This is a genomic window from Pseudescherichia sp. AS216, assembly GCF_037152055.1.
Taxonomy (GTDB): Bacteria; Pseudomonadota; Gammaproteobacteria; order Enterobacterales; family Enterobacteriaceae; genus Pseudescherichia.
Genome location: NZ_JBBCMV010000004.1, coordinates 399,585 through 444,149 on the forward strand (window position 1 = coordinate 399,585; position 44,565 = coordinate 444,149).

Sequence of the window (44,565 nt, forward strand, 5' to 3'; positions counted from 1 at the left end):
GGTAATTAAGCGAGAAATTGATGCTTTTTGAAATAATAAACCCAAGAATGCAACGATCGCGATAATCACCGCGGGCGTTTTCACTAACCCTAAAAGTATATCCATCATTGTGATCCCATAAGGCACGGCTATTTATACAGGTTGATATTTTTCAGCTATGAAAAACGCAGGAGATACTATCACCCTGCGTTACTACCAATCTGTCGCGCCGATCACAAAAAGAAATAGTATTTTATCAAAATAGAAATAGCGTTTCATATACGAAAAGTAAAATGTTTTCGCGTATTCTAACAACTAAGGTTAATTATTTGTGAATATCCGAAATAACCGCGCGGTCACGCCCCGCCATTTTCGCGCTATAGAGTGCAGCATCTGCGCCCTCTTTTAACGTGCGCGCATCATCATCGCCGCCGCGAGGGACCAGGCTATAGCAACCTGCGCTGATCGTCACCACTTTGGTCCCGGTCAGCGACTCCTTGTGCGGCAGCTGAATGGCGCGCACGGCAGCGACGGCAAGCTCGGCAATGGTGAATGCCGCCTCACGGTCAGTATTAGGCAGAACAATCGCGAACTCCTCTCCGCCGTAGCGAGCAATAAGATCGGACTGACGCAGGTTAAGCTTCTGCAATGCTTCCCCCACCTGCCGCAGGCAGTTATCACCCGCCACATGACCATAAGCGTCGTTGTAGCGTTTGAAGTAGTCGATATCAAGCATGATCAGCGAGACGGGTTTGCCGGTCAGCGAGGCGGCTCTCAGCGACTGGGAGAGAAAAAGATCGAACTGCCGTCTGTTTGCCAGCCCCGTCAGGCCATCCGCCAGCGCCATAGTTTGCAGCGTATGGTTAATACTGGTCAGCTCATCCCGCAGCGTGGTCAACTCCGTCTGATCCCTGACGTTGACCCTCACCACCCGAAAAATGAGCACGCCCATGATCAGCGTGCCTAACAGCAGCATAGCGTTAAGCACGATATCCGGCAGGCTCTCGCGCAGCCAGGTGCGCCACAGCGCTGGCTTATCATATCCCGCAGCCACAACCAGCGGGTAACGATCCAGGCGAGCGAAACCAAAGATACGCTCAACGCGATCGATACCCGATCGCCACGTCGCATTGCCGCGATCCTGGCGGACCAGCTCCTGGGTAAATAGCGGGCTCCGCGAAAGGTTACGGTTGATGACATCATCGTTAAACGGGCGGGCATACAGCACCGTTGCATCGGTGCTGAGGATCGCCAGCAGATCGCGACTGCCCAGCTCAAAGTAGTTGTAGAAATGGCGGAAGTAGTCAATTTTCACCGTTGCCAGGGCGACGCCATCAAAGCCGCCAGCGGCATCATTCAGGCGCAGCGACACGGGGATAATAAGGTCGCCGGTAGAGCGGCTGCGGATCACATGCCCAATATGGACGCTGCTGTGGCCATTTTTACGGTGATAAATAAAATATTCCCGGTCAACGTTATTGGTGATGGCGGGCTGGCGGCCAAACGACGTAGATTTCATATTACCCTGTGAATCGTAGATAAACAGGCCATGCAGCTGCGGCAGGCGCTCTTTGATCTCTGTAAGGTACAGGTTGAATTTCGTCACATCGATGGCCGATACGCCCTCTTGCGGCACGTTCCGGCGGATATCTCTTAGCGCCAGTTCGGCTTGCAGAAAGGTATCTTCCGCCTGGCGAGCCTGGGAAACCGACAGGTTGATGGCGTTGCGTTCGCTCTCCTCAACGGTGCGCTCCCAGGAGCGGTTTAGTGTCCAGGCGCTGGTGGCTACGCCGGCAATGAGCAGGCCCGCCATAAAAAGAGAGATGCTACGCCCAAGAGAGGAGTTTAACGCCAGCGCGTTTGAAATTCGTTTCCCGACTGTCATTGTCACTCCTCCAGGGTTCCTTTACTTCAGTAAAGCACAAAATCTTACGACTTAAGCTCGAATTAAGACAGATGCCTTATTGCAAACTGTTCACCCTTATTCAACACCCTGTTCATAAGAATGTAAAACAAAATCAAAATTGTATTTCGAAAAATAAAAAACATCCATCTATGTGATTCAGATCAACTATTTAGATCAAGGCTTTTCCGATATCTGCCGTTATTAGTCATACCTATCTCTTCTAAGACTTCACTATGAAAAAATTTGCGCAGTCTACGGTTTTAACCAAACTCTTAACCGGTTTTTCTATTCTGATCGCCATGATGCTACTGCTAGGCGTAGTGGCTATCTATCAGCTCAACGCCAGCAACCAGCACATCGATAAATATCGGGAAAATCGCCTGCCCGGCGTACGCTACTCGCTGGAGATGCGCGGCGTGCTGTCAGAGATGCGTTTGCAGCAGATCCAGTATATCAACTCGCCTACCCCTCAGGAGCGTGAAAAGCACCGTCTGGAGCTGTTGCAGAACCAGGATATCTTCCTCAATGCTCAGAAACACTACGCCGCGATTGCCGATGCGCTGCCGGACGAGATGCGGGCGCTGTTTGGCCAGGTGGGTGAGAACTTCACGCACTTTGTCGACGTCAATGGCAAATTGGTTGAGGCGGTAAATGCCGAACGGCTCGACGAAGCCGCTAAAATCAGCGGTGCCGTCTCGGCGAAATACCGCACGCAGCTGATGAAGGATCTCGCTACGCTGGTGGATATGGAAATCGCTATCGGCAACAAGGCGGGCGAAGAATCCGCGCAGGGATATCAGCGTGCACTCTATCTGCTCTCGGGCCTGCTGCTGCTGGCCCTGATTGCGACCGGATTCATTGCGCTGTTTATTTCGCGTAATCTCTCCCGTCAGCTGGGGGGCGAACCGGCCTATGCGGTAGATATTATGCAGCAGATCGCCGCTGGTAAGCTGAATACCGATATCACGATTAACGCCAACGATCACAGCAGCCTGCTGGCTACCATCAAGTTTATGAACGGCAGGCTGGCAGAGATTATCAACGGTATCATTCATGGCAGCGAGTCTATTTCGCTGGCGGCCAGCGAAATTGCGATGGGCAACAGCGATCTTTCCCAGCGCACCGAAGAGCAGGCTGCCTCGCTGGTGCAGACCACGGCCAATATGCAGCAGATCACCGAGAACGTGAAGAGCAACGCCGAGAATGCGCACAAGGCCAGCGAGCTGGCGCGTCAGACCTCGCAAACGGCGGTGAAAGGCGGTAAAGAGGTACACGATATGCTCATGCGCATGCATGAGATCTCCGACAGCTCACAAAAAATCGTCGACATCATTGCGGTGATTGAAGGTATCGCCTTCCAGACCAATATCCTGGCGCTCAACGCGGCGGTTGAGGCAGCTCGCGCGGGTGAGCAAGGTAAAGGCTTTGCCGTCGTGGCGGGTGAAGTGCGTAACCTGGCGCAGAAAAGCGCCGATGCGGCAAAAGAGATTAAAACCTTGATTGACGGCACAGTGAATAAAATCACCGAAGGCTCCCGCTATGCCGATACCGCTAGCCGGGCGATGGAAGAGATTGTCAGCTCGGTGAACAAAGTGACCGGTATCGTAGCAGAGATCTCCTCAGCATCGAACGAACAGCACCAGGGGATCCGGGAGATCGGCGTAGCCATTGAGCAGATGGATCAGGTTACTCAGCAGAATGCGGCGCTGGTAGAACAGGCCGCGGTTGCCGCGAACTCCATGACCGAACAGAGTGAGCACCTGCGTGACTCGGTGCGTTTCTTTCAGCTGCGGATGAGCTAACGATGTAGCGGTTCAACACGCGAACCCTCAGGGGCAAGAGTGCCCCTGAGAACGCGCTGGTTTGCCATAGGCATGGCTATGGAATTTCAGTTACAAACGAGAGATCGTAGGCGGTTGCAAACAGCGCAACGCAGGCAATCAGCACAACAACCATCTGAATTACTCTTTCCATCGTGTTTCCCTCCTGGCGGTTTAACCAGCCGGTAACGGGCGCATCCGGCTTTCGTTACGTAAGCTGGTAATACTTATCAGGCACTATTTTTGCGGGCACAACGTTTTCATCATTCATCTGCAGCAGATCTATCTCAATCGCATTGCAGATGGCATCCAGCGGTAAATCGTTATCTTCCACGCCAAACGGATCTTCCAGCTCTTCGGCTAAGGTATCCAGCGATATAAAAGTATAGGAGATAAGTACCGAGACGAAAGGCGTCATGTAGTGCAAATCTACAACCAGCGCAAAGGGCAGCATAATACAGAACAGGTAGATCGTGCGGTGCAAAATGAGCGAATAGGCAAACGGCACCGGCGTAAAGGCAATGCGCTCACAGCCGGAGAGCACCGCCGAGATATCGTTCAGTCGGTTATTCATACTGTGATAGAGAATGTCAGACAACCCGTTCGGCCCGCGCTGGGCGGCCAGCCACTCTCCCATCATCAACAGAAGCTGGTTAGCCGGCGAGTGGGCTTTCATCACCCTCACCAGTTCGCTGGGCGAGAGATAGTTCGCCAGCGTTCCCTCCAGCGGTTTGCGTCGCAGTGTCAGACGCAGGCAGTGCGCGAAGGCAATCAGCAGCAGTACAAAGTGGTGACGCCCTTCCCCCGCTGGCAGCGTGGTTTTGACCTCGCGCAGCAGCGAGCGGGAGGCGATCATCAGCTGCCCCCAGAGTACTCGCGCTTCGGTATAGCGGCTGTAGCAGGCGTTATTGCGAAAGCCCAGGAAGATAGCCACGGCGATACCGAGGATGCTAAACGGTGCCACGGTAAGCCTAAAGCCCAGCGAGCTATACCAGGGCAGCATCAGAATGACCGCCACGGAGAGCATAAAGTTAAGCAGCAGACGAGAGTAAATTTTTGGTAGCACCGAACCATGCCAGACAAAGATACGTGCAAGCCAGTGCTGATGAGGACGAACAATCATGGTTGTATTCAGGCATATGAGAGAGACGCGGTTATTAAACGTGATCGCCATCACGGTTGCAAGTTTGCTACAAAAATGTAGTGAAAATTGTTGGCTACTAGGCCATTGGTTGCACAGGTGCTGAAGGTATATAAATTATAGTGATATATGTATGTTGTAACTATTTAGGTGGCAAATAAATGCCGGGCGGCGCTACGCTTGCCCAGCCTACAGATCGCATTGACCGTAGGCCGGCGCAAGCAGCGCGCCGCCCGGCGTTTACCCAATACTTAGCAGAGCGGCTTCACGGCCTCGCGCATGCCACGCAGCAGAATGGCATCCAGATCCAGGGAGACTTGCTCTACCAAACCGCTGATCTGGGTCAGGTCCTGCTCCCAGTGATCGCTAACGGAAAGCACGGCTTTTACCAGTTCGCTGGTGCTAATCTGGCGATCGCGGTGCTGGCTCCACAGCTGCTGGAAACGTTCAATCCAGTGAGCATCATCCTGGACCGGGAAGCTTTCGCCGTTACGCTCGCCACGATAGAACGCAATCAGAGCCGCAAGAGCAAAGGTCAGGCGCGCCGGCAGCTTACCGGTCGCCTTCTGCCCTGCCAGCAGCTGCGGCAGAATACGCGTGCGGAACTTAGTCATGCCGTTCAGGGAGATGGAGAGCAGCTGATGCTTGATGTAGGGGTTGCGGAAACGTCCCGTTACGGCGCTGGCGAAAGACTCCAGTTCGTCGCGGGGCAGATCCAGCACCGGAATAATCTCTTCGTAGATCGCTTTTTCAACAAAGGCGCAGATTTCGCTGTCGTTCATCGCCTCGCCAACGGTATCCAGACCCGCCTGGAATGCCACCGGGACTAACGCCGTGTGTGCCCCGTTGAGGATAGCCACCTTGCGCTCTTTATAGGGCTTGATGTCATCCACGATCAGCACGTTCAGCGGGAATTTGTCGAGGCGCAGCTCAGATGCCAGCGATTTCGGGCCCTGGATAACAAACAGATAAAAATGCTCTGCGGTATCGAGGAAGCCATCACGGTAGCCCAGCTCGGCTTCGAGTTTCGCCACTTCATCACGCGGATAACCGGTTACGATGCGGTCAACCAGGGTTGAACAGAAGGCGTTGGCCTCGTTCAGCCACTGAACAAACGCGGCGGGCAATTCCCACTCGCTGGCATAGCGCAGCACCAGTTCACGCAGCGCGTCGCCGTTATAGTCAATCAGCTCGCACGGAATGATGATCCAGCCTTTATCCGCCGCGCCGTTAAAGTGAGTGAAACGTTCGAACAGCAGACGAGTCAGCTTCGCCGGGTAGCTAACGGCAGGCGCATCAGCAAATTTATCACCCGCGTGGTAGCTGATACCCGCTTCGGTTGTGTTTGAGAACACAAAACGGATCTCAGGGTTCTGCGCCAGCTTGAGGAACTCATCGTAGTGGTCATAGACGCTGATTTCACGGTTTACGGAACGGATCAGACGCGCATCGCTCACCGCTTCGCCCTGCTCATTCAGGCCGCGAATGATAGTGGTGTAGAGACCATCCTGGGTGCTCAACGAGGGCGGGAAGTCACTCTTAATCGGACGAACGATAACCACACCGGCGTTAAGATCGGTGTGCTCATTAAGCAGATCAATCTGCCAGTCGACAAATGCGCGCAGGAAGTTCCCTTCGCCAAACTGAATGATACGTTCCGGATAGGTGGCACCGGGAAAATCGCGACGGTTTATCGTGTTCACAATGAGTTCCTTTTTGATTAGTCATACAACCTGGGAAGATTGGTCCAATAACTTACCAGACTTTACGACCATGAAACCCTGTTTTGATCAAAATGAGACGCCCTATTCGCGTCAATTATTAAAACGAATATAAAATTGTGGGCGTCATCACATTTTGTCGGCGTGAACGGGAAACGGCTAGCCGTTTTTGTGCTCGTTTTTCTCTTTCATGGCATACATCTTTTCATCGGCGGAGGCGATCCAACTGGTCATGTCCGGATTGCTGTCATGATCGTATTCGCTCACTCCCCAGGAGAAGTTCAGCTGCCACGGTTTACCACTCGTCAGATTGAACACGTCGGCCTGCTCAGCAAGGTGCTGCATCGCGACCCACGCGCCCTGCTCATCGGTATCCGAGAAGAGAATGGCGAACTCATCGCCGCCGTAACGGATCAGCAGATCGGCTTCGCGAAAGCTGTCGCGCAGCAGGTTGGCCATGGCCCGCAGGGCGTTATCGCCCTCTTCGTGACCAAAGGTATCGTTAATATATTTAAACTTATCAAGATCCAGCCAGGCGAGGGTGAGCGGCTCGGCGCGGCGGCGAGCGCTGGTGATAGCGTATTTACCAAGATTATTAAAACCGCGGCGATTAAACAGGCCGGTAAGGTCATCGGTGGTGGCCGCGCTAATGGCAGCAAACTCATCCTCCACGATGGCGGCAAAGTCCTTCAGTACCGCGATCTCGTCAGGGGTAAAGCCACGCGGTTCAGGCGCAATGATACAAAACGATCCGACTCTGAAGCCGTCCGGCAACTGCAGCGGATAGCCGGCGTAGAAGCGAATGTGCGGCGGACCGACCACCAGTGGGTTATCTACAAAGCGTTCGTCCTGGTGCGCGTCCAGCACGACCAGCGGCTGAGGGCTGAGGATCGCATGGCCGCAAAAGGAGATGTCACGCAGCACCTGTCCGTTGGGGATACCGTCGCAGGACTTAAAGTGCAGCGTATCGCTATCAACGAGGCTAATCAACGCAATAGGGACATCGAACATCCGTTTTGCCAGCCGGGTAAGCCTGTCAAAACGTTCATGTGTGCCAGAGTCCAGCAGCCCGGACTCGTTAAGCGATGCCAGACGCTGTTGCTCGTTTTCAGGAAGTTGAGGAGTCTTCATAACGGGCCTTTTTCACTAATCAAAACCTAAGCTTAGCGCATTTAGCCCGTTTGGTCAGTGGGCGTAGATCCGGTTTTTACCGGTGCGCTTAGCTCGATAGAGCGCATCGTCAGCGGCTTTTAGCCAGTCGGTCGTGGTTTCCATCTCCTCGGTGGCGTTGGCAATGCCGATGCTGAGCGTACAGCGAAACGAGGTATCCTGAGCGACTGTCATCGCGGCAGTGGCATCCATAATACGCGTGGCGACAACCAATGCCTCTTCCGGTGACGTATTCGGAAGCAGGATCACAAACTCATCGCCCCCCAGGCGCGCCGGCGTATCGGTTTTTCGGCTGGCGACGTGCAAAATTTTAGACACCGTCACCAGCAGCGTATCCCCCACCTTATGACCGAACCGGTCATTCACCTCTTTAAAGTTATCGATATCGATAAACATCAAAGATGAAGCGTGGACAGCGTCGCGTAGTTTCTCTAGCTCATGCTGGATGCGCTTCTCCAGCAGGCGGCGATTGGCAATATCCAGCAGCGGATCCATCATCGCGATACGTTCCAGCTCGCGGCTCTTGTGGCGCAGCTTTTTGGCGATGTTATCCGTCAGCACGCTCAAGGCCAGCACGTAGATAGCAATAAGCGGCAGCGTGGCAAGCAGCGTTCGCTGGGAGACGGCAGGCTCAAAGGCCATGCCCTGCGCCAGCCAGGCGGCGGCAAATACCGCTAGCATGGTCGCCCCAGCCTTACGTACAAGCGCAATCCCGCCCGCTGCAAGGCGATCGGCGAGAAGAATGGTGGCAATCACTACGGAGGGAAGCGGGTTCACCGCCATCATGGCGATCCAGAAACCGCCTGCCGCCCCGTCAACAATCAGGTTGTGGTGTTCACACGTAAGGGGCTTCTGCGCTCGACGCGCGCGCAAAAAGGCGCAGGTCGGCCAGATAAAGGCGTTAGCAGCCAGCAGCACAATAAGCCAGCGCGACTGATGCTGCTCTAGCAGCACAGAGAGGATCGGAAAAAAGCACAGCAGCGTTCCGAGCATACGCATCAGATACATCCGTCTTACAAAACGCGTGCCGGTGATCTGTTCACTTCGTTTGAGCTTATTCGATCCAGTCATCGCGCAATGTTGTCCGCTACCTATACTCGGCTATGGTATTGGCGTTAAAAATAGGTGGCAAGCAATTTTATTCGTTATTTCAATCAATTCGCGGAAAATGTACTGGCAAAAGTGACAATGTCACACACTCTGCTGTTCCGTCTCATTGGTGAGGGATTCCGTAGGGCTCTGACCTTCCCGCGCGCTGGTGCGGTTGCGGCCTGCTTTTTTCGACTGGTAGAGATACTCATCCGCCTCAGCCAGCAGCTTATTGAAGCGCTCCGTGAGCTCCCATGACTGTGTTGTGCCGCTGCTTACGCCAATACTAACCGTCAGGAACAGCGTCTGTTGCTGCCAGCGGAACGGGTGGGCTTCCACGGCGCGCCGAATACGCTCTGCCAGCATAAATCCCTGATGAGGATCCTGCGTCGTGGCGACGACGGCAAACTCTTCACCCCCCATCCGTGCAACGATCCCACTGTCGCCGACCGTCTGCTGTATCTTCTGTGCAAACGTCGTTAACACTCTGTCGCCGCACTCATGACCATAGCTGTCATTGATGTTTTTGAAGTAGTCGATATCCAGCAGCATAACCGTTAAATGTCGTGCCTCGGTCCTGCGTTCGCGGCCCAGCGCTTCATAGAGACCAGAGCGGGAGTAGACCCGGGTCAGAAAATCAAAGTCAGCGCGCAGCGACACCTGCTTCATCAGCGTATTGATAGCGTTAACGCTGACGCAGACAATAATTGGGCAGATGGCCATGGTGGCGATCCCCAGTCTCGCCGAGAACATGCGCGGCATTTGCAGCGGGCTGGCGACGAAGATGTTTATCGTGCCGTTGGCGACCAGGATAATTTCCAGCGCACCGGTCAAAAAGGTCAGCAGCGCGGTGGTCAGTAGCGAATAGCGAACCGCACACCAGATCAGCGCCGGGAGCGGGAAAAGAAGGCTGCCCGCCCCGCCGATCGCCACCGAGGCAACCAGTGACGTCACCAGGGCGGCAATCGGCAGCAGGTGCTCAACGCGAAACGGCATGACCCAACGCGGCCACGTCAGGGTGAGTACACAGGGCAGGATCAGCACGCCGGTAGAAAACTGCTCGCTAAACCAGTCGGCATAGAGCGGCCAGAAGGTGAGTTCGTCTATCCCCACCGACGCAAACGCCCCGACCAGCGCGCAGCCCAGCGCCCCCAGCAGACAGTAGTTAAAGATCCGCAGGGCGTTAATCGGCAAAGTGCGTCTCTCAGGCCGTTTTTTATCCCGCACAATTAGCAGCGCCACGGTGAGAATAAACACCATGTTCGACAGGTTGATCACCAGCGAGGTGGCTCCCCACGTAGTGGTCATGGCATCGTAAACCAGCATCGCCACGTAGCAGATGGCGTAGTTGTGCAGTCGGTTTAGCCAGCTATAGCGCGCAAAAACACCGGCCATCACCGCGTTCAACGGCCAGAACAGGGAGAGCTCCTCCACCAGCCTGAGCATCGCGCCGATAGAGTAGAAGAGCGTGGTCAGCAGAAAGATCATGACCGCGTTGCGCCAGGGCCTCTCTTTATGGAACGGACGAAACGCGATGTTCAGCGGTGCAAGCATAGAATTCTGTCCCTGTAGATAAGGGTAATGACGCGGCAGGCCATCAGTAAACCGAACGTCCCAGCTGACGGCTGAGTGCTTCAAGCATAGCAATACCCGCCAGCGAGTTGCCTGCCTCATCAAGCTCCGGGCTCCAGACGCAGATGGCCATCTCATGGGGCACAATCGCCACAATACCCCCTCCGACCCCGGACTTCGCCGGCAGGCCCACGCGCCAGGCAAACTCTCCCGCGCTCTGATACATGCCGCTGGTAGCCATCAGAGCATTAACCTGCCGCGACTGCAACGGGGAGATAACCGACCGGGTGAGATGGCGCGCTCGCCCCTCGTCGGCGAGAAACAGGAAAGTCTTTGCCAGCTCGACGCAGCTCATCTTTAGGGCGCAGTAGTGGAAATAGTTCTGCAGCACCGTCGCTACGTCATTGTGGAAGTTACCAAAGGATTTCATAAGCCAGGCGATGGCCGCATTACGCGCCGAGTGATCGAACTCAGACCGCGCCACATGGCTGTCGTAGGTGATATCGCTGACGTCGCTCAGCTGGCGAACCACCTCCAGCATCCGCTGACGCGGAGCGCTGAGACGGCTTTGCAGCATATCGCATACCACCAGCGCACCGGCGTTGATAAAGGGGTTTCGCGGCTTGCCCTGCTCAATTTCGAGCTGCAACAGCGAATTAAATGGGTGGCCGGAGGGATCTTTACCTACGCGCTGCCAAATCTCCTCCTCCTGATAGTGATCCATCGCCACCACCAGGCTCAGTACCTTCGAGATAGACTGAATAGAGAAGCGCTCGTCGGCGTCACCGGCCTGAAAGTGGCGGCCATCGATGGTACTCACCGCAATCGCCAGCTTGTTCGCCTCAACCGATGCCAGCGCTGGAATGTAGTCGGCTACCTTCCCCTGGCCGATTAAAGGCCGGACCTGAGTCAAAATAGACTCCAGCATGTCATTATTAATGACCGTCGCCACACTACACTCCTCACCGACTAAAAAAGGCCTGCGAGTATATCAGAGCCACGCGGCGAGCGTCAGGCTGGAAGTCGAAAACGCGTTACCGCCTGCATAAGCTGTCGGGAGTCATCGTGCAGCTGCTGTGACGCCTCGGCGGCGGTGCTCACCAGCTCGCCGGTGCGACGGGCGACCTGGTTCAGTCCGTGCAGCTGGCGCGTCATCTGATGAATGTTCTCTCCCTGGTTTAGCGTCGCCTGAGAGATATCATTCAGCAGGCCGCTGAGATGCCCCACCAGGCCGGTGACCTGCTGAAGATTGTTCTCCAGTCGGTTCACCGCCTGCGAGCCCGCCTCTATCCCCTGTAGCGAGTGCTGGATCAGGGTCTGGATCGTCTGCGTCGAGTGGCTGCTTTTGCGCGCCAGCAGTCCGACCTCTTTTGCCACCACGGCAAAGCCACGGCCATGGTTCCCCGCGTGGGCCGCCTCGATGGCCGCGTTAAGGGCCAGGATATTAGTCTGGAACGCTACGTTATCGATCAGCGCCACGATACCCCGCATCTCATCGGAGCGGGCCACAATCGCCTGCATAGATTCATTGACGGTATCCATCATTCTGTCGCCCCCGGCGGCGGCCTGGCGGGCTTCGTCGGCGCGCTGGCTGGCGAGTTTCGCATAGCCGGTATTGCCCTCAACGTGAGACTCGAGCTCGGCAATGTTGGCCGTTACCTCGTCCAGCTCTTTTGCCTGGCGAGCCGACTGTTGATAGAGCTTTTGGTTACCCTGCGCCAGGCTATCGATATTGCTCACCATCGAGGCGGTGGCGTCGCTGACCTGCGTCACCAGCTGCTGGAGCCCCCGCTGCATGGCCTCAATGCTGACGCTGAGCTGACCGATCTCCCGGTTAAAACAGGTCACCGGCGGCGGTGATACAGAGAGATCGCCTGCCGCCAGCAGATTAATATGGGTAATGAGCCGTTTGAGCGGGGCGATCACCCAGCGCGACATGCCAAACCAGACGGCGATGGCGATGATCAGCAACAGGGCTGGCCCCAGAATAAACAGGTATTGCAGATTGGCCAGGCGGGACATCAGCGTCTGCCTGCCCTCCTCTGCGCGCGCATCGCTGGCCGCACGGAAGCGGGCAAAGTTATCGTTGAAGTCGGCCTGAAAAGCCTGCGCCGGGACGGCAAAGAAGGCATCGATGGACTGCGTGCGGGTCAACGCATCCGCCTGCTCTTTAATCGCGCCGTAGAAAAGCTGGTAGCTGTTTATCAGCCCCTCGTCTTCGGGTGGATTAAGCGCCCGCCACGCCTGCCAGCTCTTTTGCGACGTCGCCAGCGCCTGCTGGGCCTCGTCCATCAGGCTATGCCAGCTGCCCTCGGAGCCGGTGGCCTGATCCTGCATAAAATAGACCCCCGCGCGGTTAAGCAGATCGCTGGCCGCCAGCAGGGCCACCCGCGCTTCATCAACCCTGGCTTGTTGCAGAAGCGCCTGCTGATTGAGTCGCTCATGATGCTGGGCGTCGTGGAGGGAGCGGGAGAGGAGAAGCGATGAGGAGATCTGAAGCGCAGAGAACAAGCCGATAATACACAATATCCCTGCCAGCAAGCCAAACTGCCGTGGCGTATTCCGGCGAAATACAGATGGAAAAATTTTAGTTAAGTTCATGATATTCTTCTGTAACTATTCTGCTGTAACCACACACTGCGCGTGAGTCTACGAAACAAAAATGACAGAACCATGACAATGCGGCACCACTGAATAAACAGTGGTGCCGCGTGGATTAACGATGACGCTTACAGACGATCTTTCCACACCGTCTGCACGTTGCAGAACTCACGCAGGCCGAAGTGGGACAGCTCGCGACCAAAGCCGCTCTTCTTCACGCCGCCGAACGCCACGCGGGCATCGCTGGCGCTATAGCCGTTGATAAACACCCCGCCGCACTCCAGACGCGCCGCCAGGGCGTTCGCCCGCGCTTCGTCCGCGCTGAAGACGGTGGCGGAGAGACCGAAGTCGCTGTCGTTAGCGAGCTGTAAGGCGTGCTCTGCGTCTTGCGCGACGGTAATGGTCGCCACCGGGCCAAACAGCTCCTGACGGAACGCGGTCATCTCAGAGGTGACGCCGGTCAGCACCGTTGCCGGATAGTAGTTGCCCTCCCCGCTGATTTTCTCCCCGCCAAGACGCAGCGTCGCGCCTTCGTTCAGGGTTGCCTCAACCTGAGCATGCAGCTCGTCGCGCAGATCGTAACGCGCCATTGGCCCAAGGTAGTTCTCTTCAACGTCCGGCGCGCCCAGCTTCAGCGCCGCGGCGGCGGCGACAAATTTTTCGGTAAAGGCGTCTGCCACGCCCGCCTCGACGATAAAGCGTTTCGCCGCGGCGCAGACCTGTCCGGTATTCTGGTAACGACCGGCAACCGCCGCTTTAACGGCCAGATCGAGCGAGGCGTCGTTCAGCACGATAAAGGGATCGGATCCGCCCAGCTCGAGCACGCATTTTTTCAGCGCCGCACCCGCCTGAGCACCGATGGCCGCCCCGGCACGCACGCTGCCGGTGACGGTCACGGCGGCAATGCGCGGATCGTTAATCGCCTGGCTTACGCCGTCATTGGTGGCATTCACCCAGCCAAAGACGCCCGTCGGAATACCCGCCTCACGAAAAATATCGCCCAGCAGTTCGGCACAGCCCAGCACGTTCGGGGCATGTTTCAGTAGATAGCTGTTGCCCGCCAGCAGGATCGGCACCGCACCGCGCAGCACCTGCCAGACCGGGAAGTTCCACGGCATCACCGCCAGGATAGCCCCCAGCGGACGGTACTCAATCACCGCCTGGTTATTCTCGACCTGGGTCGGCTCGCTCGCCAGCATCGCCGGACCGTGCTCGGCGTACCAGTCGCAGAGGTTGGCGGATTTCGCCACTTCAGCTCGGGCTTGCAGAATAGGTTTACCCATCTCAGCGCTAATCAGCTGGGCCATCTTTTCGCCGTGCTGCCGCAGAACGGCCCCAACGTTACGCAGCCCCTGGGCGCGCTGCGCTACGCTCTGCGCCCGCCACTGCTGGAACCCCTGCTGCGCGGCGGCCAGAGAGGAGTCGACCTCTGCCGAGGTTGCCCACGGACGTGCCGAGAGCTGTTTTCCCGTTGCCGGATTGATGGATAGCGCGTGGGTTACTGATGAAATCGTCATTATTTGTCTCTCTACTTAAACAGGGAACTTGCTTTATCCTGGCCTACTCTGCTATTTCTGAAAAATGAATAATATTAACTTACCCATTCACAAATCGAGAACAGCATGGATTTAACCCAGCTTGAGATGTTTAACGCCGTGGCGCAGACTGGCAGCATTACCCAAGCCGCACAGCGGGTGCATCGGGTTCCGTCGAACCTGACAACGCGTATCCGCCAGCTTGAGGCGGATTTGGGGGTGGATCTCTTTATCCGCGAAAATCAGCGGCTACGTCTCTCTCCCGCCGGGCATAGCTTTTTACGCTACAGCCAGCAGATCCTTGATCTGGTGGATGAGGCGCGCAGCGTGGTCGCGGGTGACGAACCGCAGGGACTGTTTTCGCTCGGCTCGCTGGAGAGCACGGCCGCCGTGCGTATTCCTCCTACCCTGGCCGACTTCAACCAGCGCTATCCTCGCATCCAGTTTGATCTTGCCACCGGCCCGTCGGGGACCATGATTGACGGCGTGGTGGAGGGTCGGCTCAGCGCAGCGTTCGTTGACGGCCCCTTGATGCACCCAGGGCTGGAGGGGATCCCGGTCTACCGGGAGGAGATGATGATCGTCGCCCCAGGCGGGCATGTGGCTATCAGCGACGCTACGCAGGTTAACGGCGCAAGCATTTACGCTTTTCGCGCTAACTGCTCCTACCGCCGTCATTTTGAGAGCTGGTTTAAGGCAGCCGGAGCCACGCCCGGCAAAATTCATGAGATGGAGTCCTACCACGGCATGCTGGCCTGTGTGGTTGCCGGGGCCGGGCTGGCACTGATGCCGCGCAGCATGCTGGAGAGTATGCCTGGCCATCATCAGGTTTCCGCCTGGCCGCTGGCCGAGGAGTGGCGCTGGCTGACCACCTGGCTAGTGTGGCGTAGGGACGCAAAGAGCCGCCCGCTGGAGGCGTTTATCGCTCTGCTGCAAGAGCGACCGCAGACGTCATAGGATAATACAATAGATGTTTCAGGATGTTGCGTCGTTGACCCGCAAGGGATATTTTTAAGCAGTCGCCATTAACGGTTAACGGAAAAAGAATGAATACCAAAGCCCGTAAGGTCATGATTATTGGTACCGGCAACGTCGGTGCGTCGGCTGCCTACGCCCTGCTCAATCAGAACATTGCCGAAGAGCTGATTCTGGTCGATCTCAACCGCGATCGCGTCGAGGGACACGCCCAGGATCTGGCAGATGCAGCAGCCTATATGCCAGGGATGATGACTATCTCTACCCGTGACGTCAGCGAGTGCGCGGATGTCGATATCGCGGTGATCACCGTCTCCGGCGGGCCGCTCCAGCCTGGCCAGACCCGGCTGGACGAACTGACCAATACGGCCAAAATCGTCAAAAAGATCGTGCCACAGATGATGGCGAACGGCTTCAACGGCATTTTTCTGATCGCCACCAACCCGTGTGACATTATCACCTGGCAGGTATGGAAACTCTCTGGCCTGCCGCGTAATCAGGTGATTGGGACCGGCGTATGGCTGGATACGACCCGTCTGCGCCGCTCTCTCGCCCAATCGCTGGATATTGGCGCACAGAGTATCGATGCCTTTATCCTTGGTGAGCATGGCGATACTCAGTTTCCGGTCTGGTCTCACTCTTCGGTGTACGGTTCACCCATCGCCGAAGTCTACCGGCGCAAGACCGGTGAAGCGTTAGATCGTGAGCGTCTGGCGGAGCAGGTTCGCCGTCAGGGTTTTGATATCTACGCCCGTAAAGGCTGCACCGAGTACGGCATTGCCGGGACTATCGCCGAGATCTGCCGCAATATCTTCACCGGCAGCCACCGGGCGTTAGCCATCTCCTGCGTACTTGACGGAGAGTATGGCGCGAACAATATCGCCATCGGCGTGCCGGCGGTGCTGGCCCAGAACGGCGTCCAGCAGATTATCGAATTGCAGCTGGCCGAGGATGAGCAGGCGAAGTTCCAACACTCGGCAAGCGTCATTGCCGCAAACATCGCCCGCCTGCCTTAATCGTTGTCGATTGTCGTTAGTCTGCCGCACCACGACGCACTAACAGCAGCGTCAGGCTAAACGACATTACCAGCGAGATCAGCACGCCGGAGATAGCATATGGGAACCACGGGCCGATGTAGGCTGGCAGGCTGAATATGCTGGAAAGAATGTAGCCAAACAGCCGCACACCAAAGAAAGCGATAAACGCCGACGCCACGCTGCTGGCAATCGTCGCGGCAATAAACGCACGCTTCTCTTTAGTCAGTACGCCAAACAGTGCCGGTTCAGTGATGCCCAGCAGCGCAGATATGGCCGCAGACAGCGTCACGGTGCGATCGTCGCGATGACGATTCTGGAACCAGATAGCAAAGGTTGCGCCAGCAATGGCCATGTTTGCCATGCACATCATCGGCATCAGCATGTCGTAGCCGTGTTCGCTGAAGTTTTGCAGGGCAATAGGCGTCATCGCATGGTGCATGCCGGTGAGGATCGCCACCGGACGGATCGCGCCCACGATTAACCCTGCCAGCACCGATGAGGTGTCAAACAGGCCCTGAATGCACCACGCCAGACCTTTACCCAGCCAGATGCCTACCGGACCAATCACCACTAACGCCACCAGCGCGGTGATAAACAGTGTCAGCGTCGGCGTAAACACCGTTCTCAGCACCTCCGGCATGACGCGATCCACCGCACGATGGATATAGCTCAGCGCCAGCACCGAGAAGATGACCGGAATGACGCTGGAGGCGTAGTTGAATATCGACACCGGCAGCACCCCGGCAAACCAGTACGCCTGCACCGCCCCCGGCGCACCGCTCGACAGCTGCTTAGCCGCCTCAATCAGGGAGGGATACATCAGGCACGCCACCACGGCTGCCGCTAAATATTCGTTGGTTTTAAACATTTTGGCGGCGGATACCGCAAGGAAAAACGGCAGGAACCAGAACACGCCGCTGGCGATCATATCGATCACCATCACGGTGTCGCTTTTCGCTGACAGCAGATTCATGGCAATGAAACCGGCCAGCAAGCCTTTGATCATCCCTGCACCCGCGATAGCCGGTACGATGGGGCCAAACACGCCGGACACCGTGTCCATAAACAGCGAAATTAAGCCTTTTTTGGCTTTGCCAGGCGCTTCGCCGGTTGGCTCAGCGGTTACCTCGCCGCCGATCTGTTGATACCACTGATTCACCTGCGGGCCGATAATCACCTGATACTGCTCGCTTTGCAGCTGTGCGCCCAGCACGCCAGGTAGCTGGGTCACGGCCTGTTGATTGATCTTCCCCTCATCCACCAGATCGAAGCGCAGACGGGTCATGCAGTGCCAGACTTTATTGATATTTTCTCGACCGCCAACGCCTTGAATTAGCGCGTTGATGATGGCTGGATTACTCATTTGCTGGCTCCTTATCTGCCTTGATGACGGCATGTTCAATGCTGAAGAAGTCTACGACAAGGCGGCAGCGATAAACAGACCAATAAAAAGTGATAATGCTCACATAACCCTTACAGAGAGGTGCTGGGAGCAGCAATAAGGTAGAATTGGTCTGGTTTTTTTATCAATTACCAACCCTGCACGGACCAAAATAAAGTGCTGGAAATCGGTAAATAAGAGCAGGAATAATAGTCCCCGCAATCTGCTTTCAGTCAGCCGTCAGGAGCGACCATGACACCCACTTTAATCACCAACGTTGAATGTTTCATCACCCGCCCCGATCGCCACAACCTGGTGCTGGTCAAAATCACTACCGATAAGAGTATCGTTGGTTATGGCTGCGCCACGTTTCAGCAGCGGCCGCTGGCGGTCAAAACCATGGTGGATGAGTACCTGAAACCGCTGCTGATGGGGCGCGATGGCAACCACATCGAAGATCTGTGGCAGATGATGCAGGTAAACGCCTACTGGCGAAATGGTCCGGTGATGAACAACGCTATCGCGGGCGTGGATATGGCGCTGTGGGATATCAAAGGCCAGCTGGCGGGCATGCCGCTCTACCAGCTGTTCGGGGGGAAATCGAAGGACGCGATTGCGGTTTACAGTCATGCTGCCGGTGAAAGCATGGATGAACTCTATCCGCAGGTAGACGCTCTGCTCTCACAAGGTTATCGCTATATTCGCTGCCAGCTCGGTTTTTACGGCGGCACGCCGCAGGATCTGCATGCTACACGCGAACCCACGGCGGGCGCCTATTACGATCAGGACGAATACATGGCGAATACTATCGCTATGTTTAAAGCCCTGCGCGAGAAGTACGGCCACCGTTTTCATATTCTACATGACGTGCATGAGCGGCTTTTTCCGCAGCAGGCGATTCAGCTGGCGAAGGCGCTGGAGCCTTATCAGCCCTGGTTTTTGGAAGATATCGTGTCACCGCAGCAGAGCGGTTGGTTAGCGCAGATCCGGGCGCACAGCAGCGTGCCGCTGGCGATGGGCGAGCTATTTAACAACCCGGCCGAGTGGCACGATTTGATCGTTAACCGGCGGATCGATTTTATTCGCTGCCATGTGTCGCAAATCGGCGGCATTACCCCAGCGCTCAAGCTGGCGGTGCTGTGCCAGGCCTTTGGCGTGCGGCTGGCGTGGCACGGGCCGCCGGATATGACCCCCGTCGGCGTGGCGGTGAATACCCATCTTAATATTCACCTGCATAACGCGGCGATTCAGGAGTTCATTCCGCCGCAGGCGAATACCCTGGCGGTGTTCCCCAACGCACCGCAGGCGGAGGGCGGGTATATGTATCCGCTCGATCGTCCGGGCATGGGTATACAGGTTGATGAAGCGGCGCTGGCGCGTTTCCCGCTGGTCTATCGTCCACACGAATGGACGCAAAGCCGCCTGCCCAACGGGGCGATGCACACGCCTTAACTGCCGCTGCGAAAGCGCAGGTTGTCGGCATTGAACGGCGTAACGTAGGTACATTCGTAATGAATGTCGATCACCTCGCTTAAGATCCACACCTCGCTGCCGGAAAGTATGCCGCGATTGGTGATTTTCATGGCAGGCGTGCCGCGTTTGCAGCCCAGCAGCGCGGCCTGGGCTTTATCCACCGCCACCGCCTGATAGTGGGTGAGGAAGTGGGACAGCGTCAGGCCTTTGCCGATCGCATAACGTTGCAGTGAGCTTTCAATTGCCTGCTGATTGAGGTCAGGAAAGCGCGCCAGCGGCAGGCTGGAGGTTTCAATCTGCGTGCAGCGATCGTCCACGTAGCGCAGGCGGCAGAAGTACCATAGCCACTCATTTTCCCCGATGCCAAATACCTGCTGCTGCTCCTTGCTGGGCAGCCGTTTATGCAGGCTGAGCAGGCGATAGCGCATTTGGTCAAAGCGTTTTTCGGTGATGGAGTTATAAACCAGCGGATTGCTGCGTGCGTTTTCGCTGACGTAAATACCCGAGCCCTGCACGATACGAATAATGCCGATGCTGACCAGCTTTTTTAAGGCTTCCCGCACGGTGTAGCGCGAAACGCCATACTCTTCGGCGAGTTCGCGCTCGGCGGGTAATTTATGTAACGGCTCGCTGGCCGTCTGGAAGATCTTGCTAAGCAGATCCTGAGTAATAAATTCCCGTTTTTTCATGGTGTCCATCAAGGTTAGGGAAAAACGCGTGCTTACTACGGGTTTAAAATGAGATCTAAATCACAAAATGGTTGTGTTTTCGCCAGTGAACGTTTTAAGATCGCCCCATCTTTTCCCCTCGTCAACACTACTATAACCTTATGACAACGAACACTGTTTCACGCAAAGTTGCGTGGCTGCGCGTCGTGACGTTGGCCGTTGCGGCCTTCATCTTCAATACCACTGAATTTGTTCCTGTTGGACTGCTCTCTGACATCGCCGATAGCTTCGGCATGCAAACCCCGGAAGTGGGCATTATGCTCACTATCTATGCCTGGGTTGTGGCGCTGCTGTCGCTGCCGTTTATGCTGCTCACCAGCCAGGTAGAGCGGCGCAAGCTGCTGATCGTACTGTTTGTGCTGTTTATTGCCAGCCACGTGCTCTCCTTCCTGGCGTGGAACTTTACCGTGCTGGTCGTAAGCCGGATTGGCATTGCCTTCGCGCATGCTATTTTCTGGTCGATCACCGCCTCGCTCGCCATTCGCGTGGCACCGCCGGGCAAGCGCGCCCAGGCGCTTAGCCTGCTGGCCACCGGCACGGCGCTGGCGATGGTGCTCGGGCTGCCGATAGGCCGGATCGTCGGTCAGTACTTCGGCTGGCGCACTACCTTCTTTATCATTGGCGTTGGGGCGCTGATCACCCTGCTCTGCCTGGCGAAGCTGCTGCCGAAGCTGCCAAGCGAACACTCCGGCTCGCTGAAAAGCCTGCCGCAGCTGGTTCGTCGCCCGGCGCTGATGAGCATCTACCTGCTGACGGTAGTGGTGGTAACCGCGCACTACACCGCCTATAGCTATATCGAGCCGTTTGTGCAGCACGTGGCGGGACTGAGCGCCAGCTTCGCTACCGTCCTGCTGCTGATTCTTGGCGGCGCAGGGATCATCGGCAGCATCCTGTTTGGCAAGCTGGGCAACCTGCATGCGTCGACGCTGGTGAGCGGTGCCATTGCTGTCCTGACCCTCTCGCTGGTGCTGATGCTCCCCGCCTCGCACAGCACAACGTACCTCGCCGTGCTCGGCGTATTCTGGGGCATTGCGATTATGATCATCGGCCTCGGTATGCAGGTGAAGGTTCTGTCGCTGGCGCCGGACGCCACTGACGTGGCGATGTCGCTCTTCTCAGGCATCTTTAACCTCGGCATTGGCGCGGGCGCGCTGGTGGGTAACCAGGTGAGCCTGCACTGGTCGATGGCGAACGTGGGTTACGTGGGCGCAGTTCCCGCGCTGGCGGCGCTGGTGTGGTCGGTGGTGATATTCCGCCGCTGGCCCACGGTGTTGGAAGAGCATACTGAGCTTGAAGAGCAGACCCAATAAGTTTATGCGGGGTAGCTGGAGATAATCTCCAGCACCCCGTTAATAATAAACTGCACCCCCATGCAGACCAGCAGAAAGCCCATCAGCCGGGAGATGGCCTCAATACCGCTTTTACCCACCAGCCGCATCACCGCGCCTGAACTGCGCAGACACCCCCAAAGGATCACCGACACAAGCAGGAAAATCAGCGGCGGCGCAGCCAGGATCACCCAATCCGGAAAGGTAGAGCTGTGACGCAGGGTGGAAGCCGAGCTGATGATCATCGCGATGGTTCCCGGCCCGGCGGTGCTGGGCATCGCCAGAGGCACGAACGCGATATTGGCGTCGGGCTCCTCTATCAGCTCCGCCGTTTTGCTCTTCGCCTCCGGCGACTCATGCGCTTTCTGCTGGGGAAAGAGCATCCGGAAGCCGATAAAGGCGACGATCAGTCCCCCGGCGATCCGCAGCCCCGGAATCGAGATACCGAAGGTATTCATCACCACCTGCCCGGCATACCAGGCAACCATCATAATGGCAAATACGTAGACCGACGCCATCAGCGACTGACGGTTACGTTCGGCAGCATTCATATTGCCCGCCAGGCCAAGAAATAGCGCGACGGTGGTTAATGGGTTTGCCAGCGGCAGCAACACCACTAGCCCTAATCCAATTGCTCTGAACAGATCCTGCATAAGGTGCACTCCGTGAAGCGGATAGTTGACGACTATTATATGCGCAAAGCCCCTGCGCGTGCAGAGGACAATACGCTAAGCCAATGTATAACTTACAGTTATTAATTTATTAGTTATTGCTAAAAAATTGGTACGTGAAACGTTTTAGCAAATTGTGGCATAAGCTAATGCATTCAGTTGACTTATAGTTGCCCCGGCAATAATATCTGCCGTGACTAATCTACTTGCCGGGGCAACCATCGTGAAAAGCACCAGTGACTTGTTCAACGAAATCATCCCACTGGGCCGCTTGATCCACATGGTCAACCAGAAAAAAGATCGCTTATTAAACGATTACCTTTCGCCGCTGGATATCACGGCGACGCAGTTTAAGGTGCTCTGCTCTATCCGCTGCGCGACCTGCATCACGCCGGTGGAGCTAAAAAAAGTGCTGTCTGTCGATCTCGGGGCGCTTACCCGCATGCTGGATCGACTGGTGTGCAAAGGCTGGATTGAGCGCCAGCCTAATCCGCATGACAAGCGCGGCGTGCTGATCCAGCTTACCGCTGACGGCGCAGCGCTTTGTGAGCAAGGCCATAAATTAGTGGGGCAAGACCTGCATCAGGAACTAACAAAAAACTTAACGGCAGATGAAGTGGCAACCCTTGAGTACTTGCTCAAGAAAATACTGCCGTAAACAGAAGAGGTATAATGATGTCCAGACGCAATAATGACGCCATTACTATTCATAGCATATTGGACTGGATCGAGGATAACCTGGAGTCACCGCTGTCGCTGGAGAAAGTCTCCGAGCGTTCGGGTTATTCTAAATGGCACCTGCAACGGATGTTTAAGAAAGAGACCGGGCACTCATTAGGTCACTATATCCGCAGCCGCAAGCTTACTGAAATCGCACAGAAGCTTAAGCAGAGCAACGAGCCGATTCTCTACCTGGCAGAGCGCTACGGCTTTGAGTCACAGCAGACGTTGACCCGAACCTTTAAAAACTATTTCGACGTGCCGCCGCATAAGTATCGCATGACCAATATGCACGGCGAGACCCGTTATCTGCTGCCGTTAAACCATTACAACTGTTAATCGCCTGTATTTAGACGTATCGAGGAAATCATGAAGTTTACCGTCTCCGCCGCCCTTACCCTGCTGGCGCTGTTTTCTGGCTATAGCAATGCGGAGCAGCAGCACCCTGGCGAACAAAACCAGCGCGACGCGATGATTATGCCTTCCGCCCATGACCAGTCACCGTTTGACTTAAACCATATGGGTTCCGGAAGTGATAAATCCGACGAGTTAGGCGTGCCCTATTACAACTAAGCACGGCTAATACGTTCTTGCCCCGCCCTGTGCGGGGCTTTTTTTACCGTGCGGCGACCGACGGCCTCAGACGAAAGCCAAAGATATTGATATACAATCCAGCCATGATCAGCGCAGCGCCGAGTAGCTGCAGACCATTCAGCGTCTCATCCAGTAACAGAGCGGCGCTGGCCATGCCTACCACCGGCACCAGCAGCGAGAGCGGCGCCACGCGCCAGGTTTCGTAACGCCCGAGCAGCGTTCCCCAGATCCCGTAGCCAATGATGGTGGCGACAAACGCCAGGTAGATCAGCGAGAGCACGGTGGTGATATCAATCTGCACCAGACTTTGCACCATCAGCGCCGGGCCATCGAAGATCAGCGAGGCGACCAAGAAGGGCACCACCGGGATCAGCGCGCTCCAGACCACCAGCGACATCACCGCCGGGCGTGATGAATGCTGCATGATCTTTTTGTTGAAGATATTCCCGCAGGCCCAGCTGAAGGCGGCCGCCAGAGTGAGCATAAAGCCCAGCACGGTCACGTTCTGACCGCTGAGGCTGGATTCCGCCAGCACCAGCACGCCAAACACCGCCAGCGTAATTCCCAGCACCTGCTTCAGCTGAAGCCGCTCGCCGAAGGTAGCCGCGCCGAGAAGGATGGTAAAGAATGCCTGCGCCTGCAAGACCAGCGAGGCCAGTCCGGTGGGCATGCCAAACTTAATCGCGCTAAACAGAAAGGCAAACTGACCAAAGCTGATGGTCAGGCCGTAGCCCAGCAGCAGACGCAGCGGCACCTTTGGCCGGGCGACAAACAGCAGCGCCGGAAAGGCCACCAGCACAAAACGCAGACCTGCCAACATTAGGGGGGGCATATTGTGCAGCCCGACCTTAATGACGACAAAATTAAGTCCCCACACTACTACTACCAGCAATGCCAGCAGTCCGTCTTTCCGCGTCATACCTGCCCCTGAAGTTTAAGCTTTTGTAAAAATGTTACGTTAACGTAAAAATATGTCTAGAGACAGATCACAATATTCGGTAGGTCAACGTGTGCGATGCGAGAAATGTGGTCGCTATACAGTGCGCGTTTAGCGTGGTATTGCTGATAGTGAACGCAAAAAATAGAAAACAATGCACTGTCGGATACAACATGATCACATCTCAGCAACGCTCCATCATCGCACTGCTCGCCTCATCACTGCTGTTAACCATCGGTCGCGGCGCTACGCTGCCGTTTATGACCATCTACCTCAACAGCCAATACGGTATGGCGGTTGATCGGGTCGGGTTGGCCATGACCGTGGCCATGACCGTCGGCGTCTTCTTTAGCCTCGGCTTCGGCATTCTTGCCGATAAGTTTGATAAGAAGCGCTACATGCTCATTGCCATCACCATCTTCGTGCTCAGTTTTATCGGCATTCCCCTGAGTCATAATGCGGTGCTGGTGGTGATCTTCTTCTCCATTATCAACTGCGCCTACTCGGTCTTCGCCACCGTTGTCAAAGCCTACTTCTCCGATACGCTGGCGCCAGCGGCGAAGTCAAAAGTGTTCTCGCTTAACTACTCGTTTCTCAATATCGGCTGGACGATTGGCCCGCCGCTGGGCACCCTGCTGGTGATGCAGAGCAGCCAGCTGCCTTTCTGGCTGGCGGCGGCGTGCGCTGCCTTCCCGCTGGTGTTTATTCAGCTCTGGGTTCAGCGCGTCATGGTAAAAAGCGAAGAGGAAACCCTCCAGCCCTGGTCACCGTCGCTTTTGCTTCATGATAAAGCCCTGCTGTGGTTTACCCTCTCCGGCGTGCTGGCCTCGTTCGTCAGCGGCTCCTTTGCCTCCTGTATTTCGCAGTACGTCATGGCGGTAGCCGATAACGCCTTTGCGCAGAAGGTGGTGGCGCTGGTCCTGCCGGTGAATGCGGTTATCGTGGTCATGTTCCAGTACGTGATTGGCCGCACGCTGCGAGCCAACAATATCCGCCCGATGATGGCCGTCGGCACGCTCTGCTTTGTCCTTGGCCTGCTGGGCTTTATGATCTCTGGCAGCCAGCTCTGGCTGTGGGGGCTGTCAGCCGCCGTGTTCACTATTGGGGAGATCATTTATGCTCCGGGCGAGTACATGCTGATCGACCATATCGCCCCGCCGGGTATGAAGGCGAGCTATTTCTCAGCTCAGGCCCTCGGCTGGCTTGGCGCAGCAATGAACCCGCTGGCCACCGGCATTATTCTGACTACTCTACCGGGCTGGACGCTGTTTGCCATTTTGGCAGCAACGATTGTTTTCGCCTGGCTGATGATGCTGCGCGGAATGCAGATCAGGCCGTGGGACAGCGGACTCAGTGCGGCAAAAGCATAAAAAAAGGGGCAGGAAATCTGCCCCTCTTAACGATTACCAGACCTGTTCGGCAATGCGCGTCACCAGGCGGACCTTGTCCCACTGCTGGGCTTCGGTCAGGCTGTTGCCCTCTTCCGTAGAGGCGAAGCCGCACTGCGGGCTGAGGCAGATCTGATTGATATCCACATACTGCGCCGCTTCCTTGATGCGTGCCTCAATTCCTTTCGGGTTTTCCAGCTCGCCATTTTTCGTGGTAATCAGCCCCAACACCACCTGCTGCTTACCGGGGCGGATAAAGCGCAGCGGAGCGAAGTCGCCGGAGCGATCGTTGTCATACTCCAGGAAGAAGGCGTCGACATTGACCTGGCCGAAGAGCACCTCAGCCACCGGCTCGTAGCCGCCTTCGGAGATCCAGGTTGAGCGGAAGTTACCGCGGCATACGTGCAGACCGATAGTTAAATCCTCCGGCTTGCCCTCCAGCGCCTTGTTCAGTACCCGGGCGTAGATGCGTGCCAGTTCATCAGGATCTTCACCGCGCTCGCGGACCTGACGGCGCTGATCGTCTGAGCAGAGGTAAGCCCAGACCGTGTCGTCAAGCTGCAGGTAACGGCAGCCTGCTTCATAGAATGCGTGAATTGCGTCGCGCCATGTGGTCGCCAGATCGTCAAAGTAGGCGTCCAGCTCCGGGTAGACGGTGCTGTCGATATCTTTCCGGCCACCGCGGAAGTGCAGCACGCTCGGGCTGGGGATCGTCATCTTCGGCTGGGCGCTGCCGCTAATGCTCTGCAGGAAGCGGAAGTCTTCCAGCATCGGATGATCGCCGAAGCCCAGCTTGCCGGTCACACGCACGCCGTGGGCTTTGGTCTGGACACCGTTGAACTGAATACCCGCCTCAGAATCGTAACGCTCTACGCCCTGCAGGCCATCAAAGAAGTCAAAGTGCCACCAGGCGCGACGGAATTCGCCGTCGGTGACCACGTGCAGACCGCAGGCGCACTGCTGCTCAACTACCTCACGGATCGCGCTGTCTTCAACTGCCCGCAGCTGGCCAGCATCGATTTCACCCGCGGCAAACTGAATACGTGCCTGCTTAATTGCGTCGGGACGCAGAAAACTGCCGACAACATCGGCGCGAAACGGGGAGTGGTGACGCTGCATGGTGATCTCCTTGCCGTCGGGCAATGATAACCCGACGTGATAGTTCATGATTTAAACAATTTAGCCTTCTGGACGGCTATATGTCTAAAAATATGTCACACTCCTCGCCGCGATGCAACTGAGAATAATTCACGGAACGTGAAAAATACTCATGTTGTAAACGCTAATCACCGCTGGCGAAGGAGTAGCCCTCATCTTCCCAGCCGGTGATACCGCCGATCATGATCTTGACCGGCAGGCCCAGCTTCGCCAGTTTCAGCGCGGCGCGATCGGCACCATTGCAGTGCGGCCCGGCGCAGTAGACAACGAACAGCGTCCCGGAGGGCCACTCACGCATCTTCTCCTCGGTCATCTGACTATGCGGAAGGTGCACCGCGCCAGGCAGATGGCGTTTAGCAAAGGCCTCAGCGCTGCCAACCACGTGCAGCAGGGCGAAATCCTGCTGCTGGTGGGTTAACGCATGGTGGACATCGGCGCAGTCGGTTTCAACGCTCAGGCGCTGTTGAAAATGCGCAACGGCCTGCGCTGGGGAGGCAGCGGGAAATTCGCTTACGTAGCTCATGGTAGTTTCTCCTTGGTTGTGTTAACACTAAGCTAACCTAAACTTCATCGACCCACCGCCTACCGCTATGCCAGAAAACGCCAGGATAATGACAACCTTACCTTCCACCAGACCGCTGGTCGTGGTGGTTGCCTACGATGGCCTCTGCACGTTTGAATTCGGCATCGCCGTGGAGATATTTGGCCTGCCGCGCCCTGAACTGGGGGAGAACTGGTACCGTTTTACCGTGGCGTCGGTAGAGGAAGGTGAATTGCGTGCCACCGGGGGTGTCCGGCTGGTAGCCGACGGTGGCCTGGGGCTGCTGGCACAGGCCGATACCATCATTATCCCTGGCTGGCGCGGCGCGGATAGCCCGGTCCCGGAGGCGTTGTGTCAGGCACTGCGCGAGGCCAATGGGCGCGGCTGTCGAATGATGTCCATCTGTTCCGGGGTTTTTGTGCTGGCGGCGGCCGGACTGCTTAACGGCAAGCGTGCCACAACCCACTGGCGCTATACGCCTCTGCTGCGGGAGCGCTATCCCGCCATCGAGGTGCTTGATGACGCGCTCTACTATCATGAGGGGAGCGTGCTGACGTCGGCAGGCAGCGCGGCGGGTATCGATCTCTGTTTGCATCTGGTGCGCCTCGACTACGGCACCGACGTCGCCAATAACGTTGCCCGCCGGCTGGTCGTTCAGCCCCATCGCGACGGCTCGCAAAGTCAGCAGATCGCTCGGCCAGTCGCCAGATCGCGAGAGAGCCAGCGGCTTGGACAGGTGTTCGATTATCTTCACCGTCAGCTTGCCGCCACGCACTCGGTGGCCTCCCTTGCGAAGCTCGCTGGCATGAGTCCCCGCACCTTTTTGCGTCGTTTTGATGAGGCAACCGGAACCACGCCGGCACGCTGGATCCTACAGGAGCGTCTGGCACGCGCCCGGACGCTGCTGGCTAACGCCGATCTCAGTATGGAGGAGGTGGCAGCCCAGGCAGGGTTTGCTACCGCCGCCTCGTTGCGCCATCATTTTCGCCAGCGTTTCGCCCTCTCCCCACGGGAGTACCGTAAAAATCAGGCATAAAAAAACCGCCAGTGATACTGGCGGTAAATGCTTGCATGGATAGATCTATTTTGTTCTGTACCTTATTCCGGGGTTCATTATTCGGAATAGCGGATCGGCACTATCATCGCACAGCGTTTCTTAACAAAGGTTAAACAGCACGGCATGTAGGCCCGGTAAGCGTGGCGCCACCGGGCGGAGAGATGTTAACCCCGCAACGCCGGGTGGCGGCTACGCCTTACCCGGCCTACCGGCTTTCCCGCCAGGCTTGAATCATCTCTTTGGTGACTTCATCTTTATAACAAACAGGTGAATAGCCCCCGGCCTTGCTCCAGGCGCTCCGCTTGCCGCATGAGCTGCCGTTGCGCGCTCGGTTAAATGGGCAAGCGCAGGTACCAGGATACTCGGCAATAGACTCTTTGATAATATTTTCTTTTATTTGGGCATCGGAAATAGCGGGACCTTTGGCGAGCGCAGTGCCGCCTGCAACAAAGGCTATGCCAGCCAGCAGGCTGACTAAGCGTCGAGTTTTAAACATAGAGGTTGCTCTGTAGACAAGAGAGCATCAACAATAAAACGGCATCAATTAACAAATATTGATTAATGACAAAAGATACATTCGCTTTATGAAAACAGGCAGGCCTGATAAGCGCAGCGCCATCAGGCAATGACACATTACCGGGTGAAAACTGCGCCTGGCCTGTTTTGGCGGACCCTACCCTTTTTGTACACCGGTATCGATCTTCAGATAGCGCATCAGCCCCATGGTCGCGCTCTTTTTCGCTTCGTCGTTCACTGCGACCAGATAGTAGTCCGTCGCGACCGCATAAGGGGCTTTATCTGCTGGATAGACCGCGTACTTCAACACCAGCTTACCACCACGACGTTGACACTCCATATCCCAATGGCCCTGTTGTGCTGGCGAGATGCCGCACTTCCCCGGACCGTAGCTGTTGGAGAGATAGGAGTCGACGCGAGATTCAGCTTTCGTAATGTAAGCAGGTTTATTATTGTACATAAAACCGGTACACACCGCGCCAGCCACAATGAGGAGCGGTAACGATAACAGCATTTTTCTTTTCATTTTGACTACCTAATTTTCTCACAGAAACCACCGCGACTAGTATTAGTCCTAAAAAAGGAAAATGTAACTACCTTTATTAGCGGTTTAGGCAACATCTTATTCCATCAGGTCTATTAATAGGCCGTCTTTGTGACAATAGAGTGAATACCAGGGCAGCAAAAAGCCGCCCGTAGGCGGCTGTTCTTAGAGAGGCCTTGTACGATCGGGATCGTCAATATCGGGGTCATCGATATCAGGATCGTCGAAATCGGGATCGTCAGGGTCAATGGGGTCGATATCATCTGGCGGATAACGGTCGGGATCGTCCCGGTCCGGTCTGTCAGAAGGTAACGGGTCAAGAATATCGGGGCGTTCGGACATAGGACCTCCAGCACGATAAACGGCAGTAAAGGATGTTAGCGAAGCGCTATTTTTTATCCTGTTTTGGCTTTTTGGTGTCGGACCCAGACTTCTTGTCAGAATTTTTTTGCTGATCTTTTGAAACGTTCAGATTAACGCTTTTCATGGGTAACTCCAGGTAGGATGGCAGCTTTTGCTGCACCTGGAGTATAGGTAAGCTTTATCAATACCACCAGCGAGGCGGCAAGGCCTCAGCCGGGCCAGTTCAGGGTCTGACTCTGGACAATGCCTGCCCAGAAACTACGTTTTCATCTCTCATCACGCTGCGCAACTCTCCTTTAAGCCAGCTCAGAGGCATATCGTTATCACTACGCTTATGCCAAAGCAGCGAAAAAGCTATCTCTGGAGTTTCAACCGGAACAGGGCTGCAGCATAAACCGTAATGGGCAACCCAGTCGTCGGCCAGTCCGGCGGGAACGGTGGCTAGCGCGGGGATGCGCGACAGCAGCGGTGGCAAAGAGGAAAAGTGCGGCGTCACGTAGCGAATCGAACGTGCTTTTCCTAATGCCGATAGCCGGGTATCAATGGCGCTCCAGGCCGCCCCACGATAGGAAACCAGAACATGTTCATGCGCCACGTAATTTTCCAGCGTCAGCGGCACGGGGAGTGAAAGCTGTTCGGGGTGCCACAGCGTACAAAAGCTGTGTGACACCAGCTTCTCGCGCCGCAACGTGGCTGGCGTATTTTCACCAACCGAAATCGCAAGCTCTATCTCCCCTCGTGCAACGAGTTCCACATCCCGGAATGGGTCACTGGCAATGACCTTAATCGTTATGCCTGGCGCGTCGCGCATGATGCGGGCATACAATGCCGGCATCAGCCAGCGTTCAACCCAGTCGCTCATCCCCAGCCGGAAAACATGGGTCGCCTCTGAAGGCGTAAAAGATGCAGGCTGAAAAAGCACACTCTGCATCTGCTCCATCAAAGGACCCAGCTCAGCGATCAGCGCTTCAGCGCGGGGGGTCGCCTCCATGCCCTGTGCCGTGCGCACAAATAGCGGATCGTTAAACATTGTCCGTAACCGGGACAGAGCCTGGCTCACTGCCGGCTGACCCAGATGAAGCTTTTGTGCGGCACGAGACACACTGCCTTCCCGCTTAAGAACTAACAGCACAGTCAGCAGATTGAGATCTACTCGATGAAAATCATTTTCCTTGATAGTGAACATCAGTTTAATCAATTTGAGTGATAGCAGTGAAGTAAGGATAGTGCTGGCTACGTTCTGTTAATACTTTCTGGAAGGATTTTTATGAAAATTATTCTGATGCTGGTTGCTTCACTCATCATTTCAAGCCCGGCGCTGGCTGCAGAACAGGCCACTGCCTGGGATCAACAGGCTCCAGGTTACTACCGCATGATGCTGGGAAAATTGCGGATTACTGCTGTCTCCGACGGCACGGTTACTGTTCCCCTGAACACCTTACTGACCAATATTTCACCTGAAAAACTGCAACAGGCAATGGCCAGGGATGCCATGACACCGCAGGCTGAGACATCGATTAACGCCTACGTTATCGATGATGGCAAAAAGCGTATCTTAGTCGATACAGGTGCAGGAGAACTTTTCGGTCATAATGGCGGTCATCTGGTGACAAACCTTGCCGCAGCTGGTTATCCCGCAGAGTCGATCGATGTCGTTCTCCTGACACATATTCATGCCGATCATTCAGGTGGTGTCTCGCTTGCTGGAAAACCAGCGTTTCCAAAGGCTGAGGTCTATGTGGATAAGCGAGATGTCGATTTCTGGCTTAACCCGGCGAACGTCAGCAGGGTTGAGGCCAGCCAGGCGCATACCTTTGCAGAAAGTGAACATACCCTTCGGCCTGTCATCAGTGCGGGCCTGTTGAGAACGTTCATTGCGCCGGCAATGTTACCGGGAGGCATACAGGCTGAGTCAACGGCAGGCCACACGCCGGGCAGCGTACTTTATCGTGTAGAGAGTGAAGGCCAGACACTGGTGCTATGGGGAGATATCATTCATGCCAAAGCGGTGCAAATGCCCGAGCCAGAGGTAGCAATCCACTTTGATGTCAACCAAAAGCAGGCCATCGCTACCAGGGGAAAAATATTAAAGCAGGCTGCAGATGAAGGCTATTGGGTTGCTGCAGCGCATATCGCCTTTCCTGGACTGGGTCACGTGCAGCATGAGGGTAAGGCCTACCGGTGGGTACCTGGGAATTACACAACCCAGCTCGGCCATTAAACTTTTAGCGCAACTAACCTGTTCCCTCTTATTCAAGGCATTTCGATCTAAGCGAGGATTTTAGGGAAGAAAAAACCGGGCATCGCGCCCGGTTCTGTTTCCAGCCTGAATACGCTCTACGCGCTCAACCCGCGATTCACCAGCATTGGTTCAATCTTCGGTTCGTGCCCGCGCCACGCGCGATAAAGTTCAGCTAAATCAGTGCTATTGCCGCGGGACAAAATCGACTCGCGGAATCTCTGCCCGTTCTCGCGGGTTAACCCGCCCTGCTCCACAAACCACTGGTAACCGTCGTCGGCCAGCATTTGCGTCCAGATATAGGCATAGTAGCCCGCCGCATAGCCGCCCCCGAAGATATGGGCAAAATAGCTGCTGCGATAGCGCGGCGGCACGGCGGCAAGATCGAGATTTTCCTGCTTAAGCACCTCGACTTCAAAGGCCGCGACATCGCTGACGGCGGTACGCGATGCAAGGCTATGCCAGTTCATATCCAGCAGCGCGGCGCTCAATAGCTCCGTCATGTCATAACCCTTGTTAAATAACGCCGCCCGATGCATCTTCTCCTGCAGTGCCTTCGGCATAGGTTCGCCGGTCTGATAGTGGCGGGCATAGCGGGCGAAAACATCGGGATGGCTGGCCCAGTGCTCGTTGATCTGCGACGGGAACTCGACAAAATCACGCGGCGTATTTGTGCCGGAAAGCGTAGCATAGCGCTGGGTGGCAAAAAGGCCGTGCAGGGTATGACCAAACTCATGGAATAGCGTAATGACATCATCCCATGAGATCAGCGCGGGTCCGCCTGCGGAAGGTTTCTGATAGTTGCAGACGTTATAGATAACCGGCCGGGTTCCCTGCAATGTGGATTGCTCTACGAAGTTGCCCATCCATGCTCCGCCACTTTTGCTGTCACGGGCGTAGAAGTCGCCGTAGAAGAGCGCCATCCCGGTGCCGTCCGCATCAACGATCTCCCAGACGCGGACGTCAGGATGGTAAACCGGCAGATCAAACCGCTCGACGAAGCTCAGCCTGAAGAGCTGGCTGGCGGTCCAGAACACCCCTTCAACCAGCACGGTGTTGAGGACAAAGTAGGGTTTGATCTGCGCGTCATCAAGGGCAAATTTCTCCCGGCGCACCTGCTCGGCATACCACGCCCAGTCCCAGGCCTCGGCCTGAAATCCGCCCTGCTGCTGGTCAATCACCCGCTGAATATCTGCCAGCTCTTGCTCGGCACGGGCGCGCGCCGCCGGAACGATATTGCGCATAAACGTCAGCGCGGCGGCAGGGTTTTGCGCCATCTGGTCAGCGGTTTTCCAGGCAGCATAGTCAGGGAATCCCAGCAGCGCGGCCTGTTCGGCGCGGATCTGGGCCAGACGCAGCACGATGGCGCGGGTATCGTTTTTATCGTCTTTTTCAGTACGCGACCAGCCTGCTTTAAAGAGCTGCTCCCGGGTATGGCGATCGCTCAGCCCCGCCAGTGCAGGCTGTTGGGTCGTGTTTAGCAGAGGGATAAGCCAGCGTCCTTCCAGGCCTCGCTCCTCGGCCGCCGCCCGCGCCTGCGCTTTTTCGCCCTCGCTCAGGCCATCAAGCTGCTGCTCGCTCTCGACGATTAACCCACCCGCCTTGCCTGCCGCCAGCAGGTGCTGGTTGAACTGGCTGGTAAGGGTTGCGGCTTCGGTATTGAGGCTTTTCAGTGCCTGCTTTTCGGCGCTGCCCAGGGTCGCCCCTGCCAGAATAAAGCGCTGGTGGATAACCTCCGTCAGGCGCAGGGATTCCGCATCCAGCCCCAGCGCGTGCCGTTGCTGCCAAACGACATCAATACGGGAGAAGAGCGCGCTATCCAGATAGATATCATTTGCCAGATCGGCTAGCTCTGCGGAGAAGGCCTCATCGAGCTGCTGAAGGTAGTCGTTGGTATGGGCAGAGGTCATAGCAAAAAAGAGGCTGGTGACCCGGTTAAGAAGCTGCCCGCTCTGCTCCAGCGCCAGAACGGTGTTATTAAAATCCGCTGGCGTTGTCGCCTGGGCGATGGCGCTGACCTCAGCGCGTTTTTGCTGTACGCCTTCATCAAAGGCCGGACGATAGTGGTTATCTTCAATTATATCGAAACGCGGCGCCAGGTAAGGCAGCGTGCTTTCGCTCAGTAAAGGATTCGTTAGCGACATTTCAACTCCTTAAACATTGTCGTTTACCCCAGGCTCTTAACCCATGCTATCGTAATAACACACAAAAAGCGTTGAGGAACAGAATGATGATTATTTTAGTCACCGGGGCAACGGCAGGGTTTGGCGAAAGCATCACCCGCCGTTTCGTTGAAAACGGTCATAAAGTGATTGCAACCGGCCGCCGCCAGGAACGTTTGCAGACCCTGAAAGATGAGCTGGGCGATAGCGTTCTGACCCTGCAGCTGGACGTGCGCAACCGTGCCGCTATCGAACAGGCGCTGGACTCTCTCCCCGCTGCGTGGCGCGACATCGACGTGCTGGTCAACAACGCCGGTCTGGCACTGGGCCTGGAGCCTGCGCATAAGGCCAACGTCGAAGACTGGGAGACAATGATCGATACCAACAACAAGGGGCTAATCTACATGACCCGCGCCGTGCTGCCGGGGATGGTGGAGCGCAACCGTGGGCACATTATCAATATTGGCTCTACCGCAGGTAGCTGGCCCTACGCCGGCGGCAACGTCTACGGTGCGACCAAGGCCTTTGTACAGCAGTTCAGCCTCAACCTGCGTACCGATCTGCACGGTACGGCGGTGCGCGTGACCAACATTGAGCCGGGCCTGGTAGGCGGCACCGAGTTCTCCAACGTTCGCTTTAAAGGCGACGACGATAAAGCGGGCAAAACTTACGAAAACACTAACGCACTGAGCGCAGAGGATGTGTGCGAAGCCGTATGGTGGGTCGCGACTCTGCCGAAGCACGTTAACATCAATACCCTTGAGATGATGCCGGTTAGCCAGACCTGGGCTGGCCTAAGCGTGCACCGCAGCTGATATTTCCCTCCCGGCCTGCGGGCCGGGTATGGGATGCAGATCAAATAGATGGTATGGTAGGCGGGTCACTATTCTATTAAGTAAGAGCGCATGGCCGTCGAAACCCACCTTAATCCTGTATTGCCTGTTAATCAGCAAATTTACCGTATCCTGCGCCAGGATATCGTACATTGTCTGATCCCCCCCGGCACGCCGCTGTCGGAGAAAGAGGTATCGGTGCGGTTTGACGTCTCGCGCCAGCCGGTTCGTGAGGCTTTTATCAAACTGGCTGAGAATGGACTGATTCAGATCCGTCCCCAGCGCGGCAGCTACGTCAATAAAATCTCCATGACTCAGGTTCGCAACGGTTGCTTTGTGCGTCAGGCTATTGAGTGCGCCGTCGCCCGCCGGGCCGCAACGCTGATCACCGACAGCCAGCGTTATCAGCTGGAGCAGAACCTCCACCAGCAGCGGATCGCTATCGACCATAAGCAACTGGATGATTTCTTCCAGCTTGACGATGAGTTTCATCAGAAGCTGGCGCAGATTGCCGACTGCCAGCTGGCGTGGGATACGGTAGAGAACATCAAGGCGACCATTGACCGGGTGCGCTATATGAGCCTCGATCACGTCTCCCCGCCGGAGAAGCTGCTGCGTCAGCATCAGGATATCTTTGATGCGCTGGCGAAGCATGACGTAGAGGGCGTAGATAAGGCGATGACCGCGCATCTGGAAGAGATTGGCGAGACGGTACAGCTGATCCGCCAGGAGAACAGCGACTGGTTTAGCGAGGAGTAAACGGAGATCGGGACGTAGTGGGCCGGATGGGAGCGGTTACTGGCTGTGTCCCTGCGGCTCGCCCAGCAGGCCTTAGGTGTTCCTTGTGTACTGGTGCCGTTCGTCGCTGGCTAGCTATTAGCGTTAGTCATTCCAGCTTATATACAGGCCACAATTAAAATCATTTTTATTCGACTGTACAGCAATCTCACCCCAAGAATATTCAAAAACCACACCGTAGGGTGGCTGGGATATATCGTGCTTTGATACAAAATGAAGGGTACTTTCCAAAAAAGCCTTTACTCTCGCCTCTTCTCTTAAGAGTAAGTCTACATTCGCCCTTAGCTCCCAATCATGCAAGGAAGCATAAAACTCCGTTCCTTTTTCAACCATAAATATCTTTTTTTCGAACTGTTCCATCGCTGGCCAAAATTCTAAAGAATACTCTCTCCCAAGCCATGAGACGCTTTCCACGTAGTAACCATAATGACCGAACTCTTTTATATCGTCATTTTCTCTGTAAAAGCAACTCCCAACAAACTGCTCCCGAGACTGCAAATTAATCGAATAGTTATCAATGGTAACACTGCCATCACGTTCATTTAAAATCATCTTTTTCATAAATAAATAACCTTATTAAATCATTGCCAATAGCTCAGTAAATTCATCCATATTTTCTCTTCGCCTTCAATTACTACGCTATAATCGTTGAACTTCCGTCTATACTCTAAGAAAAGTAGTTGAATAGGTCTGATGGTTACGGTCCTATTCCTTCTCGATCCATCGACAAGCTCTTTTAACTCCTGCAAATAAAATTCATCTTTTACTCTAGCTGTAAAATAGTCATCTAGAAAATCTAAAACCTCATCGTAGGATTCAATATCCACTCTCGCCCTCTTACTGAATTCTAACCCACCTGGGAATAGCGTAATTTTACTTTTTAGTCCCACCGCTCGTCAAGGTACGGAATAATGCTTTCGATTGTGAGAAACTTTGACTTGCAATTTATATATAATTGATTGCTACATATTTTTATTTCACTGTGACTTTCGCTGGAAGATATTTCTGGTGAGCAGATAAAACCTATCCCATTGCCTTTCACATCCAGCTCTATTATACCTCCAAATGTGATTACTACACTAAGGGCATTGAACTTGCTCTTACTCCATTTTTCCGGGTAAGATGAAGGAATATTTCTGCTGTAAAATTGAAATGTCACATCTGAAAAACGTTCAAATGAAAAACTACTGACTTCAACAGACTGAAGACTTAACTCCCCACCAAACATGAACTCTATTTTTTCTTTCCCTAAGGCATTATCAAACCACATATAAAACCCTTAAAGTTACCATACCCATGAGTCCTGACGTACTACCTGCATCCAGCTATTGGGGTGATCTTACCTTGAAATGAGCCTCAGCGCCATGACCAGGGGTAGCTTTAGGATGTCCCAAACATAAAACCAGTACGCCCCTCCGGTTTATAAAAAATCAATTAGCTTTCCAGATGATCAACTAAGAGATTGATTTTTGCATGCTCTACGTCAGTGAAGTCACCATGAGCCATGTAACCACAAAAACTTCTATATAAAATTCTTAACTCATTTTCCGATGTGTTTTCATCCTTTAATATCTTTAGTGCTGTTTTATAAAACTCTTTACCCTGTAGTTTATTTTCTCGATCAGAACAAGATATAATATCAGTCAATAACTCTATGGCTTTTGTTCTATTCATGGCCGCCTCAAAAATTCACCTTGTCTGTTCTAATAACCATCTAGTCTGATGATTCATTAACATTAACTATACAATAAAGTCCGGTTTACATGCCACTTCCCTGTGGCTGGCCCCTCTAGGGTTGCGCTACACGCATCAGATGTGTTCCTGACAAATTTGTCACGATCCAAGGATTGGCCCTGCATCCGCAGGTTCTGGGCATACGGCAGCAGTGCGTCACGCTCATGCAGCAGTTTACCCCACGCGCTGTTCTGCCCCTTCCAGCATACCTTGCCTTCCGCATCCGTGAGCCGCTCCGGCGTGCCGTTAGGCTGGTTATGGAACCAGTAGATGTCCGGGGTATTCACGCCGTCAATACGGGCCAGCGGCTCGTGGCTGTGCTGGTCGCTGTAGACGTAGGTCAGCGGCACCTCATTCTGGATCTCCTGCAGCAGCCGGGCCCCCTCCCAGATAAACCGGGTGGTCACCTCCCTGCCGTGCGGCTGCCCTGCCAGCGTCCGCGGCAGGTCTTGCTGATACGCCTGCCGAGCGGATCGTAGCAGAAGCTGACCGCCACCTGCGGCCAGGTGCGGTCGCGCGGCCGGCTGGAGACCTCGCCAGGAGGTGCTCCCCGTCGTAGCGATAGTGCGGTCCGGCCGTCGTTCTTTTCCACCGTGCGGGTATGGATGCCGTTGAGCTAAGTTAAATCATTAAAATTTACTACTTTCGCAAAATCCCATTCTTAAAATACTTAATGCGTTAATATTAAAATTAAATACTTACTAGTCATCGTCTATACTCGGAACAGACGATGTAATACCTAATACATCTCTAGCAAATTGCATTTCTTCGTTCGTTTTTTTTCTTAGCTTAAGGATTACTAACCCTAGTAATATTTCTTTGTTAATGTCAGAGTAGAATTTCAATTGATAACCTTGACTTCGGACATTTACAACACAAACACTTTTTTCATTAAAACTATCCAAAGCTACAATTAGCTCATTAAGCCCAGGAATATCTAAGCCTGTGCTCATGGCATTGTGCTTATGAACTTGCATTATTCGCAACTCATTTTTCTTATCTACCAAAAATGATGCGCATTGCATTTTATCTCTATCTTGAATAACCCACCCCAACTCAGATGGAGTAAAGCGTTCAATAAAATTATGTAAACTTTCATTAATCATGGTAAAAACACCTCAACATCACCACTTCGAATTCCTTTGAGCAAAACCTCACGTTCCATCCATTCATCAAACGAATACTCCCATGACCAAGTATCCCCTGCTTTTGGCGCACCAACTTTAACTCTTAGTATAACTCCATCAGGTCCTGCAAACCCTCTGGCTACCTCCGGATTGTCAGTCCATGATGTAAAAGGACTAATGCTAGAGGCGCCACCGAAGTTATGTTGTTCTGGAGTGAGTGATGAATGTATATCTCCAGGCATAACTTTACCGTTTAAAGCTTTTTCCCATTCGGGATGTTCTCTATGCACCCCACGATAATTATAGTGACCAGATTCAGCATTCGGTAAATGTTTGTCTGGTTTACATGGCGACAACGCCCACGGATCCACCCACCCCAGCGGATTCGGCGCATACTGGTAGAGGTTCAGCCCTCCCGCCAGCCCTATCGGATCCTGCTGGGTAAACCTGCCGCAGTCCGGGTCATAGTACCGGAACAGATTATAGTGAAGTCCGGTTTACTCGCCACTTCCCTGTGGCTCGCCCCTCCGGGGTTGCGCTACACGCATTCAAATTTGTTCCTGACAAATTTGTCACGGTCCAGGTACTGGCCCTGCATCCGCAGGTTCTGGGCATACGGCAGCTGTGCGTCCCGCTCATGCAGCAGTTTGCCCCACGCGCTGTTCTGTGCCTCCTGGCACACCTTGCCTTCCGCATCCGTCAGGCGCTCCGGCGTGCCGTTGGGCTGGTTATGGAACCAGTAGATGTCCGGGGTATTCACGCCGTCAATACGGGCCAGCGGCTCGTGGCTGTGCTGATCGCTGTAAACGTAGGTCAGCGGCACCGCATCCCGGATCTCCTGCAGCAGCCGGAACCCCTCCCAGATAAACCGGGTGGTCACCTCCCTGCCGTGCGGCTGCCCTGCCAGTTTCGCGTGTCACGTGACCGAGGGCGTCATACTCCCAACAGAGCTCCTGCTCCGCCTCGCGGCTTCAGGCGATCTCCGTCAGGACGAGGTGCACAGCTGGCGCTATATTTTGTTTAAAATATGAAAATTTCTTCCGGCTTATGCTTTTAACAAAAATAGGAATATATTTTTCTGATTAAATCCCCATCAATATCATCTATAGGCTCTATCGATAATTTATTAAAGTCTGCTAGAATCCCTTTCACGGGCACATCATCCATCATCAGAAATTCTTTAAACCCCCCTCTATCTCCCTCAGGAATATACTTATTGATTAGATACATTAAATCATTAATAAGTTCGTCGTGACTCATTTTTACTCCGGTAAAATTGTTATATCGTCAAAGTTAATAGTCGTGCCCTTTTCCATTGGCAGTAATTGCAGAGCACCACCCTTTCCATACTCTGGATAAGAACTAGTAAATAGATCTAATCCCGGGCCTTCCCCACCGTTGGCCATAGGGACTTTGACTTATGGAATACCATTATTATAAAGTTGTAAGGTATCAAAATCCCCTAGTAATCTAGCATCACTCCATGATTTTGGATTTCCTTTTTCATAAAATATCTGATAGGCATCCCTGGCTTCGTGCCCCGTTTTATATTTTGTATACCCAAAATAACTTAACGGAGCCGATTTTGAGCTTATTGCTTCAGCTGCATACCTGTCAGTGCTATTCATATAGCGATAAGCTGCTGAAGGCATTGTAGAACCTGGACCATGAGGACCCACATAAAAATCAGGCTTTTTCTTACATAACCCCCACGGATCCACCCACCCCAGCGGGTTCGGGTTATAGTGGTAGAGGTTTATTTCCCTCTGTCAACCTTGTAGGTTCTGCACACAGATACTGCATTGTTCCGCAATGCATAGTAACGGAACCAGTTGTAGTATAGCCCTGATTCCTTATCTTCGTACTAACCTGCTAAATGCAACCGACAGGGTGATGCATTTTCATTATTCTACATCTTCTATTTTATATTCATCTTTTCCAGCCCATCGAATAACTTTATAAATGCCGAAATCAACTCCACGATCCTTATAATATGCTATTACTTCTGAGGGGTACCAGCCGTAACCAAATGAAAATAATGCGTTCGCGGAAATTAGCTTTTTGATTTTATTAATTTTATCCTCTTCATCTAAAATTTGAACTGAAAAAGAATCAGTATGGCATACAAAACCCATTTCTTTTACTTTCTCAACAGATGCATCTCCAGAGATAATAACCTCAATGATTTTTGATGTAATATCAGTAACAATGATTGAATTATCAGGAATTTTATTCATTTTACATTCACCTTTAATATGGATGAGGTAGAGCTTGGTATTGAGTTAATAACCATTTCTGGAGCTCCTCCAGGTAAATGATTCCCTGGGCCTAAAAAATATCGATTACCTTCGAGAGGACTCCGTGGATTCATCTCAGAGATTCCTTCAACCCTTCGAATATTAAAACTTTCAGATAATGAATTAGGTTTCAAACCCATATCACGTTCTATTTTATTAACTAGAGACTTTGAAATAGTTAATTCACTATTATGAGCATTGCCAAAATATTTTAAAGCTCCGTTTTTATCTGTAACGAATGTACCGCCTCTGCCAATTGAGGGATATTCATCCCAACTTTTAGGACTTATATTATATCCCACATCATTCCGTAGCATTTGCAATTGACGGGTTCTTGCATTATCAATTTTACATAACCCCCACGGATCCACCCACCCCAGCGGGTTTGGCGCATACTGGTAGAGGTTCAGCCCTCCCGCCAGCCCTATGGGATCCTGCTGCGTGAACCTGCCGCAGTCCGGGTCGTAGTACCGGAACAGATTATAGTGAAGTCCCGTCTCACGGTCCAGGTACTGGCCCTGCATCCGCAGATTCTGGGCATACGGCAGCTGTGCGTCCCGCTCGTGCAGCAGTTTGCCCCACGCGCTGTTCTGTGCCTCCTGGCATACCTTGCCTTCCGCATCCGTGAGCCGCTCCGGCGTGCCGTTGGGCTGGTTATGGAACCAGTAAATATCCGGGGTATTCACGCCGTCAATACGGGCCAGCGGCTCGTGGCTGTGCTGATCGCTGTAAACATAGGTCAGCGGCACCGCATTCCGGATCTCCTGCAGCAGCCGGGCCCCCTCCCAGACAAACCGGGTGGTGACCTCCCTGCCGTGCGGCTGCCCTGCCAGCGTCCGGCGGCAGGTCTTGCTGATGCGGCGGCCCAGCGGATCGTAGCGGAAACTGACCGCCACCTACGGCCCCTATAGCTATCAAATACTAAATAATACTTAAAATAAGCAAACCGAATAAAACTTTGTATTTTAAATAAATCATATCATAATTTTAAAACTATTTAATCTCCCCAGTAGCTATCGTTTTTATCAGCTTATATATATAGCAACACGCATCATCTTCATTCATAAAAGACTCTAGACCAGTACGACACCCCCTCTCAGAATAATAAACCAACCATTTATTTCCTTCATAATCCAAGCATAGTTTTTCATTGGGTAGCCCACCATCTAAGCAGTATAATGATTTTGATACACCTTCTTCCTCAAGAATTTTTTTTAGATCATACGTCTTCATGATTATTAAAGCCTCTCTAATGAGCCATTTTTTATCAGAGCAATAACTTTATCAGGCAATTCATACTGAATCCCGCGCCCCTCGTAGCCAAACCATGGAGCGACCTCGCCAGCATCTACAGTTATTTTTCTCTTAACTTCATATACAGTATATGGTTGTTTGTCTGTGCCAGGCTTTAATGCCCTGGCTCTATAAGGAACTCCTTCTGGCGATACAAACGTCCCATACTCGTGACCATATCGATCAATTTTCTCACCGGGGAGTAGTGTATATTTACTCGATACGCCATAGAACCCTCTGTTCGGTGGCCACTCGTTTAAAGCAGAAATGTTGGATGAGTGCCTGGCGCGCTTACTAGCCTCAATATTTTTTAATACTGTATTTCTGTCAAATTGGTTACATCTGCTCAACCCCCACGGATCCACCCACCCCAGCGGATTCGGTGCATACTGGTAGAGGTTCAGCCCTCCCGCCAGCCCTATGGGATCCTGCTGCGTGAACCTGCCGCAGTCCGGGTCGTAGTACCGGAACAGATTATAGTGAAGTCCCGTCTCACGGTCCAGGTACTGGCCCTGCATCCGCAGGTTCTGGGCATACGGCAGCTGTGCGTCCCGCTCGTGCAGCAGTTTGCCCCACGCGCTGTTCTGTGCCTCCTGACACACCTGCCCCTCTGCATCCGTGAGGCATTCCGGCGTGCCGTTGGGCTGGTTATGAAACCAGTAAATATCCGGGGTATTCACGCCGTCAATACGGGCCAGCGGCTCGTGGCTGTGCTGATCGCTGTAAACATAGGTCAGCGGCACCGCATCCCGGATCTCCTGCAGCAGCCGGGCCCCCTCCCAGACAAACCGGGTGGTCACCTCCCTGCCGTGCGGCTGCCCTGCCAGCGTCCGGCGGCAGGTCTTGCTGATGCGCCTGCCGAGCGGATCGTAGCGGAAGCTGACCGCCACCTGCGGCCGGGTGCGGTCGCGCGGCCGGCTGGTGACCTCCGCCAGGCGGTGCTCCCCGTCGTAGCGGTAGTGCCAGCGGGTCTGACCGTCGTCCTTCTCCACGGTGCGGCCGTGAATGTCGTAGCGCCAGCGGATGCCGTTGAGCTGCGTCACACGGTTGTGGGTTATCTTCTCCCCGGATTGCTCTGTCGGATTACCTGCCGCATCCCACCGCCACTGCTCCCGGCCCGGCAGCGTGCCGTCCTGTGACAGCAGCCGTCCGGTGCTGTCGTACTGCCAGTGATACCAGCAGAACGGATCGTCGTCGTGCTCCTCGCGCACCGGGTTGTTGCGGTAGTCGTAATCCCAGCGGCGGGACCAGCGGCGCGGGGCCGGACGCTGCGCGCTGCCGGTAAAGACGTCCCGGCGGTGCAGGCGGCCCGGGCGGTCATACTCGCTGCGGGTGGTGAGCGGGCCCTGGGTGCGGCTGACCTCCCGGTGCAGTTCGTCGCGGGTGAAGTCCGTCACCGGCAGACCGTCAAGGGCGATGCCCAGCAGGTGCCCGCTGCCGTAGTAATGCTGCTTCAGCGTGCGCCCGTCCGGCAGCCGGAGTGCTGTGCAGTTGCCGGTTGCGTCATACTCCCGGGCCAGTTCGCCGTGCTCACCTGTTTCGCGTGTCACACGGCCGAGGGCGTCGTACTCCAGGCAGAGCTCCTGCTCCGCCTCACGGCTCCAGGCGTTCTCCCCCAGGGCGGGGTGCAGGGTGATGCGGCTCAGCAGCCCGGCCCTGGTGTAGTGCCGGCGGGTCTGGCCTTCGGGCGTGGTGTGGGTTAACAGCTGCCCGGCCGGGCTCCAGGCGAAGGTGTGGGTGATGGCGTCCGGATACCCGGCGGCCTGGGTGCGCGACACGGTGCGCCCGCAGGCATCGTAACCGTAGCGGGTGACAACCCCGTCCGGCCCGGCCTCTTCCAGCAGCAGCGAGTCTGCCCCCGGGCGGAACCGGTACGTCTCCCCGTTCTCATTCTCCAGCGCGGTAAGGCGTCCCCGGCTGTCCCAGGTGCGGCGCACCGTCCCGCCCAGCGGGTCCGTGGTGGAAATAAGCCGCCCGGCCTCATCGTAAGCAAAGGTGCGGCGTTTACCGTCCGCCCCCTCATGCACCAGCGGCAGGCCCTGTTTACTCCAGATGAGGCGCGCCTGCCAGCCCTCCGCCCGCGCCAGCAGCACCGGGCGGCCTGCCGGGTCATAACCCCGGCGGGTCTCCTCCCCGT

The 44,565-nt window shown here is 54.7% G+C and carries 44 protein-coding genes and 3 pseudogenes (1 of these 47 cut by a window edge); 13 read left to right on the forward strand and 34 right to left on the reverse strand.

Features of this window, described 5'->3' with window-relative positions; all coding sequences use genetic code 11:
* On the reverse strand, window positions 1–108 hold the 5' portion of the coding sequence (locus WFN61_RS14760) for a PTS ascorbate transporter subunit IIC (protein WP_312235335.1). It extends 1,173 nt beyond the left edge of the window; the window shows 108 of its 1,281 coding nt (coding positions 1–108); the start codon lies at window positions 106–108; its stop codon lies beyond the left edge, outside the window.
* Between the two features lie 196 nt (window positions 109–304).
* Window positions 305–1,864, reverse strand: a complete 1,560-nt coding sequence (locus tag WFN61_RS14765) for a sensor domain-containing diguanylate cyclase (RefSeq protein ID WP_337038876.1) — start codon at window positions 1,862–1,864, stop codon at window positions 305–307.
* 254 nt (window positions 1,865–2,118) lie between these two features.
* Between WFN61_RS14765 and WFN61_RS14770 the strand changes: the two genes are divergently transcribed.
* On the forward strand, window positions 2,119–3,687 hold the full coding sequence (locus tag WFN61_RS14770) for a methyl-accepting chemotaxis protein (protein ID WP_337038877.1): 1,569 nt from the start codon (window positions 2,119–2,121) through the stop codon (window positions 3,685–3,687).
* 226 nt (window positions 3,688–3,913) lie between these two features.
* Here WFN61_RS14770 and WFN61_RS14775 read toward each other — a convergent pair whose 3' ends face one another.
* From WFN61_RS14775 to sad, 8 genes are all read right to left on the reverse strand, one after another.
* Entirely contained in the window at window positions 3,914–4,828 is a 915-nt protein-coding gene (locus tag WFN61_RS14775) for a bestrophin family protein (RefSeq protein WP_337038878.1), read from the reverse strand.
* A 269-nt stretch (window positions 4,829–5,097) separates the two neighbouring features.
* Window positions 5,098–6,549 carry a tagaturonate reductase gene (locus tag WFN61_RS14780; RefSeq protein ID WP_312467105.1) on the reverse strand — a complete coding sequence of 484 codons (1,452 nt, stop codon included), beginning with the start codon at window positions 6,547–6,549 and terminating at the stop codon, window positions 5,098–5,100.
* A gap of 177 nt (window positions 6,550–6,726) precedes the next feature.
* Window positions 6,727–7,698: a sensor domain-containing diguanylate cyclase gene (locus WFN61_RS14785; protein WP_312282266.1), complete on the reverse strand. Its 972-nt coding sequence runs from the start codon at window positions 7,696–7,698 to the stop codon at window positions 6,727–6,729.
* 54 nt (window positions 7,699–7,752) lie between these two features.
* On the reverse strand, window positions 7,753–8,745 hold the full coding sequence (locus tag WFN61_RS14790) for a sensor domain-containing diguanylate cyclase (RefSeq protein WP_144816044.1): 993 nt from the start codon (window positions 8,743–8,745) through the stop codon (window positions 7,753–7,755).
* 183 nt (window positions 8,746–8,928) lie between these two features.
* Window positions 8,929–10,380: a GGDEF domain-containing protein gene (locus WFN61_RS14795; RefSeq protein WP_257757525.1), complete on the reverse strand. Its 1,452-nt coding sequence runs from the start codon at window positions 10,378–10,380 to the stop codon at window positions 8,929–8,931.
* A 43-nt stretch (window positions 10,381–10,423) separates the two neighbouring features.
* Window positions 10,424–11,350, reverse strand: a complete 927-nt coding sequence (gene glsB / locus WFN61_RS14800) for a glutaminase B (RefSeq protein WP_313449223.1) — start codon at window positions 11,348–11,350, stop codon at window positions 10,424–10,426.
* 59 nt (window positions 11,351–11,409) lie between these two features.
* Window positions 11,410–12,999 (reverse strand): methyl-accepting chemotaxis protein, encoded by a 1,590-nt coding sequence (locus tag WFN61_RS14805; protein WP_312274108.1) that lies wholly within the window; start codon window positions 12,997–12,999, stop codon window positions 11,410–11,412.
* A gap of 128 nt (window positions 13,000–13,127) precedes the next feature.
* On the reverse strand, window positions 13,128–14,516 hold the full coding sequence (sad, locus tag WFN61_RS14810) for a succinate-semialdehyde dehydrogenase (protein WP_312282264.1): 1,389 nt from the start codon (window positions 14,514–14,516) through the stop codon (window positions 13,128–13,130).
* Between the two features lie 105 nt (window positions 14,517–14,621).
* Here sad and ptrR point away from each other — a divergent pair, with 105 nt between their 5' ends.
* Window positions 14,622–15,491, forward strand: a complete 870-nt coding sequence (gene ptrR / locus WFN61_RS14815; RefSeq protein ID WP_312282263.1) for a putrescine utilization regulator PtrR — start codon at window positions 14,622–14,624, stop codon at window positions 15,489–15,491.
* An 89-nt stretch (window positions 15,492–15,580) separates the two neighbouring features.
* Window positions 15,581–16,525, forward strand: coding sequence for an L-lactate dehydrogenase (locus tag WFN61_RS14820; protein WP_312235341.1), 945 nt, complete (start codon window positions 15,581–15,583; stop codon window positions 16,523–16,525).
* 16 nt (window positions 16,526–16,541) lie between these two features.
* Here the strand turns inward: WFN61_RS14820 and WFN61_RS14825 are convergent, their stop codons facing one another.
* The gene (locus WFN61_RS14825; protein WP_222890488.1) at window positions 16,542–17,909 is read right to left on the reverse strand and encodes a PTS transporter subunit EIIC; all 1,368 of its coding nucleotides are present in this window, start codon (window positions 17,907–17,909) and stop codon (window positions 16,542–16,544) included.
* Between the two features lie 270 nt (window positions 17,910–18,179).
* On the opposite strand from WFN61_RS14825, the gene WFN61_RS14830 reads away from it, so the two are divergent.
* Window positions 18,180–19,379 (forward strand): enolase C-terminal domain-like protein, encoded by a 1,200-nt coding sequence (locus WFN61_RS14830; protein WP_312282261.1) that lies wholly within the window; start codon window positions 18,180–18,182, stop codon window positions 19,377–19,379.
* Here WFN61_RS14830 and WFN61_RS14835 read toward each other — a convergent pair.
* On the reverse strand, window positions 19,376–20,089 hold the full coding sequence (locus tag WFN61_RS14835; RefSeq protein ID WP_144815921.1) for a GntR family transcriptional regulator: 714 nt from the start codon (window positions 20,087–20,089) through the stop codon (window positions 19,376–19,378). The genes WFN61_RS14830 and WFN61_RS14835 overlap by 4 nt on opposite strands.
* Window positions 20,090–20,229: 140 nt before the next feature.
* Here WFN61_RS14835 and WFN61_RS14840 point away from each other — a divergent pair, with 140 nt between their 5' ends.
* Window positions 20,230–21,438 (forward strand): sugar transporter, encoded by a 1,209-nt coding sequence (locus WFN61_RS14840; RefSeq protein ID WP_312178293.1) that lies wholly within the window; start codon window positions 20,230–20,232, stop codon window positions 21,436–21,438.
* 2 nt (window positions 21,439–21,440) lie between these two features.
* On the opposite strand, the gene WFN61_RS14845 is transcribed toward WFN61_RS14840, so the two are convergent.
* Complete coding sequence (locus tag WFN61_RS14845) at window positions 21,441–22,109, reverse strand: MarC family NAAT transporter (protein ID WP_312178294.1); 669 nt, start codon at window positions 22,107–22,109, stop codon at window positions 21,441–21,443.
* 241 nt (window positions 22,110–22,350) lie between these two features.
* Between WFN61_RS14845 and marR the strand changes: the two genes are divergently transcribed.
* Genes marR through marB form a run of 3 tightly spaced genes read left to right on the forward strand, consistent with a single transcriptional unit; the run spans window position 22,351 to window position 23,420 of the window.
* Complete coding sequence (gene marR, locus WFN61_RS14850) at window positions 22,351–22,785, forward strand: multiple antibiotic resistance transcriptional regulator MarR (RefSeq protein WP_042395082.1); 435 nt, start codon at window positions 22,351–22,353, stop codon at window positions 22,783–22,785.
* 17 nt (window positions 22,786–22,802) lie between these two features.
* On the forward strand, window positions 22,803–23,186 hold the full coding sequence (marA, locus tag WFN61_RS14855; protein WP_144816048.1) for an MDR efflux pump AcrAB transcriptional activator MarA: 384 nt from the start codon (window positions 22,803–22,805) through the stop codon (window positions 23,184–23,186).
* A gap of 30 nt (window positions 23,187–23,216) precedes the next feature.
* The gene (gene marB / locus WFN61_RS14860; protein ID WP_144815926.1) at window positions 23,217–23,420 is read left to right on the forward strand and encodes a multiple antibiotic resistance protein MarB; all 204 of its coding nucleotides are present in this window, start codon (window positions 23,217–23,219) and stop codon (window positions 23,418–23,420) included.
* A 43-nt stretch (window positions 23,421–23,463) separates the two neighbouring features.
* Here marB and eamA read toward each other — a convergent pair whose 3' ends face one another.
* Window positions 23,464–24,360, reverse strand: coding sequence for an O-acetylserine/cysteine exporter (gene eamA / locus WFN61_RS14865; protein WP_144815928.1), 897 nt, complete (start codon window positions 24,358–24,360; stop codon window positions 23,464–23,466).
* Window positions 24,361–24,551: 191 nt separating this feature from the next.
* On the opposite strand from eamA, the gene ydeE reads away from it, so the two are divergent.
* A complete protein-coding gene (gene ydeE, locus WFN61_RS14870) occupies window positions 24,552–25,748 on the forward strand; it encodes an efflux MFS transporter YdeE (RefSeq protein ID WP_312178295.1) in 1,197 nt (398 codons plus the stop codon).
* Between the two features lie 33 nt (window positions 25,749–25,781).
* Here ydeE and WFN61_RS14875 read toward each other — a convergent pair whose 3' ends face one another.
* Both WFN61_RS14875 and WFN61_RS14880 read right to left on the reverse strand, forming a co-directional pair.
* Window positions 25,782–26,885 (reverse strand): cobalamin-independent methionine synthase II family protein, encoded by a 1,104-nt coding sequence (locus tag WFN61_RS14875; RefSeq protein WP_337038891.1) that lies wholly within the window; start codon window positions 26,883–26,885, stop codon window positions 25,782–25,784.
* A gap of 163 nt (window positions 26,886–27,048) precedes the next feature.
* Window positions 27,049–27,447, reverse strand: a complete 399-nt coding sequence (locus WFN61_RS14880) for a rhodanese-like domain-containing protein (protein WP_337038879.1) — start codon at window positions 27,445–27,447, stop codon at window positions 27,049–27,051.
* 67 nt (window positions 27,448–27,514) lie between these two features.
* On the opposite strand from WFN61_RS14880, the gene ftrA reads away from it, so the two are divergent.
* Window positions 27,515–28,501: a transcriptional regulator FtrA gene (gene ftrA / locus WFN61_RS14885; RefSeq protein WP_337038880.1), complete on the forward strand. Its 987-nt coding sequence runs from the start codon at window positions 27,515–27,517 to the stop codon at window positions 28,499–28,501.
* Between the two features lie 226 nt (window positions 28,502–28,727).
* On the opposite strand, the gene WFN61_RS14890 is transcribed toward ftrA, so the two are convergent.
* From WFN61_RS14890 to WFN61_RS14905, 4 genes are all read right to left on the reverse strand, one after another.
* Window positions 28,728–29,018 (reverse strand): hypothetical protein, encoded by a 291-nt coding sequence (locus WFN61_RS14890; protein WP_312282258.1) that lies wholly within the window; start codon window positions 29,016–29,018, stop codon window positions 28,728–28,730.
* Window positions 29,019–29,195: 177 nt separating this feature from the next.
* Entirely contained in the window at window positions 29,196–29,552 is a 357-nt protein-coding gene (locus WFN61_RS14895; protein WP_144815938.1) for a hypothetical protein, read from the reverse strand.
* A gap of 195 nt (window positions 29,553–29,747) precedes the next feature.
* Window positions 29,748–29,924, reverse strand: a complete 177-nt coding sequence (locus tag WFN61_RS14900) for a hypothetical protein (RefSeq protein WP_165570675.1) — start codon at window positions 29,922–29,924, stop codon at window positions 29,748–29,750.
* A gap of 244 nt (window positions 29,925–30,168) precedes the next feature.
* Window positions 30,169–31,131, reverse strand: coding sequence for a LysR family transcriptional regulator (locus WFN61_RS14905; RefSeq protein WP_337038881.1), 963 nt, complete (start codon window positions 31,129–31,131; stop codon window positions 30,169–30,171).
* A gap of 81 nt (window positions 31,132–31,212) precedes the next feature.
* Here WFN61_RS14905 and WFN61_RS14910 point away from each other — a divergent pair, with 81 nt between their 5' ends.
* Window positions 31,213–32,166, forward strand: coding sequence for an MBL fold metallo-hydrolase (locus tag WFN61_RS14910; protein WP_257757509.1), 954 nt, complete (start codon window positions 31,213–31,215; stop codon window positions 32,164–32,166).
* 116 nt (window positions 32,167–32,282) lie between these two features.
* On the opposite strand, the gene dcp is transcribed toward WFN61_RS14910, so the two are convergent.
* Window positions 32,283–34,328, reverse strand: coding sequence for a peptidyl-dipeptidase Dcp (gene dcp, locus WFN61_RS14915; RefSeq protein ID WP_337038882.1), 2,046 nt, complete (start codon window positions 34,326–34,328; stop codon window positions 32,283–32,285).
* Between the two features lie 86 nt (window positions 34,329–34,414).
* Here dcp and ydfG point away from each other — a divergent pair, with 86 nt between their 5' ends.
* Both ydfG and WFN61_RS14925 read left to right on the forward strand, forming a co-directional pair.
* Complete coding sequence (ydfG, locus tag WFN61_RS14920) at window positions 34,415–35,161, forward strand: bifunctional NADP-dependent 3-hydroxy acid dehydrogenase/3-hydroxypropionate dehydrogenase YdfG (RefSeq protein ID WP_312633039.1); 747 nt, start codon at window positions 34,415–34,417, stop codon at window positions 35,159–35,161.
* A gap of 90 nt (window positions 35,162–35,251) precedes the next feature.
* Window positions 35,252–35,938 carry a GntR family transcriptional regulator gene (locus WFN61_RS14925; RefSeq protein ID WP_144815945.1) on the forward strand — a complete coding sequence of 229 codons (687 nt, stop codon included), beginning with the start codon at window positions 35,252–35,254 and terminating at the stop codon, window positions 35,936–35,938.
* 123 nt (window positions 35,939–36,061) lie between these two features.
* Here WFN61_RS14925 and WFN61_RS14930 read toward each other — a convergent pair whose 3' ends face one another.
* The 13 genes and pseudogenes from WFN61_RS14930 to WFN61_RS14990 form a co-directional block, all read right to left on the reverse strand.
* Window positions 36,062–36,538, reverse strand: coding sequence for a hypothetical protein (locus tag WFN61_RS14930; RefSeq protein WP_144815946.1), 477 nt, complete (start codon window positions 36,536–36,538; stop codon window positions 36,062–36,064).
* A gap of 20 nt (window positions 36,539–36,558) precedes the next feature.
* Complete coding sequence (locus tag WFN61_RS14935) at window positions 36,559–36,804, reverse strand: hypothetical protein (protein WP_144815948.1); 246 nt, start codon at window positions 36,802–36,804, stop codon at window positions 36,559–36,561.
* Between the two features lie 53 nt (window positions 36,805–36,857).
* Window positions 36,858–37,247, reverse strand: coding sequence for an Imm50 family immunity protein (locus WFN61_RS14940; protein WP_337038883.1), 390 nt, complete (start codon window positions 37,245–37,247; stop codon window positions 36,858–36,860).
* 164 nt (window positions 37,248–37,411) lie between these two features.
* Entirely contained in the window at window positions 37,412–37,651 is a 240-nt protein-coding gene (locus tag WFN61_RS14945) for a hypothetical protein (protein WP_337038884.1), read from the reverse strand.
* A 158-nt stretch (window positions 37,652–37,809) separates the two neighbouring features.
* Window positions 37,810–38,318 (reverse strand): annotated as a pseudogene (locus WFN61_RS14950) (RHS domain-containing protein); the annotation flags it as partial.
* A gap of 94 nt (window positions 38,319–38,412) precedes the next feature.
* On the reverse strand, window positions 38,413–38,817 hold the full coding sequence (locus tag WFN61_RS14955) for a hypothetical protein (protein WP_257757504.1): 405 nt from the start codon (window positions 38,815–38,817) through the stop codon (window positions 38,413–38,415).
* Entirely contained in the window at window positions 38,814–39,209 is a 396-nt protein-coding gene (locus WFN61_RS14960; RefSeq protein WP_337038892.1) for a hypothetical protein, read from the reverse strand. The genes WFN61_RS14955 and WFN61_RS14960 overlap by 4 nt, the downstream gene beginning before the upstream one ends.
* Window positions 39,189–39,745: pseudogene (locus tag WFN61_RS14965) on the reverse strand (RHS repeat-associated core domain-containing protein); the annotation flags it as partial. The pseudogene WFN61_RS14965 and the gene WFN61_RS14960, both read right to left, overlap by 21 nt.
* A gap of 146 nt (window positions 39,746–39,891) precedes the next feature.
* Complete coding sequence (locus WFN61_RS14970; RefSeq protein ID WP_144815971.1) at window positions 39,892–40,098, reverse strand: hypothetical protein; 207 nt, start codon at window positions 40,096–40,098, stop codon at window positions 39,892–39,894.
* A 158-nt stretch (window positions 40,099–40,256) separates the two neighbouring features.
* Window positions 40,257–40,490, reverse strand: coding sequence for a hypothetical protein (locus WFN61_RS14975; protein ID WP_144815974.1), 234 nt, complete (start codon window positions 40,488–40,490; stop codon window positions 40,257–40,259).
* 252 nt (window positions 40,491–40,742) lie between these two features.
* Window positions 40,743–41,075, reverse strand: a complete 333-nt coding sequence (locus WFN61_RS14980; protein WP_257757502.1) for a hypothetical protein — start codon at window positions 41,073–41,075, stop codon at window positions 40,743–40,745.
* A 407-nt stretch (window positions 41,076–41,482) separates the two neighbouring features.
* Window positions 41,483–42,025: pseudogene (locus WFN61_RS14985) on the reverse strand (RHS repeat-associated core domain-containing protein); the annotation flags it as partial.
* Window positions 42,026–42,373: 348 nt separating this feature from the next.
* Window positions 42,374–44,565: glycohydrolase toxin TNT-related protein (locus WFN61_RS14990; RefSeq protein WP_337038885.1), on the reverse strand; the 2,192-nt coding region annotated here is incomplete at its 5' end.

Coding starts and splice junctions, on each gene's coding strand:
- WFN61_RS14910 (WP_257757509.1), top strand. CDS start 31,213: ATGAAAATTATTCTGATGCTGGTTGCTTCACTCATCATTTCAAGCCCG.
- WFN61_RS14840 (WP_312178293.1), top strand. CDS start 20,230: ATGACAACGAACACTGTTTCACGCAAAGTTGCGTGGCTGCGCGTCGTG.
- WFN61_RS14835 (WP_144815921.1), bottom strand. CDS start 20,089: ATGAAAAAACGGGAATTTATTACTCAGGATCTGCTTAGCAAGATCTTC.
- WFN61_RS14880 (WP_337038879.1), bottom strand. CDS start 27,447: ATGAGCTACGTAAGCGAATTTCCCGCTGCCTCCCCAGCGCAGGCCGTT.
- WFN61_RS14795 (WP_257757525.1), bottom strand. CDS start 10,380: ATGCTTGCACCGCTGAACATCGCGTTTCGTCCGTTCCATAAAGAGAGG.
- ptrR (WP_312282263.1), top strand. CDS start 14,622: ATGGATTTAACCCAGCTTGAGATGTTTAACGCCGTGGCGCAGACTGGC.
- WFN61_RS14825 (WP_222890488.1), bottom strand. CDS start 17,909: ATGAGTAATCCAGCCATCATCAACGCGCTAATTCAAGGCGTTGGCGGT.
- WFN61_RS14875 (WP_337038891.1), bottom strand. CDS start 26,885: ATGCAGCGTCACCACTCCCCGTTTCGCGCCGATGTTGTCGGCAGTTTT.
- ydfG (WP_312633039.1), top strand. CDS start 34,415: ATGATTATTTTAGTCACCGGGGCAACGGCAGGGTTTGGCGAAAGCATC.
- WFN61_RS14785 (WP_312282266.1), bottom strand. CDS start 7,698: ATGAAGACTCCTCAACTTCCTGAAAACGAGCAACAGCGTCTGGCATCG.
- marB (WP_144815926.1), top strand. CDS start 23,217: ATGAAGTTTACCGTCTCCGCCGCCCTTACCCTGCTGGCGCTGTTTTCT.
- WFN61_RS14895 (WP_144815938.1), bottom strand. CDS start 29,552: ATGCTGTTATCGTTACCGCTCCTCATTGTGGCTGGCGCGGTGTGTACC.
- ftrA (WP_337038880.1), top strand. CDS start 27,515: ATGCCAGAAAACGCCAGGATAATGACAACCTTACCTTCCACCAGACCG.
- marA (WP_144816048.1), top strand. CDS start 22,803: ATGTCCAGACGCAATAATGACGCCATTACTATTCATAGCATATTGGAC.
- WFN61_RS14805 (WP_312274108.1), bottom strand. CDS start 12,999: ATGAACTTAACTAAAATTTTTCCATCTGTATTTCGCCGGAATACGCCA.
- WFN61_RS14955 (WP_257757504.1), bottom strand. CDS start 38,817: ATGATTAATGAAAGTTTACATAATTTTATTGAACGCTTTACTCCATCT.
- WFN61_RS14925 (WP_144815945.1), top strand. CDS start 35,252: ATGGCCGTCGAAACCCACCTTAATCCTGTATTGCCTGTTAATCAGCAA.
- sad (WP_312282264.1), bottom strand. CDS start 14,516: ATGACGATTTCATCAGTAACCCACGCGCTATCCATCAATCCGGCAACG.
- WFN61_RS14975 (WP_144815974.1), bottom strand. CDS start 40,490: ATGCCTTCAGCAGCTTATCGCTATATGAATAGCACTGACAGGTATGCA.
- WFN61_RS14775 (WP_337038878.1), bottom strand. CDS start 4,828: ATGATTGTTCGTCCTCATCAGCACTGGCTTGCACGTATCTTTGTCTGG.
- WFN61_RS14770 (WP_337038877.1), top strand. CDS start 2,119: ATGAAAAAATTTGCGCAGTCTACGGTTTTAACCAAACTCTTAACCGGT.
- WFN61_RS14945 (WP_337038884.1), bottom strand. CDS start 37,651: ATGAATAGAACAAAAGCCATAGAGTTATTGACTGATATTATATCTTGT.
- WFN61_RS14970 (WP_144815971.1), bottom strand. CDS start 40,098: ATGAGTCACGACGAACTTATTAATGATTTAATGTATCTAATCAATAAG.
- eamA (WP_144815928.1), bottom strand. CDS start 24,360: ATGACGCGGAAAGACGGACTGCTGGCATTGCTGGTAGTAGTAGTGTGG.
- WFN61_RS14765 (WP_337038876.1), bottom strand. CDS start 1,864: ATGACAGTCGGGAAACGAATTTCAAACGCGCTGGCGTTAAACTCCTCT.
- WFN61_RS14830 (WP_312282261.1), top strand. CDS start 18,180: ATGACACCCACTTTAATCACCAACGTTGAATGTTTCATCACCCGCCCC.
- WFN61_RS14940 (WP_337038883.1), bottom strand. CDS start 37,247: ATGTGGTTTGATAATGCCTTAGGGAAAGAAAAAATAGAGTTCATGTTT.
- WFN61_RS14790 (WP_144816044.1), bottom strand. CDS start 8,745: ATGTATCTGATGCGTATGCTCGGAACGCTGCTGTGCTTTTTTCCGATC.
- WFN61_RS14845 (WP_312178294.1), bottom strand. CDS start 22,109: ATGCAGGATCTGTTCAGAGCAATTGGATTAGGGCTAGTGGTGTTGCTG.
- WFN61_RS14980 (WP_257757502.1), bottom strand. CDS start 41,075: ATGAATAAAATTCCTGATAATTCAATCATTGTTACTGATATTACATCA.
- ydeE (WP_312178295.1), top strand. CDS start 24,552: ATGATCACATCTCAGCAACGCTCCATCATCGCACTGCTCGCCTCATCA.
- WFN61_RS14900 (WP_165570675.1), bottom strand. CDS start 29,924: ATGTCCGAACGCCCCGATATTCTTGACCCGTTACCTTCTGACAGACCG.
- WFN61_RS14930 (WP_144815946.1), bottom strand. CDS start 36,538: ATGAAAAAGATGATTTTAAATGAACGTGATGGCAGTGTTACCATTGAT.
- WFN61_RS14820 (WP_312235341.1), top strand. CDS start 15,581: ATGAATACCAAAGCCCGTAAGGTCATGATTATTGGTACCGGCAACGTC.
- dcp (WP_337038882.1), bottom strand. CDS start 34,328: ATGTCGCTAACGAATCCTTTACTGAGCGAAAGCACGCTGCCTTACCTG.
- WFN61_RS14905 (WP_337038881.1), bottom strand. CDS start 31,131: ATGTTCACTATCAAGGAAAATGATTTTCATCGAGTAGATCTCAATCTG.
- WFN61_RS14890 (WP_312282258.1), bottom strand. CDS start 29,018: ATGTTTAAAACTCGACGCTTAGTCAGCCTGCTGGCTGGCATAGCCTTT.